The sequence below is a fragment of the Sulfurimonas gotlandica GD1 genome (genome assembly GCF_000242915.1).
GTDB classification, from domain to species: Bacteria; Campylobacterota; Campylobacteria; order Campylobacterales; family Sulfurimonadaceae; genus Sulfurimonas; species Sulfurimonas gotlandica.
The window spans coordinates 1957937-2015607 of sequence record NZ_AFRZ01000001.1; the positions used below are offsets into that span (position 1 = coordinate 1957937).

The window sequence follows — 57671 nt, forward strand, 5'->3', positions numbered from 1 at the left end:
TGAAATCAATCCATTTGTAATGCAAGGCAAAAAAATAGAACTACTTGATATGGTTGCAAAACTTGATGATACTGCAGGTTTTATGATGGTAGAAGAGTGGGGTGATGTTGAATATCCTACAGCATTTGGTATGGAAGCAAAATCTCCGGAAGTTGCAGCAATTGAAGAAGCAGATTCTAAAACAGGTGCTTCACTGAAACTTACTCTACTTAAGCCTGAAGCTAGAATTTGGACTATGGTTGCTGGTGGTGGTGCTTCAGTTGTTTATGCTGACACTATTGCTGATTTAGCTGGAATTGATGATTTAGCTAACTATGGTGAATACTCTGGTGGTCCAACTACTGGTGAGACTAAGTTTTATGCTGAAACACTTCTTGATCTTATGACAAGAGAAAAAGATTCTAAAGATCGTGAAAAGATCTTAATTATCGGTGGAGCAATTGCTAATTTTACAGATGTTGCAGCAACATTCACAGGTATTATTCAAGCTTTTGAAAATTATGCAGAAAAAATGCTTGAAGTTGGTATTAAGATATATGTTCGTCGTGGTGGACCAAACTACGAGAAGGGTCTTAAAGATATCAAAGAGGCTGCAGATAGACTTGGTCTTTATATTGAAGTTTATGGACCGGAAACACATGTTACAGACATCGTGCGTATGGCACTAGCAAAGTAGGGAGAAAATATGGCACAATTATTTACTAGAGATACTCAAGCAATTTTTTGGAACAACAACAAAACTGCAATCCAAAGAATGTTAGATTATGATTATACAATTAAAAGAGAAAAACCATCGGTAGCAGCTATTGTAGCTCCAACTGCAGGAAACAAGTTTGATAAATTCTTCTATGGACCAGACGAAGTAATGATTCCTCTTTTTAGAACTACTGCAGAAGCAAAGGCTGCTCAGCCTCAAGCTGACGTACTTTTAAACTTTGCATCTTTTAGAACAGCTTACGATGTCACTATGGAAGCTTTAAACCTTGGTGGTTTTACTTCTATTATGATTACTGCAGAAGGTATCCCAGAGAGACTTGCTCGTGCTATGAATGAATTTGCAAGAGGTAAAAATGTTACAGTGATAGGCCCGGCAACTGTTGGTGCTATAGCTCCTGGTGCATTTAAAATTGCTAATATTGGTGGAACAATTGAAAATATCGTTCAATCTAAGCTTCATCGTGCAGGTTCATGTGGACTTGTAACTCGTTCTGGTGGTTTATTTAACGAGCTTTCTAACATTATTTCTCTTAATGCTGATGGTATCGCTGAAGGTGTAGCTATTGGTGGAGATAGATTTGTTGGATCAGTTTTTATAGATAATCTACTTAGAATGGAAGCTAACCCAGAAGTTAAATATATGTTACTTTTAGGTGAAGTTGGTGGTACTGAAGAGTATAAAGTTATAGATGCTATTAAAGCTGGAAAACTTACTAAGCCAATTATTGCATGGTGTATTGGTACAATTGCTAAGCACTATGATAGTGGTGTTCAATTTGGTCACGCTGGTGCATCTGCTAATGATGATAGAGAAACAGCAGAATCAAAAAACACTGCAATGAGAGAAGTTGGTATACATGTTCCAGGTTCATTTAATGATTTACCAGAGATAATTTCTGCTGTTTATCATGACTTACATGCACAGGGTAAAATAAAAGACATTCAAGAGCCTGTTCTTAATCTTGTTCCTAAAGCTAGAAAAAGCAAAGAGTTTATCTGTACAATTTCCGATGATAGAGGTGAAGAAGCTCACTACTGTGGATATCCAATCAGTTCTGTTGCAACTCCAGATACAGGATTTACTGTTGGTGACGTAATGAGTATTCTATGGTTCAAGAAAAGATACCCAAGATGGGCCGTTGATTTCTTAGAAACTGTACTTAAAACTGTTGCTGATCATGGTCCTGCTGTTTCTGGTGCACACAATGCAAAAGTAACTGCAAGAGCTGGTAAAGATGTAATAAGTTCACTAATCGCTGGTCTTCTTACTATAGGTCCAAGATTTGGTGGGGCAATTGATGGCGCTGCTAAATATTTCAAATATGCTGATGATAATAACTTGTCTCCAAAAGAGTTCTTAGAATATATGAAAAAAGAAGGTGTGCCAATTCCTGGAATCGGACATAGAATCAAATCACTTAAGAACCCGGATTTACGTGTTGAAGGTCTTAAAAAATTTGCTAAAGAGTACTTTCCAAGTACTCCACTTCTTGACTATGCATTAACAGTTGAGCAATTAACAACATCTAAAAAAGAGAATTTAATTCTTAATGTTGATGGTACAATTGGTATCTTAATGGTTGATATGTGGAGAGCACTTGCTTACGAAGATGAAGAAATTGATGTATTTATTGATGCTGGTGCATTAAATGCATTCTTTATTCTTGGTAGATCTATAGGTTTTATCGGTCATATTCTTGATGAGAAAAGACTTGCAATGCCTATGTATAGACATCCAATGGATGATATTTTATATGATGTACAAAAAGCAGAAGAACTTTAATAAACAACTTTTTCCAGGGAATAGATATTCCTTGGAAACCTTTCCTTCTCCTTCTCAATAATTTTTAAATTTTAAGATATTTTGCTATACTCTATCATTAATTATAATTTCTAAGGGTCTTTTATGAAAAAAGCATTCACTATGATAGAACTAGTTTTTGTACTTGTTGTAATAGGTATATTAGCAGCCGTGATGATCCCAGGGATGAAGTCCACAAAACTACGAGAAGCTGCTATACAAGTTGTATCACATATAAGATATACTCAGCATCTGGCGATGATTGATGATAAGTTTGATTCTACTGATGCTGATTGGTATAAAAGTAGGTGGCACATTCTTTTTGGTAGTTCAGCTGATACAGAAAATAAAATAGCTTATAGTATATTTTCTGATAAAGATTCACTAGCAGGTACAGCTCCAGATGGAAAACCAAATTTAACAAATAATGAGATAGCTTTTAATCCTGAAAATACTGATAAATATTTAAGTGGGGGTTATTCTGGTATTTTAACTTCAAGTGATTCAAGAGCAACTAAGAATATGAACTTAGGTCTTAGTTATGGTCTTAATGATTTAAATGGTGTTGTTTTTAATGGAGGTTGCGCAAGTGCAACAATAAAAAGATTAACTTTTGATCATCTAGGTAGACCAATACAAGGTACTTTAAATGGATTTACAAAATCATATGAAACAAATAAATTAATCCAAACAAGATGTGAGATAGTTCTCTCAAGCCCAGAAGGCAGTGTTACCATAGCAATAGAGCCAGAAACAGGTTATGCTCATATATTAGATTCATAAATATTTAGACAGCGTTTGGCTGTCTAAATTTACACAAAAAGGAAGTTTTAGAAACTTCCCAACCGATTAAGATTCTTCTAAGCAACAACCCCCTATAATTCCCATCCACAAACAAAGAGACCTTGTCAAAAAGGCCTAGAGAGACTTCGAGTTGAAGCTTTTGAGATTGTTTGAGATCATTGAAAACTAAGCAAGTAAATAGACTTAATAACTAACGAAACAAGTTAGCGATTAGGCATTAATAAGTTTACTTAGAAATAACTAATTAACAACAACCGTCTATTCTATTTGAATCCAGCAATGGATCCCAATAGTATAGATACATACAAAGTCCACAGACTGTTCACGCGGTTTGTGGCAACAAAGCCAATGATTTTTAAATCTTGGGCAAAGATCAGTAATTTCACAGCAATGTGATCTTTACATAATTCAATTATGGAGAGTTTGATCCTGGCTCAGAGTGAACGCTGGCGGCGTGCTTAACACATGCAAGTCGAACGATGATTAAGAGCTTGCTCTTATGATTAGTGGCGCACGGGTGAGTAATATATAGTTAATGTACCTCGAAGACCGGGATAGCCATTGGAAACGATGATTAATACTGGATACTCCTTCTAAACTCAAGTTTAGTCGGGAAACGTTTTTTCGCTTCGAGATCAGTCTATATCCCATCAGTTTGTTGGTGAGGTAATGGCTCACCAAGGCAATGACGGGTAGCGGGTTTGAGAGGATGATCCGCCACACTGGTACTGAGACACGGACCAGACTCCTACGGGAGGCAGCAGTGAGGAATATTGCACAATGGGGGAAACCCTGATGCAGCAACGCCGCGTGGAGGATGACGCATTTCGGTGTGTAAACTCCTTTTATGAGTCAAGAAAATGACGGTAGCTCATGAATAAGCACCGGCTAACTCCGTGCCAGCAGCCGCGGTAATACGGAGGGTGCAAGCGTTACTCGGAATCACTGGGCGTAAAGGACGCGTAGGCGGGCTTGTAAGTCAGATGTGAAATCCAATGGCTCAACCATTGAACTGCATTTGAAACTACGAGTCTAGAGTATGGGAGGGGGAGATGGAATTAGTGGTGTAGGGGTAAAATCCGTAGATATCACTAGGAATACCGAAAGCGAAGGCGATCTCCTGGAACATTACTGACGCTAAGGCGTGAAAGCGTGGGGAGCAAACGGGATTAGATACCCCGGTAGTCCACGCCCTAAACGATGAACACTAGTCGTCGGGATGCTTGTCATCTCGGTGATGCACTTAACAGATTAAGTGTTCCGCCTGGGGAGTACGGTCGCAAGATTAAAACTCAAAGGAATAGACGGGGACCCGCACAAGTGGTGGAGCATGTGGTTTAATTCGAAGATACGCGAAGAACCTTACCTAGCCTTGACATTGATAGAATCTTTCAGAGATGAGAGAGTGCCCTTCGGGGAGCTTGAAAACAGGTGCTGCACGGCTGTCGTCAGCTCGTGTCGTGAGATGTTGGGTTAAGTCCCGCAACGAGCGCAACCCTCGTCCTTAGTTGCCAGCAGGTTAAGCTGGGCACTCTAGGGAGACTGCCTTCGCAAGGAGGAGGAAGGTGAGGACGACGTCAAGTCATCATGGCCCTTATGGCTAGGGCTACACACGTGCTACAATGGGGCGTACAGAGTGTTGCGATACCGCGAGGTGGAGCCAATCACTTAAAGCGTCTCTCAGTTCGGATTGGAGTCTGCAACTCGACTCCATGAAGCTGGAATCACTAGTAATCGTAGATCAGCAATGCTACGGTGAATACGTTCCCGGGTCTTGTACTCACCGCCCGTCACACCATGGGAGTTGATTTCACCCGAAATTGGGAAGCTAACCTTCGGGAGGCTACCACTTACGGTGGAATTAGCGACTGGGGTGAAGTCGTAACAAGGTAACCGTAGGAGAACCTGCGGTTGGATCACCTCCTTTCTAGAGTAAAGAGAGATCATTCGTTTGATCATCTTACAAAGAAAATCTCACAGAGATGTTAGTTATTAGTTTATTACTTGCTTAGTTTTCAGTGATCTAATCATTTGAAATGGGGGGTTAGCTCAGCTGGGAGAGCGCCTGCCTTGCACGCAGGAGGTCAGCGGTTCGATCCCGCTACTCTCCACCATTTCATTTTTTTATAAAGCGTTAAAATCAAATATAAGTTCTTAAATATAAGAGTTTATATTTGGTTTTAAAACCAAAAAGTTCATTAAATTATAATTGTTAAAGTCAACATATATAAGAGATAAAAGAATTTATTCAATTATTAATTATATTACTAAATAACTACAAAATCAACAGGATCTGTCTTGGATGATGTATAAGTACATTAAACAAGGTAGTGAACGCAAATTAGAAAAAAAGATATTAAGGGCCATAGGTGGATGCCTTGGCTAGTAGAGGCGATGAAAGACGTATCAGGCTGCGATAAGCCTCGGGGAGCTGCCAAAGAGCTTTGATCCGGGGATTTCTGAATGGGGCAACCCAGCATGGTGCGAATCATGTTACCCTTTCGAGGGGGCGAACTCAGGGAAGTGAAACATCTCAGTACCTGAAGGAAAAGAAATCAAACGAGATTCCCAAAGTAGCGGCGAGCGAAATGGGATTAGGGCTGTTAGTGATAATATATTTGTTAGGTGAACACTTTGGAAAGAGTGAGCATAGAGGGTGATACTCCTGTAACCGAAAACATTTATATGGTACTAGATTAACGAACGAGTAGGTCGGGACACGTGTTATCTTGACTGAATATGGGGGGACCACCCTCCAACCCTAAATACTACTACTAGACCGATAGCGAACAAGTACCGTGAGGGAAAGGTGAAAAGGACCGCGGTGAGCGGAGTGAAATAGAACCTGAAACCTATGGCTTACAATCATTCGGAGCACTATTGTCGTAAGACAAGTGTGACGGACTGCCTTTTGCATAATGAGCCTGCGAGTTGTGGTATCTGGCAAGGTTAATCGAACGAGAAGCCGTAGCGAAAGCGAGTCTTAATAGGGCGAATTAGTCAGATGCTGCAGACCCGAAACTAAGTGATCTATCCATGAGCAGGTTGAAGCTGGTGTAAGAGCCAGTGGAGGACCGAACGGGTAAAGGTTGAAAACTTTTCCGATGACTTGTGGATAGGGGTGAAAGGCCAATCAAACTTAGTGATAGCTGGTTCTCTCCGAAATATATTTAGGTATAGCCTCGAGCATTAGCATGAAGGGGTAGAGCACTGACAGGGCTAGGGCTGCTTACCGCGGTACCAAACCCTATCAAACTCCGAATACTTCATGTGTAACCTCGGGAGTCAGGCGGTGGGTGATAAAATCCATCGTCGAGAGGGGAACAACCCAGACTAGCAGCTAAGGTCCCAAAGTCTTGTCTAAGTGGAAAAGGATGTGGAGTTGCTGTGACAACCAGGAGGTTGGCTTAGAAGCAGCCATCCTTTAAAGAAAGCGTAACAGCTCACTGGTCTAGCGATTCTGCGCCGAAAATATAACGGGGCTAAGACAAGCACCGAAGCTCTAGATTTGAGATTTATCTCAAGTGGTAGGAGAGCGTTCCATTCAGCGTTGAAGGTACACCGGTAAGGAGTGCTGGAGCGGATGGAAGTGAGCATGCAGGCATGAGTAGCGAGAAAAGGGATGAGAATTCCCTTCGCCGTAAACCCAAGGTTTCCTACGCGATGCTCGTCATCGTAGGGTTAGTCGGGACCTAAGTCGAGTCCGAAAGGGGTAGACGATGGCAAATCGGTTAATATTCCGATACCGACGGTTGTTCGTTTGAGTGATGGGGGGACGCATAGAGTTAATCGAGCTCGCTGATGGAATAGCGGGTCGAAGGACGTAGGTCGAGAAGTAGGCAAATCCGCTTCTCATGAGACCGAGATCTTACAGGCCGAGCAATATCTTCGGATAGCGCTTGGAATCGATGATACTGTCGTGCCGAGAAAAGCCTCTAAACGAGAACAACCGTTGCCCGTACCGTAAACCAACACAGGTGGGTGAGATGAGTATTCTAAGGCGCGTGGATGAACCCTGGTTAAGGAACTCTGCAAACTAGCACCGTATCTTCGGTATAAGGTGTGCCCTGTTTGTTAGGAGATTTACTCTCCAAAGCGAATAAGGGTCGCAGCAAAGTGTCCCTCCCGACTGTTTACCAAAAACACAGCACTCTGCTAACTCGTAAGAGGATGTATAGGGTGTGACGCCTGCCCGGTGCTTGAATGTTAAATGGATTGCTTAGCTTTGCGAAGGCATGAAATGAAGCACAAGTAAACGGCGGCCGTAACTATAACGGTCCTAAGGTAGCGAAATTCCTTGTCGGTTAAATACCGACCTGCATGAATGGCGTAACGAGATGGGAGCTGTCTCAACCAGGGATCCAGTGAAATTGTAGTGGAGGTGAAAATTCCTCCTACCCGCGGAAAGACGGAAAGACCCCGTGCACCTTTACTATAGCTTGACACTGCTATTGGGATATTCATGTGCAGGATAGGTGGGAGCCATTGATTCTACGACGCCAGTTGTAGATGAGGCATCCTTGAGATACCACCCTTGAATATTCTGATAGCTAACTCCGTACGATTATCTCGTGCGAGGACAATGTCTGGTGGGTAGTTTGACTGGGGCGGTCGCCTCCTAAAAAGTAACGGAGGCTTACAAAGTTCGGCTCAGGTGGGTTGGAAATCCACCGTAGAGTATAATGGCACAAGCCGGACTGACTGTAAGACATACAAGTCGAGCAGAGTCGAAAGACGGTCATAGTGATCCGGTGGTTCTGTGTGGAAGGGCCATCGCTCAAAGGATAAAAGGTACGCCGGGGATAACAGGCTGATCTCCCCCAAGAGCTCACATCGACGGGGAGGTTTGGCACCTCGATGTCGGCTCATCGCATCCTGGGGCTGGAGCAGGTCCCAAGGGTATGGCTGTTCGCCATTTAAAGCGGTACGCGAGCTGGGTTCAGAACGTCGTGAGACAGTTCGGTCCCTATCTTCCGTGGGCGTAGGAACGTTGAAGAGAGCTGACCCTAGTACGAGAGGACCGGGTTGGACATGCCACTGGTGCACCAGTTGTTCTGCCAAGAGCATCGCTGGGTAGCTACGCATGGATGAGATAACCGCTGAAAGCATCTAAGCGGGAAGCCAACTTTAAGATGAACGTTCCCTGAAGTACGCTTGAAGACTACAAGCTTGATAGGCTGGGTGTGTACGCAGAGCAATCTGTTTAGCTGACCAGTACTAATAGTACGTTTGTCTTTTTTTTAGTTCACTACCTTGTTTAGTGTATTACATAATATACATATAGTTATTTAGAAAAAACATGTTGACTTTAGTCCTATGCTTTGAAATGGCATACGACACACGACAATCATAACTTAATGAGAAATCATTAATACCCCTTTATTGACTCAAAACAGTCAAGTAAAAGAACATCTAGGTGTCTTTTTACTTGATTGTCTAGGTGGCTATAGAGAGAGGGAAACGCCTGGCTCCATTCCGAACCCAGAAGCTAAGCCTCTCATCGCTGATAATACTGATCCTTGCAGGATTGGAAACGTAGGTCGCTGCCTAGTTGATCAATTTTACTCTTTTACTATCAAATCACTAAAATTAAAATCATTTTAACTACTTTTATTATTATAATAAATCTTTGAATTATCTATTATTATGGTATTATTTCATATATTATTTTAGGATAAAATATGAAAAATTATATTAAAAATCAAATCAAAAAATCTTATGAAACTAAACAAGCTATTTATGAAAATGAAGAGTTATTAAATAAAATTTTAGAAGTTTCACAGTTGTGTGTTGAACTTTATAAAGGCCCAAAAAAGACTATATTAGCCGGGAATGGTGGAAGTGCTGCAGATGCACAGCATATAGCTGCTGAATTGGTTGGTAGATATGGCTTTGATAGACCTTCTTTACCTTCTTTAGCTCTTACTACAGATACATCTAATCTAACTGCAATTGCTAACGATTATGGGTATGATAAAGTTTTTTCCCGTCAACTAGAAGGTATGGGACAAGAAGGAGATATATTTATAGGTATATCAACTTCTGGTAATTCTGTAAATATTGTTAATGCATTTAATAGTGCAAAAGAAAAAGGTATAACAACTGTTGCTTTAGTAGGTCGCGATGGTGGAGAAATGGCTAGAATAGCTGATTATGCTTTAATTGTTCCATCTGATTCTACGCCTAGAATACAAGAGTCTCATATATTGATTGGGCATATTATATGCGATATTATTGAAAAAGAAACATTTGGTGACGGTGTAAGCTAATTGCAAATGAATAAAGCTCTTTTTCTTGATCGTGATGGTGTCATAAATATTGAAAAAGATTATCTTTTTAAGATAGAAGATTTTGAGTTTATAGATGGTATATTTAATCTTTGTAATTATTACCAAAAATTAGGTTTTATTATTATTGTTGTTACTAATCAATCCGGTATTGATAGAGGCTATTATACAGAAAGAGATTTTGATAAGTTGACTGATTGGATGATGAATTATTTTTCTTCTAAAGGTATAAATCTTAAAAAAGTATATTATTGCCCTCATCATCCAAATATATCTGGTGAATGTAGTTGCAGAAAACCGAACCCAGGAATGTTGCTTAAAGCAAGTGAAGAATTTAATATTGATTTGAAAAATTCTATCATGATCGGTGATAAAGAGAGAGATGTCCTTGCTGGTATTAACGCTGGTTTAACTACTACTTATTTACTAGATGAGAGTAAGAGTGTTACAGTTTCTAAAGCAAGTAAAATTGTCTCAAAATTAGAGGAAGTATATAGTGTTAATACTTAATAGTGGTGGTACATTTAATAAAAGATATAATCCATTAAATGGTGAATTAGAGATTCCATATGACAATCAAATAATTGATAGAATATTATTAACTTCTGGTTTTAAGTATGATGTAGCGGGCGTAGTTTATAAAGATAGTTTAGATATGGATATGAACGATAGAAAAATGCTTGCCAGTATTATTATGGAATCAAAAGACGATACTTTTATTATCATTCATGGAACAGATACTATGAATATAACAGCTGAGTTTTTATCAGAAATTTTTGAAGATAGAAAAATAATATTTACAGGTGCCATGAATCCATTTGAAATTGATAATGTAGAAGCAAGTGTGAATTTAGGAATGGCAATAGGTTTTGCAAAAGCCAAGCCAAGCAATGGTGTATATATTTGTATGAATGGATTTATAGAACCTTGTAAAAATATAGTTAAAAACAGAACACTAGGAAAGTTTGAACTTGTCAAATAATGTCATTTGTAGTCATTGTCACTTAGAATTTACTGAATCTGTTATGATTAAAGATGGAAGTCACTTTTTTTGTTGTAATGGCTGTCAGGGTGTTTTTAATCTTCTTAGCAATGAAGGTTTTGAGAGCTTTTACGACAAAACCTCAAATACAAAACTAACACCTCCAAGTAAAATATATGAAGATTCATCAACTTTTGATACTGAATCATTTAAAGATGCTTTTATAAAAGTAAACGTTGATGGTTTTAACGAAGTTTCACTAATAATTGAAGGAATTCACTGTTCTGCCTGTGTATGGTTAAATGAAAAAGCTCTTCATAGAATGGATGGAGTAATCGAAGCTAACATTAATTTTACAAATAACAAAGCAACTATTGTATGGGCTGGTAATGTTGTAAAACTATCGAGTATTATTGAGATGATTCGTTCTATCGGCTACAATGCTTTTGCTTATGATGCTTCTATTCAAGAAGCTCATGCCAATAAAGAAAGAAAGTCTTATTATTTGAAAATGGCAGTTGCAATTTTTGCTTCTATGAATATTATGTGGATAGCAGTAGCACAGTATGCCGGATACTTTAGTGGAATCACTCAAGATGTGAAAACAATACTTAATATTGCTGAAGGTGTACTTGCTACACCTGTTCTTTTTTATAGCGGTTGGGTCTTTTTTAGAGGTGCATACTACGGCTTGAAGACAAAAGTTGTTAATATGGATCTTCTTGTAGCAACTGGAGCTTTACTTACTTATATATACTCTATTTTCATAACTGTAGCAGAGCATGGTGAAGCTTACTTTGATTCAGTTAGTATGATTATTACTTTTGTTCTTATAGGTAAGTTTTTAGAAGTGCTTAGTAAAAAGAATGCAGCTGATACGCTAGATGTGATTGGGAAGCATATTCCAAGTGAAGTAAATCTAGTTATTAATGGTGCTATTGTAGCTTGTAAGCTTGATAATGTAAAAGTTGGGGATAGAGTAGTTGTAGCATCTGGAGAAAAGGTTTTACTTGATGGAGAAATTATTAGTGGAGAAGGTTCATTTGATGAGTCAAACTTAACTGGAGAGAGCGAACCAATATACAAGAGTGTTGGTGACACTATAATTAGTGGAACAACTAGTATTGATGCTGATGTGCATTTTATAGCTTCCAAAGATTTTAAGCACTCAACACTATCAAACCTTGTAACACTTTTAGAATCTGCAATAAATAAAAAACCTAAAATACAGCAAATGGCAAATAGGTTATCAGAACATTTCTCATCAGCTATTTTAGCTTTCTCATTTTTAACATTTTTCGTTTGGTGGATTTTGGGTAATGATTTTGAGCTCTCTTTTATGATTGGAATTTCTGTAATTGTGATAGCTTGTCCATGTGCATTGGCACTAGCTACGCCTGTTGCTACTTTAGTAGGCCTAAGTTTGGGTGCAAGCAAAGGAATTCTTTTTAAAGAAGCAGCACAGCTTGAGACGATGGCAAAAGTAGACACATTGGTATTAGATAAAACAGGAACTATAACTATCGGAAAGCCAGAGGTAGTAAATGTACATATTTACGGTGAGTTTGATAAAGTATTGTTACATTCACTCACAAAACTATCTAAACATCCTGTTGCATCTGGAATATATAAATACTTAATTGAAGAAAATGAAGATCTTAAAGAGATTATATATGATGAATTCTCTCAGGTACCAGCATCTGGGATAAAGGCCAAGTATGGCGATATAGAAGTTTTAGGTGGTAATTTGAAACTTTTAGAGCAAAATGGCATATCTATAGATTTTACTACAGATAATACAGTTTTTTATTATGTAGTAAATAAAAAGATAGTTGCTATTTATGAGCTTAGTGATAAGATAAAAGATGGAGCTTTAGAACTTGTAAAAGAGTTGAATAGCAGAAATATTAAAACTGTTATGCTTACTGGTGATAATGAGCACATTGCTAAAAAAGTTGCGCAGCAAGTAGGTATTACAGATTTTCTTTATGAACAAACACCAGAAAATAAAGCTGAGTATATAGATAGTCTTCACGAGCAAAAAAGAGTGGTAGTAATGGTTGGAGATGGAGTGAATGATATCTTGGCACTATCATCAGCTGATATAGGTATAGTAATGGGTAGTGGAAGTGATATAGCAGTTGAAATAGGAGATGTTGTTTTACTTAATAACTCACTGAAATCACTTCAGGATGCTTTTAAAATCAGTCGTACTACTTATGGACTTATAAAGCAGAACTTGTTTATATCATTAGCCTATAATGCTATTACAATTCCATTGGCTATGGCAGGTTATGTTATTCCTCTCGTGGCGGCCATATCTATGTCAGTGAGCTCACTCTTGGTTGTTGGTAATTCGATGAGAATAAGATATAAGTGGAAACAAAATTAAAATATGGAGTCTTAAATGGATAATTGGGTAATAGCTATGATGCTAGGAGCTTCAATATTCTTAGGAGCTATCGCACTTTTCGCTTTTCTTTGGGCTATAAAAAATGGTCAGTTTGATGATGAAGAGAAGTTTTTAAATGCTGCAAAGTTTGATGGCGAAGAAGAGTTAAATGATGCATTAAAACAAGAACAGAAAAAAGAAGCTCTTAAAAAAAGCTATAGACCAGAATAAAAAATAGAGTTTAGAAAGTTGTGGAGTAGAGAAAACTGCCCCGAAGGGCAATTTAGATAAATTATTTACCTATAGTTTGTGAGAAAGCATCTAAATCTTCGTCAGAATATTTTCCAACTTGACCTTTCATAAGACCTTTCATTGGACCACCATAAGTACCAGCTTTGTAGCCTTTAAGTGCGTCAGCGATCTCAGCGTGAGTCATTTCAGCAACATTTTTAGATTTACCTAGAGCTGGTTTGCTCCAGTCAGCACCGTGACAAGAAGTACATGCCTTACCATTTACTGCTGCCATTGAAGCCGTTGCTAGTGCTAAAGTAGCGATTGAAGCGATTACGATTTTTTTCATTTTTTTTCCTTAGAATAATTTTCGAACCAATTATAGTGATTTGACTCTTAAATACATGTTAATGAATTATAGTGTATCATTTTATTAAAATAAAACGACATGGATGAGTAGATGAGATACATAGAAAATGACTTAAAAGACAAAACAATTTTAATAACTGGTGGAGCAGGGTTTATCGGCTCTAACTTAGCTTTTTATTTTCAAAATAATCATCCAGATGCAAAAGTAGTTGTTCTAGATAGCTTCAGAAGCGGTGAAACATTTTCAAACGGAAACTTGAAGAGTTTTGGACATTTTAAGAACCTTATAGGATTTCGCGGTGAAGTTATCAGTGGAGATATAAATGACAAAGAATTACTGCTTGATTTAGAGATAAACTATAAATTTGACTATATTTTTCATGAAGCTGCTATATCGGACACAACTGCATTAGAACAAGACTTAATGATTAAGACAAACGTTAACGCATATAAAGATTTACTTGAGTTAGCTATAAGACACGATGCAAATATGATATATGCATCTTCGGCTGCGACTTATGGAAATGCAGAATCTCCTCAGAGAGTTGGAAGAGAAGCGCCTCAGAATGTTTATGGTTTTTCTAAACTAAGTATGGATAATTTAAGCCGTGAGTACATGAAAGAGTGTGATATTTCTATAGTTGGACTTAGATATTTCAATGTTTATGGAGCAGGTGAGTATTTTAAAAACACTACAGCATCTATGGTTTTACAATTTGGGCATCAATTATTAGCCGGCAAAAACCCTAGACTTTTTGAAGATAGTGATAAAATCCTTCGTGATTTTATATATATAGAAGATATAGTTCAAGCTAATGTAAAAGCGATGCAACCAAAAGAGAGTGGTATTTATAATGTAGGAACTGGTAAGGCTAGAAGTTTTCAAGATATAGTAGATATCCTACAGCGTGAACTTGGCACATCTCTTATTTGTGAATATATTCCAAATCCATTTATAGGCAGTTACCAATTTCATACAGAAGCAGATATTACGACAACAAGAGAAGTTCTTGGTTATGAGCCAAGGTTTGTAATGGAAGAAGCTATAAAATCTTATGTTGGTGAAATTAAAAGAATATACGACGAAGAAGTTAAATAATGAAAAGACTTAAAAACTTTACTCCAAAGATATTAGTAGTTGGTGATCTTATGATTGATCATTATTTATGGGGTAGCTGTGAAAGAATATCTCCAGAGGCGCCAGTACAGGTTGTAGATATTTCAAAAGAGACAACAGTTCTTGGTGGGGCTGGTAATGTTATAAATAACCTTAACGCTCTAGGAGCTAAAGTTAGTGTCAGTAGTGTAATAGGTGATGATGATAATGGAGTAGAGCTTATTAATATGTTGAATGCAATTGACGTAGATAGTTCAAACTTAATAGTTCAAAAAGGTAGAAACACATCTAAAAAGAGTCGTATTATCGCTGTTAGTCAGCAAATTCTTAGATATGACAAAGAGAGTAAGAATGAGATTGATAGTGAATCTGTAAGGAAAATAATAGATTTAATTTCTAGTGAGATATCTTCTTATGACATTGTAATACTTTCTGACTATGGTAAAGGTGTTTTAACTCCTGAACTTTGTCAAGGTGTTATCTCTCTTGCAAATAAAAATAATGTAAAAGTTTTAGTGGATCCAAAAGGAAGTGATTTCTCAAAATACAAAGGTGCATATCTTTTAACACCAAATAAAAAAGAAGCTATTCTTGCTACTAACATTAATATTAAAGATGAAGGCTCTTTAAAAGAGGCGCTTGTTAAATTGAAAAATGAAGTTGATTTAGATATTTCTCTAATAACTCTCTCTGAAGGCGGAATTGCTACTTACGACAGTGAAGTGAAAAAGTTTCCTACAGTCGCTAAAGAAGTGTTTGATGTAACAGGTGCGGGTGATACTGTTATAGCATCTATTGCTTTTGCGCTTAGTGCTGGAAAGTCTATTGAAGAGACTGCTTCGTTTGCAAACTTGGCTGCTGGAGTTGTTGTTGGAAAAATTGGTTCTGCAACTGTTACTCTTGAAGAGATTGAAGAATATGAAGCATCTCTGCACAAAAGTACATCAGATGCTCACATTAAGAGTTTTGAAGATATAGCGCAAATAGTAAATCGCTGTAGAGCTAGCGGCAAGAAAGTTGTCTTTACTAATGGTTGTTTTGATATTTTACATGTTGGTCATGTTAAATACCTTCAAGAAGCAAAAAGTTTTGGAGATGTACTTATAGTTGGACTTAACTCCGATGAGTCAGTATCTAGACTTAAAGGTCCGACTCGCCCTGTAAATATAGCACCGGACAGAGCATATATATTGGCAGCGCTTGAAGCTGTTGATTTTGTTGTACCGTTTGAGCAGGATACTCCGCATGAACTTATAAAAATGATAAAACCAGACACCCTTGTAAAAGGTGGTGACTACAAAGGAAAAGATGTTGTTGGAACTGAATTTGCTGGTGAGTTGAAGCTTGTTGACTTTGTTAATGGTAAAAGTACAACAAAAACAATCCAAAAGATACAAGGAAAGTAATGTTTAAAAAACTTGGACTACTAGCTGTATGTGCAGCATCTGCTTTTGCAATGCATAATGTAGAGCTTAATATAAATGATAAAGATTTAGAGTTTGGTGCAAAAGTTGACATGGGTCAGTTTAATGATACTGTTGAGCCAGACAGTGTTTTCGTAGGTGCAAAAGTTTTACACGGTAGTGTAGATAATAGTGAATTTTCCAGTAGTAGCGATATGCAGGATTATTATGAAGTTAACTTTTTAATGCAAAGAAAAGTTGAAGCTACAGATCTTGTTATAGGATTAGGGGTAAAGCTAAATGGTGCTAAAAATTTTAGTAGTGTACCGCTAGGTGCTGAGGCTAGTTACAAACTTGCTTTTAGTGATAAAATGCCACTCTATGTTAAAGGTGCAATTTACTACGCACCTGAAGTTTTATCTATGCAAGATGCAAAAAACTTTTTAGAGTACCGCGCTAGCCTTGATCTTGAAGTGATTAAAAATGGTAGTGTAACTGTAGGTTATAGATCTTTGGATACTAACTATACGGCTAGTGCAGGTGGAGATAAAAACTACAATAAATCTGTTTATGTAGGATTTAAATTCGGTTTTTAGTTTATGTTAAACACTATAATGAGCAAAGCCCATTATAGTGGCAGGGACATTATGTCCCTGCAACCCCCTAAAGCTACAAAAAACTCGTTTTTTGAGATGAAAAACATTATCTTGAGCACTTTAGAGCTGTGATTTCTCTTTTCGTGCTGCTTTATAAAAAAGTTTCTGAGTTGAAATCTCTTTTGGTATTGGAGTTTCATTTATAATATACTCACTCAGTATTTTTGCCAAATATGGTCCAAAAACAAATCCCCTTGAACCAAGCGCATTAATCATATACAAATTCGGATAATAGACAAGTGAGTCTTGTGAAATCTTTGTACCGTTTTTTATAGAGGGATATTTTTTTAGTGAACTCTCATAATCTACAATCTTGCCAACTACCGGAAAATAACTGCTAATTGTGGCTCTTGCACCTTTGTACGTCTTTACAACTTCCAAATTTTCCAAATTTATTAATTCATTGGCTTTAGTTAAAAGAGAATCAATCTGTTGTTTGTCGGTGTTTACATAAAATATACACTTGTCACATGTAGTAATACACTCTATTTGAGATGAATTATGTCTTTCATGAGTTGCTCCTATAGCAACAGTACCATCATTTTTATTTGTAGAAATCGAGATGGATTTATGAATATTAAATGGAATATTTGTTGTTGTCTTAACATCAATTCTAAGCCCGAAAATAGCTGATATATTTATATATGGGAGATATGCTAATGATTTACTTACACCCTGTGTCAGTATGATATTTTTTGCTTTTATATCATCAATCTCATAAAAACTATTTTTATATACTAACTCTTGCAGATCTTTTTTGTAAAAATCACAGCCTTCGACCATTTTATTACAAATACTAAGTGGCTCTATAACAGCTGCATCTTTGTAAAAATATCCATCAATACCTTGAAAGTCATTTGACATCTTTTGTAGCTTCTCTGCATTAAAATAATTATAATCTATCTCATTATTTTCTAGTTTTTCTTTTGAAAAATTATCGTTTGCAACGCGTAATACACCTTTTTTATTAATAAAATCAGGTGTTAGTTCTTCATAAAAATTCATGGAGAAGTTAAGAGCTTCGTTTACAAAAGTGTTGTAACTATTTTTACCTCCAGGAAGAGGAGAAAGAAATGCTCCTGCAACCCCACTTGCCCCTCCGGCTATTCCTTCTCTATCTACTATAGCTACTCTTTTGCCACTACGCTGTAAAAAATGGGCAATGGAGCATCCGGCAGAACCAGCCCCTACGATTATAAAATCATACATTTAAATAATTGATTTTACAGTTTCTATTACTTCTGCAGCTGTGATTGTTTTCATGCAGTCGTGATGTCCTAGTGGACATTCTCTTTTCATGCACGGAGAACAATCCATCTCATGTCTTACTATTGCACTCTTTTCATTCATCCACTGAGATGTTTCTTTATGTTTTGTTGGTCCAAAAATAGCAACTGTTGGTACTTGGTAAGATGCCGCTACATGCATTGGTCCACTGTCATTTGTAATAAATAGTGAGCATCCAGCGATATTTGCGCAAAGTTCTTCTATCTTTGTTTTTCCAGCTAGATTTTTATAGTTTGTAATATTGAAATATTTTAGATTTGATTCTATCTCAGATGCCATTTCTACTTCATTTGGTCCGCCAAAAATTACTATGTCATATTGATTTGAAAACTCTTTTGCAACCTCGGCAAATCGCTCAGGATACCAACGCTTAGCACTTCCGTAAGTGGCGCCTGCATTGATGCCAAGAGTTAATTTATCATATCTTTTAGGCTCTATATATAGAGCTAGCTTTGGTACTTGAGCATTCCAATGGTCTGCATCTGTCATTGCTAGTTGAGCGTACTGTTTTACAAGATGCTGAGTGGTTGAGATTTTTGGCGTATGTGATAGTAAAAACATCGAGTGCCAAGATCTCCTAGAGATGCAAACGACAGTTTTTGTAAATCTCAAAAGCAGTGAAGCGTGAAGTTGATTTCTAAAGTTTACAGCTAGATTAAATTGTCCTAGCTCACCAGCAAGTCTGTATGTTGCTATATATCTGTTAGATGCTTTTTTAGTATCATCAACTATCGCTCTCTCACAAAGAGGATGATGTTTAAGTGCTTCAATACTAACATAGCTACCAACGAATGTAAACCTTGCATCTCTATAGTGAGATGCTAAAAGCTCAATAGCAGGAGTAGCCATAATAGCGTCTCCGAGCCAATTTGGCAGAATAACTAATATCTTCATCACTTAGCCCACCTGTTTTTCTCTAGCAGTCCTGCTTCTGCTGTATCCACACTAAAGAGTAGTTTTTTCATCTTTTGAATATTTTCTTGGCTGCCAACTTGTTCAACAATATCTTTAAAATTGTATTTAATATATCCATTATTTGTAATAAGACCGATGAGGTTACCTGCATAAAAGTAAACTAACCTCTCGTTTACATCTTCATCAAAAAGTGAACTTCCCATGGTAGCTATATCTGCCTTCCAGCCTAACATATCTACTATAGTAGGGAATATATCATTATGCCCGCCCAGAGTTTTTACTTCCATAGGTTTGAATATCTTTGGGGCATATATTATTAGTGGAATCCTAAAATGCTCTATAGATGTTAGTGGCTTGTCATCTGGACGATACTCTCTTGCAATTTGGTTTAGAGCATCTCCACTTCCATGATCAGATGTGAAAATGAATATTGTTCTATCAAACCATGGCTCTTTTTTAGCACCCTCTATAAAACGACGTATTGAATCATCAGCATATATATAGGCATTCAGAGCGCCGTTATAATTTTTAAGGTCATGTGGATATCTCTCATACTTTTTACTTGGGAGATGATAATCAGAGTGAGTTGTATCAGTAAAGGCAAAACCTAAAAAAGGTTCTTTCATACTGTTTAGTTTTTTATGATAAAAATCAAGCATATTAAAGTCATAAGTACCAGTTAACGGCTCTCGTCCAGCATCTACTTCTTCTACATTTGGCATATCTTGCGCACCATAATATTCATCAAATCCAGCTAATGCACTTACTGAATCTACTCTGTAAGAACGCCTATTAGCTGCTTGCATAGAGATAGTGCTATATCCATTGTCTTTTGCAACACTCCCTAGATAGCTTAGGTTTGATAGTTCCAGTCCTTTACCTAAGTATTGAGCTCCAGCAGGTATGGTAACACCAGTAAACATAGAAGTTATTCCAAATATGGAACGATATCCATTTGAGTAGAAGTTTGTAAACTTTAGTCCTTCATTACTTAAACGTTTAAAATATGGTGTGACATTTAACTCTTTGTACTTAGTGAAACCGTCAATATGTTCAGCCCCGAAAGATTCCAGCAGTACAATAACAACATTGTATTGTTCCTTGTCTTTCTTAGAGTACTGACGAAGAAGAGGGTACTCTTTGTTAACAAATGGAGCATTTGAAGTTTTTAGTGCATCTTGTGTTGTTTGTATAGCTTCATCTAAATCTACTAGATTATGTTTAGCTGTTTTTTTAGCAGTTCTATAGATAGTAAAAAAGCCGTTTAGTGCAAGATTTCCACTACTTACCTTATTTACAGCATAGGCGTCACTGCTTCCAAAGCTTTTGCCTGCAAAACTATTTCTAATACCAATAAACAGAACCAAAATAGTTACTATAGTTAGTATAAGAAGTTTTTTCCCAGATATGAAACTCTCTAGTTCTGATGAGAAAAGTTTGAAAACAAGATATAAAAATGAGATGCTAATTAGTATTGCACCAAGTGTAAATGGAAGCATTGAACCAAATGCCATGCCAAATATAATATCCATATCATCACTAAGGTTAAATATTTCATTTGAAATATGTCTATGAATATAGTCATAGTAAAGTACATCACTAAAACTAAGTATAAATATTATGTTTAATAAAATAGCCCAAAGCAGTGCTACTTTAGCTCTGTATTTAGGTTTTTTTATAAAAAGAAGGGTAAGAATAAATAGAGATGAAAATGTAAAGATTGTAATCATGTCTACACGAAAACCCATCAATAATGAAGTGTAAAATTCACCTGTTGTAAGGTTGGAAAAATCATCTATATAAAAGTTATATAGAGTTAGTCTTATTGCCATTAAGACTATAAAACTAAAGATAACTAATGCAAGTATTTGAGTGAGCTGATTTTTTCGCACTAGATGGAATCCTCTTTAAATACTAGTTTATAAAGTACATGTGTTGCAATATAAACAATGAAAAAGGATGTTACAACATCACTAAAAAAGTGACCGCCTGCTGCCATCCTTGCTAAACTTACAAGTACTCCATAGATAATAACAGTAGTGATAAAGAACTTTTGTCTTCTCTTAGCTAAAAGAGCAAAACCTAAGAGGCTAAAGGCAGCGGCTGCATGACCAGATGAAAAAGAGTAACCGCCTTGATTACTGGGTATAAAAGCCGGAGTAAACTCTTTTGTTCCACCAAAGTCTATAATCTGAGCAGGTCTCGCTCTTCCCCAATTCTCTTTTAAAGTAGTATTGACTATGAGAGCAGGTGCTATTGTTAGAAAAAGAATTATAAAAAGCATAGTCTTAGAATTTATACCTAAAAGATTTTTCTTTTTTACATAGTTATAAATGAATATTGCTATGCTTGATAGTGCAAAGATTATAATAAGAGGCTTTACAGAGTGGTAGAGTATGTCTTCTATCCAGGAGCCGTTCAGTGTAAATGATTTTCCATCATAAAAAAGAGAAGCCACATATAGATCTATTTGCGGTAGGGAAACAAAGATTATAGAAGATACTAAAAAAAGTAGCCAGAAATAGAGTTTTACATTTAAATATTTTTTATTCATAGATGCAATTATACCGCGTCTTTAATGTATATATATAAAGGAGATGAACCAATGTTTAAAGTTTTATTTTCTATTAGTTTTCCACTGATTGAATAGACTTCAAAAAAATCTTCATTTTTTAGCGTTGTTGGTTTAAGTGTCCAGTGGATTTGCAACAGTTTGTTGTTTATTAAGCATTGCAGTATGTAGTAGCCTCTTTTTATGTCCAGTCGTAAAAACTGAGCATTTGTTAAATTTTTAAGCATAAACTTATATACATTAAATGCTGAACGTTTTCTTATACTACTTCTGTTGTCAATCAGACCATATCCTGGAGCTATTAACTGATGCCAAGAGAGAGAATCAACCTGTTGAGATGCAAAAGCTAATAGGTGGTATCTAAGCATAAAATCTTCATATAACTCTTCACTTACACATTCATACTCACTTGTTGGAGCATATGGAGCTGTACCTGTTATTGGCCAGTTTGTCTCAGTGATATGAAGTTCATGCTCACTTTTGGGACTCATCCAAACCATAGTGCTAAGTAATGCTATTTTGTCAGATAGAGCAAATCCCATCTGCATGTTCTCCGGAGCACCGCGTCTATCTACATAAAGAAGAGAAGCAATACCATTGTAGTGGTACTTAAAAAAGTTAAAAAGGGTATGTGCTGTAAAATGATACTCAAAGTCTATTACACCACTTCCAATAAGCTTGATATTTGGAAATTCCGCTTCTCTTAAATCATAAGCTGTTTTATAAAATTTGTTATATTCGTCAACGCTAAAAAAACCCCATTTGGCTCTGTTGATTGTTGAACCGATTTCGTAAATATCTACTAGCCCATCTAAAGATGCAAAAATTCCTCTTAAGTCTTTTTGGAAAAGTTTTAAGTCTTCTATGTGTTCTCTATCTTGAAGAATTTTAAGTGTAACTTTCCTATGCTTGTTCTGCAATAAAAAGTTTTTTAACTCATTGATTGTATTAAGCTCCCAAAGTTTTACACGAACAAGAATTCTTTTTAAATCTAACTCTTCCAATAGTTCAAGTGTTAGCTCAGGTTCTCTTTGGTAATCAACTCCTAGAGAAAAAAATGTTTCTGAATCTACTTCTTTTCTTTTTATATAAGGCATCATTATTATTGAAATAGGGAGTATGACAAGAGCTGTAAAAACAGTTTTGAAAAGTGAGAAAAACTCACGTTGGCGCATCTGCTTTTTATATGTTCTGTCTTTTAGTTGTGCAGGTTGGTCGGAATATTCATCCCATGAAAAAGGAGCTTTCAATCTTTCTTCATCCACTTTGAGTTTTTCAGCAGATGAGCCTGCGCAGAATCAATACTCAGAAGCAATTGTTGATTTTCATCTGATATAGATCCTTTTTTACTGATAAGATTTTTAAAGTTATAAAAAATAGAACCATCATAATCGCTAAGTCCGACGATGCTTCCCATCTTTACAAAGGCAAACCTATTTTTAACACTTTCATCAAATAGTGAGCTTCCTATGGTTGTAAAATTGTTCTGCCATCCAAGAATATCAATAATTGTTGGAACGATATCCCCTTGTGAAGATATGATATCTGTTCTTTTTGGTTCTATTAGTTTTGGTGCATATATGATTAGCGGTATATGAAATTCAGGTAAATATATATTTTCTAATTTCACCTCTTTTTCATTGCTAATTTTTGTCTGATTAGCATGATCAGCTGTAAAAATGAATATAGTGTTATCAAACCAAGGCTCTTTTTTAGAAGCTTCCATAAACTCTTTTATTTGAGTATCTACATAGTTTAGTGTATTTAAAAATCCGTTTTCAGATTTTACATCATGAGGGTATTTCTCCCATTGTTTACCTGGAGAGTAGAATGGTGAATGAGTAGACGCAGTAAAACAAAAGCTAACAAAAGGCTCTTTAATTGTTTTTAGCTTCGAGGATAGAAATCTTAGGCTGTTACCATCCCAAGCACCATAGTTTGGTTGTCCAGTTTCTTCTCCTGTGCGCTCAATATCTTCTGCTCCATAGTACTCTCTAAACCCGGCAAGTGCACTTAGTTTATCTACTCTAAAAGAGCCTCTGTCTGAACTTTGCATCGCTAAAGTAGAATACCCATTTTTATGTGCCATTTCTCCGAGGTATGAAGGGTTGTATAGTTCTAATCCTTCACCTAAGTTTTCAAAACCTACAGGCTGAGTAAGTCCTGTATATATAGTTGTTATTCCTTCTTGTGAGCGTTGGCCGTTTGCATAGAAGTTCGTGAAAAGTTGTCCCTCATGTGCCAGTTTATCAAGAGTTGGAGTGACTTTAAAGTTGTTGTGTGCAAGTTCGTCTAAATATCTTGCACTAAGACTTTCTATCATGATAATAACAATGTTGTAGTTATTTTTTGTAGTTGGTTTTAGTTTTCTCATCAAAGGGAAGTTATTGTCCATAAATTCAAATTTCTCAGAAGCTAAATTGTCTTTAACTACTTGCACTGCTTGGTCTGATTTTATAGCTGAGTGATCTGTACAGTTTATTGTTCCTCCACGGTAATAGCAGAAGAAACCATTAAGAGCTAAGTTTCCAGAAGAGACTTTATTTACGGCAAAGGCATCTGAAGTACCAAAGGAGATGCCATCAAGTTTTCCACGGATGCCTATAAAAGCAATAATTATTACGAGAAGCATATTCGCCCATTCTCTTTGTCTGATAGTTTTGTTTTGTATATCAGAACCAAAAACTTTATAGAAAAAATATACAATTGTAAAATAAAATATTGTACCGAGTATAGTTTGAATAAGATAAAAATCAACTACCATATCTACTAAAATGCCTACATCATTTCCAATCAGACTAAGTTCGTTATTTAGATGTCTATTAACAAATCCAAAGTATAAAATATCACCTATATTAAAGAAGATAATCCCACCTAAGATAGCACCCCATAAAACTCCTAAAGAGCTTCTGTATATTTTGTTGGTAGTAAATTTAAACGGTAAAAGTAGGATTAACCAAATAATAGAAGTGAATGTAAAAATTAGTGCAACATCAACACGAACTCCCATAAAAAAAGACTTTAATGTTTCAATAAATGTTAAATCACCAAAATAATCAAAATAAGAAAAATAGAAGAAAAGTCTAATGGTAGTAAAGAGTAAAATACTGAAAATAACAGCTGAAATAACCTGAGTGTATCTGTTTTTAAAATGCAAATCTAATCCTAAGAAAATAAGGCGAATTATATCCTTTTTAAGGTAAAATCACTAAATTATTTTATTTAGGGATTATTTGATGAAAATATCAGTTATTGGGACGGGTTATGTAGGTTTAGTAAGTGGAGTTTGTTTCGCACAGATGGGAAACTCTGTAACCTGTGTAGATATAGATGAGAAAAAAATTCAAGATTTAAAACAAGGTATCATCCCTATCTATGAGCCTGGCCTAGAAGAAATGACATTAGAGAATTATAAAAATAAAACACTTGACTTTACAACTAACTCGTACGAAGCAATTAAAAACTCTAAAATTGCTTTTATCGCAGTTGGAACTCCAATGGGTGATGATGGAAGTGCTGATTTAAAATATGTTCTAGCTGTTGCAAAAACTATTGGTGAAGCTATTGAAGATTACATGGTTATAGTTGATAAATCAACTGTTCCAGTTGGTACAGCTGATAAGGTTCAAGCTACTATACAAGCTGAACTTGACCGTAGAGGTGTAGATATAAAGTTCGATGTAGTCTCTAATCCAGAGTTCTTAAAAGAGGGTGCAGCAATAAATGATTTCATGCATCCAGACCGTGTTGTTATCGGGGCAGATAGCGAAAAAGCAATGGATGTGATGAAAGAATTATATGCTCCTTTTATGAAACGTCATGAGAGCTTTATTGCTATGGATATAAAAAGTGCTGAGATGACAAAGTACGCAGCAAATGCAATGCTTGCTACTAAGATATCTTTTATGAATGAGATGAGTCAAATCTGTGAGAGAGTCGGTGCAGATATTAACAAAGTTAGAAACGGCATCGGAAGTGACAGTCGTATAGGTTACAGCTTTATATATCCAGGTTGTGGATATGGCGGAAGCTGTTTTCCAAAAGATGTTCAAGCATTGGCAAAAACTGCAAAAAACTTTGGCTATAATCCTAGAATATTAGATGCTGTTGAAGCTGTTAATCTTGATCAAAAATATGTAATAAGCAATAAAGTAATAAGTAGATTTGGTGAAAACTTAGATGGAAAAACTTTTGGAGTATGGGGACTTAGTTTTAAACCTGAAACCGATGATATGAGAGAAGCAAGTTCCATTACAATCATAAATGAGCTAACAAGAAGAGGGGCAAAGATTGTAGCTTATGACCCAAAGGCTAGACATGAGGCAGAGTCTTACTACTTAAAAGGTAACGACAAAGTCTCTTATGCTGATGGTAAATATGACGCACTTAAAGATGCAGATGCTTTAATCCTTGTAACAGAGTGGCAAGAGTTTAGAAGTCCAGATTTTGATGAGATGAAAAAATTACTTAAAAACGCAATCTTTTTTGATGGCAGAAATCAGTTTTCAAAAGAAAAAATGAATAAATATGGTTTTGAATATTTTCAGATTGGTGTGAACTAAGAGTTGACTATTCTAGTATGTCGCACAGATAAGCTTGGTGATTTTATAACTGCACTTCCTTCTATGTATGTGCTTAAACATCATAATCCTAACAACAGGATTATAGCTTGTGTAGCTCCGCTAAATAAAACTTTGGCAGAGTCTTGTGACTTCATCGATGAGGTAATTGTAGATAATGGCGATAGCATCTGGACTTTTGCTTCAGAGCTTCGTGCTTTAAAGATTGATGTTTCAATAACTCTCTTCTCAAGCACGCGTATAGCTTTTGTCCAGTTTTTGGCACGAATTCCAAAGCGAATAGCTCCAGCAACAAAAATCGCTCAGATTTTTTATACCCATAGAGTTAAGCAAAGACGCAGCGAAGTGAAGATGGCTGAGTTTGAGTATAATCTAGAATTAACAAAAACTCTGTTTCCTGATATAAATTTAGACTATAAAAAACCGCTTTTAGAGTTTGATGATGCTAAAAAGATATATGAAGTTTTTAGTATAAACAATGACATAGAAAAAGATGTAATAGCATTTCATGTTGGTTTTGGAGGTTCTTCAGATGCTAACTGGAATCTGGATGAGTATGAGGAGCTTATACATACTGTCTTGATACAAAATAAGTACCAGGTAGTGCTTACTTTTGGGCCTGATGAAAAAGAGCTTTATGAAGAGATGCAGGGTAGGTTTATGGCTTACAATGTAGTCTTTTATTTTTCTCAAGAGAGTATAAGATACTTTGCAAAGCTTATAAGTAATTTTAAATTATTTGTGAGTACTTCAACGGGAACTTATCATTTAGCATCTCTTGTTGGAACACCTACAATGACATTTTTTGCAGATACTTTATTTGCAAGCTCAAAGAGGTGGAAAAGTATAGGTGATGAAAATAAACAGCAACACTTTATGATTCCACTTGAACAAGATAAGAGACAAAAAATGTTTGATGAAGTACTTCTTTTATTAAAAACTATAGACTAAGAATAGATACTATTTAAAATTATTTTTATTATCCTCTAAATATTCTTTTAGCTCTACTTCATTTTTTATAAAATATTTTTGATTGTTTTTAGCAACATAATCTATAAATACGTTGTGAACATAGTTTTCATTTAGATGAGACGTTCTATCACTAAATGCTATATATTTATTATCTTTCACTAAATTTGATATATCATCAATATACCATAGCGCATGAAACCCTGTTATCCCACCATTTAGTAGTTTTGAGTATTTATCTTTCATGATTTTAATATCCATAAGTTTTAAGTACTTTTGGTAGTGAGTCGGTGTATAGTAGTCTATATGTATATTGTTAGCTTTACAAAACTTATCAATGTCTAGTAGTGCTTGAATACCATCTTCTTGGTAATATTGTGGAGTTGCTTTTGATGTGTATTTATCTGGTACATGAAATGATTCATTTGGATTTGATCTAACCATTGAACCATTTTTCTGTAAATAATAATCATAGCTATTGTTTATATTCCATTCTATGTCATTATATAGCTGCATTAATTTGTTTTTATTTACGTAAGATAAGTCCTTAAGTACATAACTCCAGTAAGAAGCATGGAACTCTATATCATAGTACTTGGAGAATGAATCAGATTGGTCACTGCCATTTAAACAGTGATCATCAACCAAGTAATAAATTCTATGTATATTTGACAGCCTTTTATTGTCAAGTTGTTTTAAGAAGTTTAAAACACTTAAAGAGTTTCCATATAGTGATGAAGAGAAATTTAGTATAGGTATATTCGAATTGTCTGTTTGTAACCTTTGACTTCTAGATGTTCCAAATATGATTGAGTGTTTTTTTTCTTTGAGCATATCAAATAGTTTGATTGAGTAATATTTTGTAAAATAAAAGTTTTTATCTGTCAAGCTATAAGGGAGTAATCTATATGGATTTACAAGCACAAACAGTATTATTATTGAGCCAATAATTATAGAAGTTATAATTAAAAAACTTTTTATCCATTTTTTACTATTCATTTATTTCCATTAGAAGTTAAAATATAAAAACTCAGAAGCTTTATTTAGTGATAAGATGCTGTAAACAAAAAGTATTGAGATGAACCAAGCAGTTTTTTTATTCATTTTAAAGTTTTCTAACAACTGTACAGAGTTTTTAAATGCAATAGTTAAAATAATCCCTAGTATGATATAAGAATATATATTGTCATCCAAGTAATCAGGTTTAAACTCTGAAAAACTGAACATTTTACTTACAATATTTAGAGCATCTTCAAATGTAGGTGCCCTAAAGAAAACCCAAGTAAAATTTATAAAGTTAAAAGTAATAAACCAAGCGATAATTTTAGGCATATGAAAGTTTAGATTTGAATATATTCTATGCACAACTAAAGCTATACCGTGTAAAAATCCCCAAAAAACAAATGTCCACCCAGCCCCATGCCAGATTCCTCCAAGTATAAAAGTGGCTAGAATATTATTGTAAGTTATAAAGTTTCCTTTTCTATTCCCACCTAGTGGAATGTATATATAATCTCTTAAAAAACGAGAGAGCGTAATATGCCATCTTCTCCAAAAGTCTTGAATATTTCTTGCTTTATACGGGGAGTTAAAGTTAATTGGAAGTTTTATATTAAAAAGAAGTGCAGCTCCTATAGCCATGTCTGTATATCCACTAAAATCAAAATATAATTGTAAGGTATATGTCAAAGAAGCTGCCCAAGCTTCTAATATATGTAATGAAGCAGTATCAAGGTAATAATTATTTACATATACTGAAAAGAAGTCAGCAATACCAACTTTTTTAAACAGTCCTATGGAAAATATAAATATTCCAGCGGCAATATTTTTGTAGTTTTTTGCTAAATTCCATCTGCTTGCAAACTGTGGCATCATCTCAGCATGATGTACTATTGGTCCTGCGATTAGTTGAGGAAAAAATGTTACAAAGAGAGCATAGTTTAAAAAGTCATATTCTGCTGTCTCTCTTCTGTAGCTGTCAACTAAGTAAGCTATCTGTTGAAATGTAAAAAATGATATAGCTAAAGGAAGAGCTAGGTGTAACAAATTAATCTGTGAGTTAAATGCTATATTGAAGTTATTTATAAAAAAATCACTATATTTAAAGTATCCAAGAAGAGATAGATTTGCAACAACTCCAAAAGTAAGTAAGGCTTTTTTAGAAATTTTTACTTTTTTAAAGTTCTCATTTAAACTGTTTCCTATCACATAGTTAAATAGCATAGAAGATAGGATAAGAGGAAGATATGCTATATTCCACCAAGAATAAAAGAAAAGTGAAGCAAAAACTAAAAAGCCTTTAGCCCCTGTTATAAGCCTTTTATTTAAAAGGTAAAAATATATAAAAAAACTTAATGGTAGAAATAAAAATATAAACTCATATGAATTAAAGAGCATCTATTATTGTCTGCCTTTTAGTTTTCTCTTTAAAAGTACTTTATCTTTGAGTTTTTTATCATGCATTAGAATCTCACTGATCGCCTTATTTTCATCAAGTCCTGCTATCTTAGAATAGGTTTTTGCAATAGTAATTAAATCTTCTTTGTTAAACCATAGTTTGTTAAAGTTTTCTAAACCTTCATATCCAGTGATAGAGCGAAATTTCATGCGGTTAATATCAACAAGAGAAAATATATATTTATCGCCTTCTTTTCTTATAAGTATATTCCCACCGGAATAATCTACATGCCAAACACCTTTTTTGTGAATGTCATAAGAAAACTCTGCAAAATCTTCTAAAACTTTCTCTTTATACTTCGGTTGGTCATCTCTTATATGGGCAATAGTAAAGTCATATTTAAACTCTTTAGATATGAAGAAGCTTTCTTTTAAAAGACCCATGTTGAAAAATTCTATATAACCGATTGCTTCAGGCGTGCTAACTTGGAGCTCATGCAGTTTTGTAGCATTATGAAAAGCTTTGTATGCCTTTGATTTTCTTAGATAAGCGTATACAAATTGATTTAAAAAGTTTGGAACTCGAAAGGCTTTAACGACTGTTTTTATATTTTCAATTTCAATAACTTTTAGCTCATTTCTGGCTAGATGAATAGTTCCTGAGTTCTGTGAAAAGATTGATTTTATATCTAGAAGTATATTTTTGAAGTTTTGAAATTCTTTGTTGTATTCGAGTTTGTAGGACATGGATTTTTAGCTACTTTGTGGTAAAATTAAATAAAAAATATTGAGTATATATGCAAAAAAATATTACAGCAACAATTATAACATTAAATGAGAAGAAACACATCCGTGAAGTAATTTTAAATGTTCAGAAAATTTGTAACGAGGTTATAGTTGTTGATTCTTTTAGTAGTGATGAAACTTGTGAAATTGCAAGAGAACTAGGTGTTAAGGTAATAGAACAAAAGTATTTAGGTGATGGCGGTCAAAAAGCTTTTTGTGAGCAGTTCGCTACAAATGAGTGGATACTAAGTATAGATGCTGATGAGAGACTTGAAGAGGAAGCTGTCGAGTATCTTAAAAATTTCGATTATGAAAACGGAGATGCTGATGCATACTCTTTTCGCCGTAAAAGTTTCATAGGAAAAAAGTTTATAAAGCAATGGTATCCAGACCGTGTTGTTAGACTTTACAATAAATCTAAGTGTGGATATAACACTATCGGTGAACATGGAAAAGTTGAGACTGATAATTTCGTAGATTTAGATATAGATATGCTTCACTACTCTTTTGAAAACTTTGGAGTTTTGGTTAGCAAAGCGGATAGATTCGCAGTAAACTTGGCAAAAGTAAGATACGCTGAGGGCAAAAGAGCTTCATGGTATGACCCATTTGTTCACGGAGCAGGTGCCATGTTTAAAGGTCTAATATCAAAAGGTGGAATCTTTGGCGGCATCCATGAATGGCATGTTGCTTTTGCATCTGCTTATAACAGTTATATGAAATATGTGATTATGTTAGAGATGCAAGAAAATGAAAAATAGTAATATTTTAGAGCTTTGTTTATCCCCTGATTTGGGTGGGTTAGAACTTTATATGGTTCGTGCATCACATTTTTTACATGACAAAGCAAATGTTATAAGTGTTATAAATGAGTCTGGAAAGCTAGAACAGTACTATAAAGATACAGAATATAAGTATGAAAAAATAAAAAGAAGTTCAACCTTACTTTCTTTTTTAACTGCAAAAAAACTGGCAAAAATTATAGACGATAATAGCATCGATGTAGTTCATCTTCACTGGACGAAAGATATTCCGGTAGCTGTTTTAGCAAAACTTCTTTCAAAGAAAAAGCCTAACCTTGTTCAAACTAGAAATATGACTATGACAAGATTTAAAGATGATTTTTATCATAGATTTTTATATAAAAATATGGACTTAATGCTTCCCGTTACATATCAAGTAAAAGAGCAGATAGAAAACTTTATACCAAGGGATATAAGACCAAAGGTTGAGGTTTTGTATATGGGGGCGGAGAAACCTCAAATAATAAGTGATGAAGAAAAAGAGACTTTACGCGATAAATATAATTTGGAAAAATCATTCACTATTGGAATAGTAGGCCGAATAGAAGAGGGTAAAGGGCAATATCTAGTAATAGATGCTATTAAAGAGCTTGCAAGCAAAAGGATAGATGCTAAGGCCCTTATTGTTGGTCATGCAATGAATGATACTTACTTAGAGTCTCTAAAAAACAGTATTGAAAAAGACGGTATAAGAGAGAGAATAGTATTCACAGGTTTTACCACAGAAGTCCAAAAGCTTATGCAGGTCTGTGATGTGATTGTTCTCGCAACTGATAGAGAGACTTTTGGACTCGTTTTAATAGAAGCTATGCAGTGTGAAATAGCAGTAGTTGGAAGTGACAGTGGCGGACCTTTAGAGATTATTGATGATAATGAAAATGGACTGCTATTTAAAACTAAAGATTCAAATGATTTAGTTAAAAAGATAGAAATACTATTTAATGATAAAGCTTTAAGAAAGAATCTTGCACAAGAGGGTAAACTCAAAGCTGATGAGAAGTTTTACAGCGAGAAACAGTTTGAAAAATTAAAAATTATTTTGGAGAATTTATGAAAATATTGTACATAAATACACCTACCGCAGATTATGTTCAAGATTTAACATATACTGGACTTGTAAAAAAGTTTGGTTTAAATAATGTTATAGACTATAGATGGAATAAAAAATATCATGTTCCATATAAAAAATATCCAAAAAATATAGGTTATGTTGAAGGTTCACTATTTAGTTCAATCTTTAGAAGTTTTAATTTTAGTGAAATTGATTATGTTTTTATTGGTGCATGTAAAGTAGAGGCATTTGAGACTTATATTGAAATAGCACATAAGATACCTTCACATGTACCTGTGATATTTATAGATGGTGGTGATGGCAATAAAGTAGGGATAGACTTGGTGGCTTATAAAAGACCAGATTTGTATGAAAAAGCATTATCTGTTCGCCCTTTTGACTTTACATTTAAAAGAGAATATTTGATTGATGGAGTTTATGATTCAAATGTAGCACCTCTTCCAATGTCTTTTAACTTTGATAGATTACCATCTCTTCCAACGGACCATAAATATGATGTCTCATTTTGGGCTGTTGAATCACACACATTAAGGACTCAAGCATTAGATATGCTAGAGAATATGTATGACTGTAAAGAAAATGGTACTACAAGAAATCAGAAATTTAGCAAATATAAAAGAAAAGGTTCATTCTATCTTCAAGAATTAGCTGACTGTAAAATAATCATAAATATCAGAGGTGGTGGCTGGGATACAATGCGTTATTGGGAAACTCCGGCTGTCGGTGCATTTATGCTTAGTCAAAAACCTCAGATTGTTATACCTGATAATTTTGAGCATGAAAAAGATGTTGTGTTTTTTAAAGATGATTTATCAGATTTACAAGATCTTTGTGATTTTTACTTGAAAAATGATGCTAAACGAGAAGAGATAGCAAAATCTGGATTACAAAAGATGAAAGACTTTCATACAGACGAGAAGAGAATAGATTATATTTTTAAAACAATAAATAAAGAAATGAAATGAAAGTAAGTTTAATAGTAGCTGTTTATAAAGATATTGAAGCTCTTGATTTAATAGTGCAAGCTCTAAAAACTCAGACATACAAAAACTTTGAGTTTATAATCGCAGAAGATAATAACTCTAAAGAGATGAAAGATTATGTTAGTTCAATTGAAGGTATAGAAGTAAAGCATACATTCCAAGAAGATAGTGGTATAAGAAAGATGAGGTCACTCAATAATGCTATTATAGCTAGTGAAGGAGACTATCTTGTATATATTGATGGTGATTGTATCCCTTATTCAACTTTTATTGAGTCACATATTAAACTTGCTGAAGATGGATATATTGTTAGTGGCAGAAGATGTAATCTAGGTCCAAGGTATGCACAAAAGCTAAGGTCAAAAGAGATGACTCCATTTGAGTTGGAAAAGTCATTTGTATGGAGGTTTCCATTTATTGCAAAGGACGCTATAGAGAGACATGCTGAAGCAGGATTTTATTTTTCTCCAGATGGGTTTATATATAATAACTTTTTGAAAAACAGCAATAGAAGTACTAATATGCTCGGCTGCAATTATTCATGCTTTAAAAAAGATATGTTAGCCATCAACGGATACGATGAAGGATATGGACAGTCTGCAGTAGGTGATGATACTGATCTGCAGTGGCGGTTTAAAGGTTTAGGCTTAAAAGTAAAATCAGCTAAAAATGTTGCCAATATATTTCATCTCTATCATGAAAGAGGATTTAGAAAAGACATCCCATGGGAAATGGAGCTTGAGAAAATGAAAATAAATAGATCAGATAATATTTTTGTATGTAAAAAAGGACTTAATAGTCACGATAATTTTTCTAAATAGAGTATATGAATTATATTTTATCTTTATACAGAAGACGAATTAATGCTTTTATTTTTGTAAACAACTATTGATAATAGTAAAAATATCAACATAAAAATTGTATTATATGGTTTCATTAGCAACAAAATATCAAAGATACCAGAAAAAAATGTTATAGAAAAAAATACAATTCCAATTGTAAAAAATAATTCTAAGTCCCGTAAATAGTATAAAAGTAAGAAGACACTGCTCCACAATAATATATACCCAATTATTCCATATCTAGTTAAGGTGTCAAGGTGTTGATTGTGAAATGACCTTAACCACGTAGAATCACTTGGATGAGTTTTAGTATAATTAATAAATTCATCTATATTGTCTCCAGCTCCAGTACCAAATATGGGGTTTTCTTTTACTATATGTATTCCTGCAAACCACATATATGCTCTACCACCCCAGCTTCCTGAAAAATTGTTATTTTGAACTTCTTTGAGCTCATTGATTCCATATTTAAATTTATCTATTTTATTAAAGCTATTTAATAGATATAGACTGGTAGATATAAGAATAATTATAGTAATAAGAATTTTTATATTAAGAATATTTTTTCTGTATATAATAAATAGAAAAAATATTGTTATAAAAAAAGAAAGCTGGCCTGATCTGCCATTATTTATAAACAGTCCTATTAATGATAAAAATGTAATAATTAAAAAAATGGTTTTTAGTGCATTTGATTTACTATAGTACGATATTAATAGTGAAGATAGGGTTCCAATTGCCATGTATATGGTTACTATGGAGTAAGATAATATTCCTCTTGGATTAGAGATATTGTTTTGGAATACATGTAGTACATTTAAATATATTAAAATTGAGAAGAGAGCATACCCTCCTATACTAAGAACAAATACATATAACCCATTTTTTGCTTGCTCCTTTGTTAATGTTGTAAAAAGAACAGGTATCATGATCCAGTAGTATTTATAATATTTTAAAGCGGTTTTAGCTGTTTCAAAGTTATCTGTCCATAGAAGTGAGAGATAAGAATATGCAAAAAATAAAATGATTAATAGTAGTGGTTTAAATTCAAAAATTATTTTTAATTTTGAAAAATATTCTCTTTTTTTACCAATAATTAACCACCAGATAAGTAAAATAATGCTCAAAACACCCATTTGACCATTTGAAAAATTCCATGGCATTAAAAAGATATATAAATAAATATAACTTATGAAGTAGTCTTCTTTTATTTTATTCATCGCTATTGCAAACATTAATTAATTCCATTTTCAGATTTAATTTTTTCTAAGATATACTCTTCTACTTTTTTAAAGGAGTAGTTTCCAATTATTTTAAGCAGTATTTTATTTTCAGATATAGAAACCATTAACTCTTTCTTGAAAATTTCATTTGTTTTTAGTTCTATAGAGTTTTTTCGTAAATAATTTAATATATATAAGATTGATTTACCTTCGGCAGTTCCTATATTTATAATTGGTGTATTTTTAGTTTTTAGTATTTTTATATAACTGTGAACTACATCATCAATATGAATGAAGTCTCTTATTGCTTCACCATTGTTTACAAGCGTTAAAGTCTCATTTTTTTTGTAAAAATTTATAATCTTTGAGATAACAGAGAAGTTGTCATCTCCTCCATACATATTGAAAACTCTAGTTATAGTGTAGTCAATATCATTGTCTGAGCAAAATTTTTCTATCAATCTTTCATTCGCAACTTTTAATGAAGAGTGAAGGCTTAATGGATGTGTTTCGTTGCTTTCTGAGCAAGAAATATTATTTCCATACACAGAACTGCTGCTTGTGTAAATTATTTTATTTATTTGAATTGAGTTAGATTTTATATACTCTAAAACTTCAGCAGTAGTTACTATACTTCTGTTGATATAGTCTATTGGACTTTCTAGTTCATATAGTTTTGTAGAAATTTGAAACTGATTAAATATAATATTGATTTTTTTATAGTCTTTAACATCAATTGCTTTTAAAGCTTGTATGTTTGATGATGATACTAAAAATGTATTTTCTATAGTGTTCTTTAAATGTGTAGATAAATTACTATTCTTACCAATTATTATAGTTAGTACCATATCTATTCTACTTTAAAATTTCTAAGTATTGTGCTATCTCTTTTTCTTCAGAGAAGACAGTCTGTATTATATTGTTGTTACTGATTGTAGCTTGTTTTTCTTCATCTATATTTTTACAAACTGATAATAATATTTTACTTAAATCTTCAATATCTCTATCTTTGCATAGGTGAAATTTTAATCCTAAGTCCTGAAGTTCTGGGAATGAAGTATTGTCATACGTTAGACATATCAAGTTATTTGCTAAGGCTTCTCTAAATGAGAGGCTTAAACCTTCCCCATAACTTGGGAACATGAAAATATCTGCTTTTTTAAGATATTGGGCTACATTATCTGTAAATCCTACAAACTCTATATTATCTTTATAATCAATATTTTTGTAAAACTTTAAAAATTTTTCTTTATACTCATCATCGTAACCACCGACTATAAATAGCTTGAAGTCTATTTTATTATCAATTAATATTTTACAAGCTAATATCGCATCAGTCTGACCTTTGGCATCTGCAATTCTTCCCGTGTGAACTATATTTATTCCATCGTGCTCTATGTGTTTTGGTTCATTAAATGAAAATGAAGAGTATATCATTTGTGATTTGGAATTTTTGCCAAAAGGAATTATATATTCTACGTTTCGCTCTAAATGTTTTGAAGTTGAAATATGATAGTTTACATTACTATAGATTAGTTTATGAAACCAATCTTTTTTTGGTGTTGATTTTGTAGTGCTGTGTCTGATAATAAGATTGATGTCAAGCCCTAAAAAAGCAAAATATAGAGATTTTAGTTCACTGGCACCAAAAAATACTACATTTTTAATGCCATATTTTTTAATTATTTTTTTAGTAGTGCTTATAATAGATAAGCTAAAAGATCTGGAAAAGTTTATTGTTTCATAAGTAATAATTTGGTCATTTTCGAGTTTATCGTGCATAAAACTGTTTTCTTTAACAATTAAAACAGTTTCCATATGTGGAGCAAGCTTTTTTGAAAAAGATATTGCATCCAGCTCCATACCTCCACGATATGGCGATAAGCAAATGACAGCTGTAGGACTTTTAATTATTTCCAATTATAAGCTCTCAACTCTTCAATATACTCTTTAATAGTTCTAGTTGGTTTCCATCCAAGAGCTTCAGTTTTAGCCGATATTACATCCGCAGTCATTCTGTTACCTTTTCTCTCAGGCAGCATTTGAATCTCACCGTCATACATTTCAGCAATTTCTTTGATGCTGTATGCTTCAGGACTTCCTATGCCAAACTCATCTCCATAGCCATTTTCACCAACTAAAACTAAACCATCTATAATATCGTCGATATGAGTGAAATTTCTTTTCTGAGAACCTGGACTGACTATTGTAAGAGGCTCGCCATTTTTCATCTTCTCTTTAAACAGTGCTATCAGAGTTGCATATTTTCCGGTTTGTATTTCTCTAGATCCATATACATTATAAAAATATGTAATCGCATAAGGAACATTAAACCAAGCTCCATAATTTTGTACAAGTTCAGTGTTTGTAGCTTTTGTCCAAGCGTAAGGGCTAGCACTTCTACCTAACCCACCATCTCCAAACTTTGTACTGCTTCCGGCATAAAGTATTTTACATCCATGTTTTCTGACAAACTCCAGAACTGCAAAAATGCCGTCTTTATTAAATTTCCAAACTTTTTCAATATCATCAAAGCTCTGTTCAACTCTTGAATATTCCCCAAGGTGATAAACCATATCTGGTGCGAAATCAATTAATTTGTCGATGTCTGCTGTTAAACCTTCTATATAAGTTACATTCGCTACATGATTGTCTTTAGAGCCAGTGAAATAGTTGTCCAGTGAATATACATCATTGTTAGAATCGCTTGCCAGTCTTTCACAAAGGTGACTTCCAACAAATCCAGCTCCACCAGTTACTAATATCTTTTTTCTCATATTGCTTTGTACCTATAGATTAATTTAAGAATGGATTTTACACTATACTTGCTGATTTTATGCTGTTATAGACTTCTTCTACAGTTATATTCTTCATACAAATATTGTCTTTGCAGTTTTTCATAACTTCAGTTTTATAGCATGGTGAGCATGGCAAGTTTGCACTTAAAATGTGGACTTTGTTAGTAGGACTTTGGTATGGTCCTGTTTCATATGCTGGTGTTGGGCCAATTAGTGCGAAGATTTCAGTTTCAACTGCAGAAGCCATATGTGCTGTTCCTGTGTCTGTTGCAACTAATCCAGCAGCATTATCTATAACACCAACTAAGTCCGGAAGTGATGTTTTTGCGACTAAATCAACAACATTATTTGGATATGGTTTTAGAAGATTAAAAAAATCATCCTCTGCTTTATTTCCAACAATTACAACTTCTATCTCTTTACTTAATCTTTCTATTAGCTCTATCCAACTACTGTTTTGCCAAGCACGGTAATTTAAGATATTTCTTTTTTGATGTGAGTTGCTTGGGCTGATAATTATGTATTTTTCGTTTAAATTAAACTTCTTTTTTAACTCATCTTGTGGAGTTCCAATAAGTTTTGGAAAGCTTTTGTTAAATATATCTTTACTAACGATATCTTTGAATGATAGTTTTGTAATATCTACCATGTGAACTACATCTTTTGGTATTGTCATATCGCTAAAAAAGTATCCTGTTTTTTTTGTGGCATTGATAGCGTTTACCAAGCTTTTAAACTGTCTGCCACTCTCAAAGTTAATTAGTAAATCGTAAGCTTTTTTTTGTGAGTTTTTTATGATCTCTTTTTTTTGTGAGCTTAGAAAAATAGGTATTTTTTTATGCTTTAAAGGAAAAACTCTATTGACTCTTGAATCTTTATTGAAAAGTGTTCCACTGCCTGGAGTTGAGACAAAATCAATGATAGTATCATTACCAAATTGAAGTTTTAGTGCATCGATTACACTTGTCGCATAGACTAGGTCACCTAAAGCCCCACAGCGGATAATTAATACAGACTTTACTGACATATAGAGTTTGCCTTGAGTTAATTTTTGTAATTATAACAAGTTTAATTTCTAATGAGTATAGTTAGTGTAAAATACGGCTATTACTTCATGGAGATATATTTGAAAAAAGTTTTAAAAAGATTCTTCCCATACATAAAAGAGTACAAATTACAATATTTTCTAGTTCTGATTGGAATAATTCTTACCGTTAGTGCAACTGCCGCTACTGCTCATATTATGAAACCACTTATGGATGACATGTTTATTGATAGAAAAGAAGAGATGCTGCTTCTAATTCCTATAGGACTTATTGGCATCTACTTTTTAAAAGCCATTGGCCGTTATGTACAATCAGTATATATGAACTATATTGGGCTTCATATAGTTACTCGTTTTAGAGAGGTACTTCTTGAGAAGATGATAAGTCTTGACATGGGTTTTTTATATATGAACAGAAGTGGTGAACTGATTTCACGTGTTACAAATGATATTAACAGAATTCAATATTTTGTATCAAATATGCTACCAGAACTTTTTCGTGAATCATTAACTGTAGTTGCTCTTATTATATATATTATATACCTGAATCCAATGCTGGCTCTTTACTCGCTTGTTGTAGTGCCTTTGGTCATTTACCCACTTATTTTAATAGCTAAAAAGTTGAAAAAATACTCTCACCGCTCACAAGCAAAAAATGCTGACGTTGTAACAAGGCTGACTGAGGTCTTTAACAACAGTGAAATCATTAAAGCAAATGCAACAGAAAAGTTTGAACTAGATCGTTTTAATGTGCAAAACTGGCAGTTTTTCAAGATAAATATGAAATCGGTTTATGTTGGTGAGATAGTTTCTCCTATGATGGAGATAATTGGAGCGGCTGGACTTGCGGCAGTCATTTTTGTAGGCGGTAGAGAAGTTTACAATGAAAATATGACAGTTGGTGAATTTACAGCATTCTTGACTGCTGTTGGACTTGTTTTTCAACCAATTCGCCGCATCGGTTCAATATATTCAAAAATCCAAGATGCAGTGGCTGCTAGTGAGAGAGTTTTTGAAATAATTGATACAAAAAGTAAAATAAAAGATGGTCAAGAGCTTTTAGAAGATGATATAAAAGAGATAGAGTTTAAAAACGTAGCCCTTAAATATGAAAACACATATGCGCTCAATGACATAAATATCTCAATAAAGCAAGGTGAAAATATTGCTCTTGTCGGAGACAGTGGAGGAGGAAAGAGTACCTTTATAAACATGCTTCTTCGTTTTTATGATCCAGATGCAGGTAGTGTTTTGGTAAATAAAAAAGACATAAAAAGCTATACTAATGACTCTTTAAAGCATCATATTTCGTTGGTAACTCAAAGAATTTATATTTTTCAAGACTCGCTAGCAGCAAATGTTGCTTATGGACAGGAAATAGATGTAAATAGAGTAGAATATGCTTTAGAGTTAGCAGATGCTTCTGCTTTTGTAGCGTCACTTAGTGATGGTATAGATACTATGATGGAAGAGTTTGGATCTAATCTCTCAGGCGGTCAGCGTCAAAGAGTTGCAATTGCAAGAGCAATTTATAAACATTCTTCTCTTTTACTTTTTGATGAAGCAACATCTGCACTTGACAATGAAAGTGAAAAAAGAATTCAAGCTTCTTTGGATAAGTACACAAAAGATAAGATAACTATCACTATAGCCCATAGATTAAGTACAATCGAGCATGCTGATAAGATTTTAGTAATGCAAAAAGGCAAAATAGTTGCATCTGGAAATCATACTGAACTTTTAGCTACTTCAGAGGTTTACAAAAGATTAGCCGGAGAGTTTGAAAAATAGATTTAATAGGTTTATTAGTAAAGTTTAGAGATAATCGCGGTAATTAATTACATATGGATTATACAGATGTTAGATTTTTCAAAATTTTTAAAGTATTCAAAACCAGGACCTCGTTATACAAGTTACCCAACTGCGCTAGAATTTAGTGACGCTTATGGATATGATGAATATATCCAAAAGCTAGAGTCACAAGACTCTTCTCGCCCTATTAGCCTATATTTTCACCTTCCTTTTTGCAAAAATGCTTGTTACTTCTGTGGCTGTAATGTTGTATTTACTTCTAAAGAAGATAAAATGCTTCGTTATATGGACTATTTAAAAAGAGAGTTGGTAATACTTTCAAAGCATGTAGATTGCAATCGTGAAGTTCTTCAAATGCACTTTGGTGGCGGTACACCAACATTCTTTAGTGCCGCACAACTTAAAGAAATAATCGCAGAGATTAAATCATACTTTCCAAACTTCCGCGCAGATGCTGAGATTAGTTGTGAGATAGATCCTCGCCACATAGATGAAGATCAGATGCGTGTTATGAGTGAAGCCGGTTTTAATCGCGTGAGTTTTGGTATTCAAGACTTTAACGAAAAAGTACAAATTGCAGTACACCGTGTACAACCTTATGCTATAACAAAATATGCAATGGACTTAGCTAGAAAATATAATATGATATCAGTAAATGTAGATCTGATTTACGGACTTCCATTTCAAAGTCTAGAAACATTTAAAGAGACCCTTGCTCTTTCTCTTACGTTAAATCCGGATAGATTTGCTGTATTTAATTATGCGCATGTTCCTTGGCTTAAAAAGACGATGAGAAAGATAGATGAAACTACTCTTCCATTGCCTGATGAGAAACTTCAGATTATGCAATACACTATAGACTTTTTAACTTCTCATGGTTACAAGATGATTGGAATGGATCACTTTGCAAAACCAGAAGATGAACTATTTAAAGCTATTAGCAAGGGTGAACTGCATAGAAACTTCCAAGGTTACACTACAAAAGGTGGAGCTGACTTAATCGGAGTAGGGCTTACTTCTATTGGGGAGGGTGTTGACTCTTATAACCAAAATTTTAAAGTTATGGGTGAATACGAAGAAGCTATAGATGCTGGAAAACTTCCGTTTGAACGTGGTATTGTTCTTAACGAAGATGATCAGATCAGACAATATGTGATTATGGAGTTGATGAGTAATTTTAAACTTGACATAAAAAGATTTGAAAAACTTTTTAACATAGAGTTTAAGACATATTTTGCAGATGCAATAGAAGCACTTAAGCCTTTTGCAGAAGATGAACTTTTAACTATGGATGAAAATATTATAGAATGTAGTGAAACAGGAACACTTCTTATACGCAATATTGCGATGCCGTTTGACGCGTATATGAAAAAACATGCTTCAAGCTCAAAAGCATTCTCAAAAACGGTGTAGTAATGAGCAAGACGCCTCAAGAGATTTTTGATTATGCTAATATCACTGATGACTGTGTTAAGTGTGGAAAGTGTATACCCGTTTGTACTATACATAATGTAAATGCCGATGAGGTTACATCCCCTCGTGGTTTTTTAGACCTTCTTGGTGCTTACCAAAGAGGAAAACTAGACTTAGATAAAAATGTAAAAGACATCTTTGAGAGCTGTTTTTTATGTACTAACTGTGTAGATGTCTGTCCTAAGTCTCTTCCTACAGATATGGTAATAGAGCAAGTTCGTTCTGATATTTCTAAAAAGTTTGGTATAGCTTGGTATAAAAAAGCCTTTTTCCTGTTGCTTCGTCATCGTTGGATGAATGATCTTGCTTTTAAACTTGGCTGGGTATTTCAGACTTGTGGATTTAAGATTAAAGCCGACATAGATTCCATGAACTCACGCTTTTCTATTCCTATGTTAAAAGCGGATAGACTGCTTCCAAGTCTCAGAAAAACATCATTTTTAAATACATATCCTGAAAATATTAATAATGGCGGGAAAAGAAAAGTAGCTATTTTTATAGGTTGTTTAGGTAACTACAACTACAAGGATGTTGGAACTGGTCTCTTAGAAATATTGGGTCACTTAGAGATAGATGCATTTCTTGCAAAAGACCAAAAGTGCTGTTCAGCTCCTGCATATTTTACTGGTGACTTTGATACGGTTGATTACAATGCAAAGTTCAATATTGAGTACTTTGAGAGTTTTTCAAAAGATGTAGAGGCAATAATAGTTCCTGAAGCTACTTGTTCTGCGATGCTTAAAATCGACTATGAACATTATTTTCATGACCAGCCTGAGTGGAAAGCTAGAGCAGCTGCTATAAAGGGTAAAATCTTTATGGCTACGGAGTGGCTGCAGCATCATACACACTTAGAAACGCTTCTTGCATCTAAGAAAAAGGACACAAGAATCGTAACTTATCATGATCCATGCCATGCTAAGAAGATGCAAGGTATTCATGCTGAACCAAGAAACTTAATCAGTAAAAACTACAATATAGTAGAGATGAGTGATCCAAATGTTTGTTGTGGTTTTGGTGGTGTAACTATGCAGAGTGAAAAGTATCACTTTGCAAAAGCTGCAGGTGTTCCAAAAGCTGCAATGATTAAAAATACACATGCAGATGTTGTTAGTGCAGAGTGTAGTGCATGTAGAATGCAGATAAATGCGTCTATGAGTTATGCAGAAGTTGAGACTGTATTTAAAAACCCGATAGAGCTTATAGCAGAAGCATTAAGAAAATAGATGACAGCTTGGAATCATATATATGACACCTTCGATCCTGTAGCTTTTCATATAATCTCATTTCCAGTTCATTGGTATGGGATTATGTATGTTCTGGCGCTTGTGAGTGCTTTGTACATCGGTAAGTACTTTATTAAAAGAGATAAGCTTGACTTTAAAAGTAAAGAACTTGATAACTATTTTATCTATGTAGAGATAGGTGTTATACTTGGAGCTAGACTTGGTTACATCCTGTTTTACGACACAGAGACACTCTACTACTTATCTCATCCTTGGCAGATATTTAACCCTTTTCAAAATGGTGAATTTGTAGGAATTCGAGGCATGAGTTATCATGGTGCTATCTTTGGTTTTCTTATAAGTACATATCTATACTCCAGAAAACACAAAGTTGCCTTTGGTGGGATAATGGATTTAGTTGCTATAAGTGTACCGCTTGCTTTTGTCTTTGGTCGCATTGGTAACTTTTTAAATCAAGAACTTATAGGCCGTGAAACAGATGTTAGTTGGGGGATCTTAGTAGATGGCGTTCTACGTCATCCTTCACAACTTTATGAAGCAATTTTAGAAGGTTTTGGTGTTTTTATAGTTGTGTATGCTTATCGAAAATACCAAAGATTTAGCGGAGAGCTTATTTTAGTTTATGCTATTAGTTATGGTATATTTAGAGCTATTGCTGAGATTTACCGTGCTCCTGATGTACAAATTGGTTATGTGTGTTGCAACATGATAACTCAAGGTCAAGTTATGAGTCTGGCTATGAGTTTAGTTGGAGTAATAGCTTGGGTTTATTATGAGAGACTAGCAAAAACAAAAGGTCTTAAGAAAAACTCTTAAGACTTTCTATCTTTACGATGAAGTTTTTTATCTCTCTCAACTGAGCCTCTCCAGAAATGATTAACCAACCAGTATCCAGTTAGTGAACCAACAACAGAGTAAAAAAGTGTTCCTGTATAAAGATCAATAAAAATATCATCAAGATTCTCACTAAACCATGCCAGTGTCATCTCAACTTCTAAAGGCTTACTTCCTAAAAAGAATGAACCTGTTAAATACTCCATATAGTACATAGGCGGCATTGTAAAAGGATTACTCAGCCAACACATTGCAAGACCTATAGGCACGTTAAACTTAAAAAATGGCATCATAGCAAGTACCAGCAGCATCTGCATAGGCATCGGTATAAAAGCGATAAACAAGCCTATAAGAACCGCTTTAGAAACCATCTTCCTGTTTGTTGATAGGTACTCAGGCGGCACTTTGTATTTTTTGATAAATTCTTTTAGTTTTTCACTTTTACTAATTTTTTTGAGATTCTTTCTAACCATAGGTACCACTTATTATTTTATTGCAATGATTATATCTTTATGCAACTTACATTTTAAATAATATCTTAGAGTTTACTCTATATTTTCACTCGGTTCACCAAAGTAGTAGCCTTGAGCAAAATCAACATCGAGCTCTACAACTTTGTCAAAAATATTTTTAGAGTAAACGAACTCTGCTACTGTCTGAATGTTCATCTTTTTTGCAAAGTCAACTATTGTTTGTGTAATAAGTTGAGAGTTTTTATTTGTATCTATATTTTTTATCATTGAACCATCTATTTTGATGTAGTCCACTTTTAGCTTCATAAGGTATTCGAAGTTGGAGTATCCAGTTCCAAAGTCATCTATAGATACTCTGGCATCATACTTTTTAACTTCATTAATAAATTCGATTACTTCATGGAAGTTCTCTATACCCTCGGACTCTATAATCTCGAAAATAACTCTTCCGCCCATTTGAGAATTGCGTAGTTTTTCCAGTATAAAGTTGTAGATATCTCTATTTAATATATCTTCAACAGAAATGTTTATTGACACAAGATATGAAACATCTCTGAATTTTTCAAATGTTTTATCTATCATTATTTTTGTAAGTTGATGATATAGTTTATTTCTTTTGGCAAGTTCTAAAAAGTGAATAGGTGCTATGTAAGTATTGTCTTCATCAACGATTCTCATGAGAGACTCATACTTAACAATCTTTTGTGTTTTAGCATCTACTATTGGTTGAAATAGAGGTACTATTCTATTCTCATCTATTGCCTTTTTTAGGCGTTTTGTCCAGCTAAAGTTCTTTTCATACTCTTTTGCCATTGCCATAGATTCATTATAAAGCAGGTAGTGTTTTCTGTTTTTCTTAGCTACTACTAGAGCTGTATCTGCATTTACAAGAAGCATCTCTGTGCCGTAAGCCATGCCAATAGTTGCACTTAGGTTCACTTCACTTTTTGCGTCTATTTTAAAGCTCTCTTGGGAAATTCTTTCACTTATTAAAGAAGCAAAGATTAAAAATTCTTTTAGATCTATCCCTTTTTGACATAGATAAGCAAACTCATCTGAATGAAGTCTGTATAGTGCTCCCTCACTCGGTATGTTCTTGTGCAAAAATGTAGCAAATTCTTTTAAGAGTTTGTCTCCAGCCTCATCACCGTATAAATCATTTATTTCTTGAAAAGAATCAATATTTATTATCATCAGAAAAGAGTTGAGTCGTAATTCAAGTTTCTCTGTTAATCTTCTTCTGTTTTGAAGACCTGTTAAGTTGTCAAAGTAAAATTGATGCTCTATAGAATCAAGCATAGTATTGAAAACATCTTTTATAGCATCTATCTCTTCTATGTTGTCATTTACTTCTACGCGCTTTGTCATATCATGAGAGCTTGTAATATTTTTAATTACATTTGAGAAATTTTTAATTGGTTTTATTAAGTACCTGTCAAGCTCTATAAAAATTGCTAAGAATATTACCAATGAAAATACAGCGATGAATAGAATAAAAAAGTTTATCATTTCATTTAGAGATACTTTTAACTCATTTACAGGGTATGAGATATCTATAACACCTAATGTGTCACCGGTTTTTGCATTAGTGTGACAATTTAAACAAGCATCTTTGGCTACTACAGGATAATAATAGTTTATGAAGTCCAAATTAGAAATATTAAGAGACTCCTGACCCTTCATTGCCTTTTTAATTGTTAAAATTGATTCTCTAGCTATTTTATCCTTTTCAATGTCCCCATATAGACTAGCAACAATACTACTTCTATAGACATTTATTTTCATATTCTTATCTACTGTGTTCAATCTATCGATAATCTCATTGAGGTCATCTTTACTCCAACCTCTTTGCATAGCAGAATAAAGTGCCTCAAACACAAGCATGCTAGTCTTTTTAGCATCTATATGTGCTAAAGTGGATATCGCATTTTTTTTCATATATTCGCTGTAGATGTATGCAGAAAGGAGCGTAAAAAAAAGGGTAATTATTATGATTTTAGCTGTTATTTTTGTATAAGTGGTTTTTTGAGCCTTCAACTAAAAGTCCTTTAAATGTATTAGTAATATTTGTGATAGAATAATACTATAATAGAATAAAATATCTATTGTACTCAGGTACAATAGATATTTTTTTATCAATTCCCCTTATTCTTTTAATAATATGCTAAAATTCGATTTATATTTTAATAAGGTTGTTTATTTATGTCATTTGAAAAACTAGGGCTAATCAAGCCATTGCTTGGAGCTATTAAAGAGTTAGGTTATGAACATCCAACGCTTATACAAAAAAGAGCTATTCCTTTAGTCTTGGCAAAGAGCGATATATTCGCTACTGCTCAGACAGGAACAGGCAAAACAGCAGCTTTTGCTCTTCCGATTTTACAAAAACTCAGAAACACTACTGCCGATGAAAACAGAACAATCAGAGCTGTGATTTTATCACCTACACGTGAGCTTTCTATCCAGATACATGAAGATGTGAAAAACTACTCAAAACATATGAGTTTGACTAGTGCAATTCTAGTTGGTGGAAAAGATATTGAGGCTCAACAACGTATGCTAAAAACTGGCATCGATATTGTCATAGGAACTCCTGGACGTTTTATGGAGCTTATGGACAAAGGCTTGGATATTACAAATATAGAAGTTTTTGTAGTTGATGAAGCAGATAGAATGCTAGATATGGGTTTTTCAAAAGAGATAAGAAGAATTCATCTTCAACTGCCGCGTAGACATCAAACTCTTCTATTTTCAGCTACTTACAGTGACAAAGTTAGAAAACTATCAAAGCAGATACTTACAAAACCTGCATTCATAGAAACTGCTAAGAAGAATACAACAGTAGACACTATAAATCAAGTTGCATACATGGTTGATACGGATAGAAAAGCTGAGCTTTTAGCTTATCTTATCGGTTCAAGAAACTTTCCTCAGGTTTTAGTCTTTACAAAAACAAAAGTTAGTGCAGATGCACTTTTTATTGAACTTAAAAAAGATGGTTTGAAATGTGGAATTATTCATGGAGATAAAACACAAGCTAACAGACAAAAAACTCTTACTCAGTTCAAAGAGGGACAAATCAGAGTTCTTGTAGCAACAGATATAGCATCTAGAGGTTTAGATATTGAAGAACTTCCATATGTTATTAACTATGAACTTCCATCAATTCCTGAAGATTATGTTCACAGAGTTGGAAGAACAGGTAGAGCAGGAAGAGATGGTCAGGCTATTTCACTTTTAGATGTATATGATAAGTATAATATCAAAGATGTAGAGAGACTCATCGGTCAAAAAATTCCACAGGAAGTTGTTGAAGGATTTGAACCTGATCCTACTATCAGAAGAAAAGATGAAGATGAAGTAAAGTTAAAAAGTGAACATAAAAGAGTAGAGAATAAAAGACCTACAAAAAAATCTGAAAAAATACCTGCAAAAAAACCTTTTGTAAAACCGGTTTCAAAGAAAAAACGAAAAACTACTAAGAGAGATGCTAAGTAATTAGTATCTTTTAAAGAATAGAGATAGTGTTTCTACCGCTATCTTTTGCCTTATAAAGAGCTTTATCAACTCTGCTAAAGAGTGATTCCTCATCATCTTCGTCTTCATAGTGAGTCACTCCAAAACTACAAGTTATATTATTAACAACTTCAAATGAATGAGATTCTATTAACTGTCTAAACATCTCAGCTCTTGCTGATGAACTCACTTTATTTGATTTTGGCATAAGTATAATAAACTCTTCACCACCCCATCTGGCAAATATATCAGAATCTCTAATCTGGGTTTTTATTAGATTTGATAGTGAAACCAAGATCCTATCTCCAACATCATGACCATGGTTGTCATTGACATGTTTAAAGTGGTCAATATCAAATAAGATTATAGCTAGTGAAGTTTCATTTATTTTAGAATTTTTTATCTCAAATGATAGTAGTTCATCAAACTTCTTTCTGTTATATATCTTTGTTAGGTGGTCTTTTGTAGAAATCTCATAAAGCTCTTTAGCTTCTTTTTTAGCAGTGAAAATAGTTTCGTTGAATGTTTCTAAGACACCTTTGAAGTTTGTATCAAAAACATAACTTATATTTTCATAGAGTTCTTCGTTCATCTCATGTTTTTGAAAGATATCTTTTATGATTGCTTTTCTGAAGTTTATGCATATCATGAAAAGTTCAGAAGAAGAGATGTTTTTTTCTTTTAAGTACTCTAGGAGTTTAGTTATTACGGGACAGTCACCAATCTTTTGAGTTCCATGAACTACATCGATAAAGTAATTTAGTACAGGGTGTGCATAGTTATGTTTAAACATATCAATATCAACACCATGAAAGTTAAGTATTTCTTGAACGTCAGCATCCGATAACCAAATGTTTACGATGTCTTTCCTTGAATTATCAATAACACTAATATTGTTTTTTAGTTCTCTTATCTTGTTAAAGTCCAAAACATAGTCTCCTTTGTACTTGTATTGTCTCTATCCTAGCATAAGTTTTGTAATTTGTTGTTTAAAGTGATATTAAAAAATGTGATATCACTACTATTCATCAAATAAACGGTGATAAAGTAAACCATAACTAATATATGTCATTGGTATAGTCCAAATTAGACCGATGCCAAGAGGTAAGGCACTGATTATAATGATAATGCCACTAAGAAGAGATAATCCAAAGAACTTAAACCACTGCTCAGTCACAGTTTTACGAGATAGCTCCATAGCTTCCCAAACACCAAGTCCCTTGTCTACTATAAGTGTATAAACAAAAGCGTAAGAGACAGCAAGATAGATGCCGGGAATGATAAGAAGCACAAAACCAATAGTAAGAATTAGTGTCATCGCAATGTAAGCTAACATTATCGGAATAATCATCCCAAAGTAATCAAAGATAGATGGAATACTCAACTCTTCTTCTCTTGCACGTTTTACTCCAAGAAGCATGATTCCGATTAAGATAGGAAGAGTAAAGAGCATCTCTACGGTTGAAGAAGCATAAGCATTTGCAAGTGATTCACTGTTTGGAAATATAAACTCTACAAGTGATTTTACAAATAGAGCGATTAGAGCATATATTATTATTGAGCCAACAAAAGTAAGTTTGACTCCCTCTGTACGACGAAAGCCCTCTTTTAAAACACCGGTTATGGAGAAATCGTAAGTCATATCAAGCCTTTTTTGATATTATACCAATTATGTTTAAAGATTATAAATTAGAAATTTTATATCAAGATGGATATCTTGTCTGCATCAACAAACCAAGTGGACTTCTTGTCCATAAGTCTATGATAGATAGGCATGAGATATATTTTGCTATGAAGATGCTGCGTGATCAGATAGGGCAGTGGGTATATCCTATTCACAGGTTGGATAAACCGACATCAGGTGTTTTACTTTTCGCACTTGACAAAGAGACGGCAAAACTTATGTCAGAGCAGTTTAAAGAGCACACAACTAAAAAAACATATATCTGTGTAGTACGCGGATATACAGAGGTCTTTGGACTTATAGACCATGCTCTAAAAGAGAAACTAGATAAGATAGCAGACAAGGACGCCAAAGAAGAGAAAGAGGCTCAGGAAGCTGCAACTGAGTATGAAAGGCTTGATACAGTAGAACTTGATTTTGCAGTAGGGCGATATGATAAGACTAGATACTCTCTTGTAAAAGTAAAACCCAAAACAGGGCGAAAGCATCAGATACGAAGACATATGAAACATATCTCGCATCATATCTTGGGTGATACGAAGTATGGGAGGGGGGAGCATAATGTATTTGTAAGAGAAGAGTTTGATTGTCATAGACTCTTACTTCATGCTCTGTCTTTGGAGTTTAAGCATCCATATACTTATGAGACACTACTGATAGATGCAGGAATGGATGATACTTTTAACTCTATTCTTGGTTCATTTTTCCCACAGCACACGACACAAAACTCTTTGCTTTAAGTCCAGTTGCTCTAAAAGTTCCAAGTATTTCATCATCCATCGGATAACCTAGACCTCTCATCTTTTTGCGAAATAGCTTTTCATGTTCTTCATCTTTTATCTCAAGGGTAACTACTCTAGGTTCTTGTTCTAAGTCTACTTCTACCTCACCAAACTCTTCTTTTAGAGACTGCATAACCGTATTTGCACATCCAGCACATTTTATGTTTAGTGCTTTAAAACTTTTTTTCATTTGTTGTCCTTTTGCATTTTTTTTGGATGCTCTACTTTGCCATCATATATTACACTGCACCCTTTAGGCATAATTATGCTTGAAGTTGATTTTATAAGAGATGAACTCTCGGAAATTATGTCTGAAGTTATAGAAACCTTTTTATCTGTTCTGAGAACTTTTTGCGCTCCAAACGAAGCTACATCATCAATCGTCTTCGTACCAAAATCAAGAATTTTTTTGCCAGTATTTAAAATCGCAGATGGCACATGTTCTACAATATTAACGAGGGTTGAAGTAGTCTGAGCTATTTTTGGGTTTTTAATATTCCCTCTTAAGCCCTGAGTGATTATCGCACAGCCATTTCTGTCTACTATACTTACTTTTAGAGAGTTTATATCACCATTTTGTTGTAAGTTTCCTAAAGAAACGATGAGAAATTTGTTAGTACTCAGAGCTACATCATCAAGGCTTACATTTTTATCTTTTAGTGAGACATTAAACTGCAGATGCTCTATGTTTGTCTGACTTTTGTTTGCATCTGAAAAGTTAGAGATGATAGATTTAGACATGTTTATGACATCCAATCCCATAGCGTCATTAAATGTGGATATTTTTTCATCTACATTTATCCCGTTTAAAATAACAGAACTGAGAGCCAAGTCAGTTTTTGCTGTTTTCTCCTTAATCTCATAGGTAGCATCTCCATTTAAAGTACCACTCTCTAAAACACCGTCTTTTGCGATTAAGTTGGCTACTTTTGTTATATCTACTTCTTTTAGTTTTACCAAGAGATCACTCTTGTTTAGATTGACTTTGATCTCTCCGCCTAGAGAATTTGTTGTGATATTGAGAGCATCTGTATATTTGCCGTCTATTCTCATAGGACCGTGAAAAGTATTTTTCATTAAGGCTCTGTACTTATAGAGGTCTTGTATATCTACTAAAAAGTCACTTTTAACCTGTTCTTCCTCATAAGAAAAAGAGTGTATAACAATCTTGTCTTTTCTATTTATAAATGTAGCATTTGACTTATATGGAGGCGTTAGCTCTATCTTTGCACCTAGCGTTATGGGGATATGTTCTTTTTTATAGTGCATAACAAAAGTATCTTTTAGTGTTACTAGCTTGGGTGTGTAGTGCCCGCTAACATCTAGTGATAGTGAGTTCTCTATTCTTCCTAGTTTAAAATTTCTGCGTAGTTCTTCACTCTTTATCTTGAAGTCTATATCTTTTAAATTTCCCTCAGCTGTGATGTCAACAAGTCCGTAAATTATTTTTGGTTTATTAAGTGCAGATGCTAGTTCATGAAGGTTCAGATCATGCGTGTAAAATTTAAAATGTTCACCCTCAAGTGTCAGAAGTGTCTGCGAAGAAAAACTTGAACTATGCGCATGAAGCTTTAAATGGTTTTTGTAGCTTAGCTTTCCACCTACATCAAAAGACTTTTTCTCGATAGGCACAGATGCTTTGAAATCTGACGCTAGTAGTTTTGATTTTATGTTGTAAGAACCATTCGCCTCTGCGTGAATGTTACGTTTTTTTACTTTAGCATCTGTCTTTATGGAGAAATTTACTTTTTCAAAATCACCGTTTGCATCTAGGTCTATCAGCCCTGTAGCATGAGGTTCTTGGGATGTAAACTTTAAAAGTTCTTTGATGTCTATATTCTTCATAGTGATATTAAATTTATTATCTTTTAGATTAAAAGTTGTTTTACCCTTGAAGTCACTGCTTTTTGCATTTAATTTTAAAACATCTTTGAACTCAACATCACCGTTAAACGAAAAAAGCTTTTTCATAAAAGCCGCGTTTAGTCTGTAAGAAGTAGTTAGTTTTTTATCTCTGTACTTCAAGTCAGGAACTGATAGTTTTATCTTTTCTATCCTCTGTTTGTCCGCTACAATCCAAGGAGAGCTAAAAAGGAAATCGGTATCGAGTGTTTTTGTATTTAGCTTTCCTTTTAGGTTTAGATATCCACGTGCATGAGGTTTTTGTTCTGTGGCTTTTAAGACCTTTGATAGATGCAAATTCTTAGCGTTATAGTAGAGCATATCTTTTTTGTAAGTAGCATCCAGATGCCCGCCAAATGATGAAGTGTGTAGTGATGTTTCTAGAGTTTTAGCGTCTATCTTCAATCTATCTATATCTATCTTTACATTTTTAAAAGCGATGTTAGTAGATGCTGTAATGTTTCCGTCTTTGAGAGTTCCATTGGCATCTAGACTTGTTTTGTAAAAGTTTGCTGGTTTAAAAGAAGAGACTATTTTATATCTCTCTTTTTCATAGTTGATTTTTAGGTCTACATCTTTTATATGTGTACCTGAGATATTTATACCCTCACTACGCAAATCAAGTGAGATATTTGAAAGTGAGATGTTGGCATCTGTGTAGAGATTAAAGTCGAAATCTACTACTGCATCTGCTTTTACTTCTTTGCCGTTTTGTTCTTGAAGAGTTTTTAGATTTAGCGACTTTGCATCTACACCGACATACCAGCTCTCTTTGAGCTGTTTAACCATTACTTTTGCATCTGCTCCGTAAAGAGATGCTTCACCCTCTATGATAAGCTTCTTATCATAGCTGATATCTGCAGTAGCTTCACTGTGACCTTTTAGGGGATGGTAAGTCTTGAATGCATCTATGTCACCGCTGTAGTAAGCTCGAATTTTTAGTGGAGAGATGCTGATGATATTTGCACTGATACTATTGTCTGACTCATAGATGTAAGCATCTGCTCTTAGTGGAATAATGCTAATGGAAGTGACTTTTACTTTTTGTTCGAGAAGCTCAGAAGCGTAGTCCTCTATAAAGTGAGAAGTAACAGGCTTAAAAAGAAAAAGTATAGTGATAGTAATAATGCCGAATATATACTTTATCACTTTACTCATCCTCTTTTTTTAAACATTTTACTACATTGAACCTTGTCAATGTTTAATTTATACTCTTTATGTATAATCGCACTATATATTCACAGGAGAAATCATGGAAGCAATCTATCCATACGCAAACATCATTCATTTGATTTTAGCAATCATCTTTTTAGGTTATGTCTTTAGTGACTTGGCGGTTATCTCAACGCTTAAAAACAAGTTTGAAAAAGAGACACAGCAAAAGATAAACCAGACTCTTGGAAAAAGAAGTTTTAAGATATTCCCACTAACACTTCTGTTTCTTGTTTTAACAGGCGGTATGATGATGTCAAAGTACCTTAACTCAAATGCAGGTTTCTTCGAGACTGATTTGCAAAAGATTTTAGTATTTAAAATCGCTTTAGTTCTTATCATAGTAGCCGGAGTTGGTTCTAACCTTTATGTGAAGTTTACAAAGGGCAAAAAGAGCAACTTTATGGAAAATCACTTTCATAAACTTGTAATAGTTCTAGGACTATTCATAGTGATAGCTGCTAAGTGGATGTTTTTAGTTTAACCCACAGATGCTAGAGTACTTATACCCGCTTTACAGACCACCCGCAGAAGCTGACAATATAATCATTCAGGCTACTTACGGGTGTAGTTACAACAACTGCACCTTTTGTTCGATGTACAAAACAAAGAGCTTTGAAGTAAGAATCATAGAAGATGTCTTTAGAGATGTCGATACTCTCGCACACTCATATCCAGATGCCAGAAAAGTTTTTCTAGCTGATGGAGATGCTCTCTCACTAGAAACTGAGTATCTTATAAGACTTCTTAAATATCTCAAACAATCATTCTCAAAACTTGGACGTGTCTCTCTCTATGCATCTGCTCAAAACATACTGAACAAATCAAGCCAAGAGCTAGAGATGCTAAAAGAAAACGGTCTAAGTCTTATCTACTACGGAGTAGAGACGGGCAGTGAGACAGTTCTAAAAAAGATTACCAAGGGTGTAAACCAAAGCGAGATTATCGAGTCGCTAAACAAAGCCTCAGATGCAGGCATAAAAATATCTGCCACAGTCATCCTCGGCATTGGTGGAACGAAATACACTGACGAGCATATAAGTGAGAGTGCAAAGGTTATAAACGCCACTAGAGTTAATTACCTATCAACTCTGCAACTAGGACTTGAAGATGACTCAAAAGAAAAGTTCTACAAACACTTCAGTGACTTTGAAATGCTAGACGATACAGAGCTACTACAAGAGCAAAAAAAGTTTCTACAACTCCTAAACCCAACTAACAAAATCATCTTCCGCTCAAACCACGCATCTAACGCCTTGCATCTAGCAGGAAACCTACCAAGAGAGAAGGGTAGACTCATAGAAGAACTAGACAATGCGCTGAGTATTGGTAAGATGGCTTTTGTTCCGATGATTTTTAGAGGGTTTTAAGTTATGGTACTTTTTGTCCACGGTGCTTGATTAAAATAGTAGTTAATCTTTGGAGTATTTGGTTCTGTGCTTTTATAATACCTTTATATAAATGCATACCTATACGTGGAAACAGCTTTTCTATTTTTTTCATATTATTATTGTGTATGGCAAGGAGTATAGTTTTTTCTGTAGCTACGATTTCTATACCGGGTGATTTTTTTGTTGATACATTATATACACCAACTGGGTAGCGTTTGTATGAACCAAGCCTAACTACCTTGTCTTCTTCTGTATTATAGACATAGTAATCTACATTACCTTCATAGATAGTAGCGATATAATCAAATGGTTCATCTACTGAAAATATAATTTCATCTTTTTCAAATTCAAGTACCTCAATAAATGATATTAAGCTTCTTAGTTCACTCGGTGATAGTTTATTGTATATAGGAAATTCTTGGAGTATAGTTTCTAAGTCCATTGAGTTCTCCATTTATAAATTTAAGTGCAATAAATTATATCTTATTTTTTAAGTGCAGAAATTGAAATTAAATATATTTAATAGTTGGTGCTCTATTGAGGAAATTGTTCTTCATACGTTTCAAGGTTTTTAAAAGATATCAAAAAACTAGTGTGTAAAAAGCTTTTATTTACTTATGTGATATAATCTAAAATAACCGAAATACATTGATGAAACAGGGAATTATAGATGAAAAAATTAATCTTAGTAATATGTTTATTGTTTAGTGTAAATGTGTATGCAGACTTAGTTGATGATGGGATTTTAGCTACAAAACAATTTAATTATAAAAAAGCCGAAAAACTATATTCTAAATCTTGTGATAAAGGTGAAGGAGAAGGGTGCTTTTATTTAGCTCGGCTTAATTACAATGGGTTTGGAGTAAAAGAAGATAACACTAAAGCTTTTGAACTATGGAATAAAGCCTGCGAAGCTGGATATTTGAGAGGATGCCTATCACTAGGAATTGTGTTTGAATATGGTGGAGGTATGGAGATAGACCACAAGAAAGCTATGCAATACTATACTAAAGCATGTGATGGTGGAGATACTAATTCATGTATCAATTTGGGAAGCATGTATTATCAAGGAAAATCTGTAGACAAAGATTTTGAAAAAGCTGTTAATTATTTTAAGAAAACTTGCGACTTGGGAGATTCTACTGGATGTGTATTTGCAGCAGATGTCTACATGAGTGCAACAGATGAAACTAAAAATAGAGATGCTGCTAAAGAACTATATTCAAAAGGCTGTTATTTAGGAAATATCTATGGATGTGCAAGATCTAAATAAGATGTTAATTTTAAGTTTTGATTGTTTGTTTTTGAAGGGTTCTACAAAATGAAATGGTGTCAGAGGGGGGACTCGAACCCCCGACCCCCGGCTTATGAGGCTAATGTAATGAAAATAGTGTTCCATCAACAACCTATACCAAGAGGCTTATAAAGAAAAATGACGAGCCTACTTTAGTGCCTTCTTTATACAATTGTTAGACTAGAACGACTCAATTTCAAAGGCATAAGCTGCAAGGCACACCGTAAATTTATGCCGAAATTCTAGATATATATCTAAATAATTAGTTATAAACACTCTGATTTAAAGTTTAAATACACCTATTTTATTACCCAGACATAAAGCTGTCAATTAGCAATCTTATACTTCTTTTATAAAATTAGAGGAGTTTGAGATGAGACGAAGAAAAATAGTTACAACATCCCTAGAAGAGTTTGATAAAACAGAACTTGTGGAAAAAGAATTAGTAGGTAAAATTTCTCTATGGATGTTAAGAATAATTATAAAACTTGGAGGTAGTAAAGAGTTTCTTGATAAGGACAATCGTTTCAATAAAGATTCTATTGCATGCTTTTTGGATGTTGGTCAATATACAGAGATGGATAGTGATGACTTTAAAAGAAGTGAAGTTCTCGCAATACTGAAAAAGAATCTTATTAAACTAGAAAAAAGAAAACGAGTTACAAGTTCTAAACTTCTCACAAAAAATATAAAACAGATCTCAAAGCTTATGAATTTAAACATTTATGAAGAGCAGATTCTGGAATTTAAAGTTTTACAAAATCAATATGAGATTTTAGATGAAACTGCTGACTTACTTGGTAATACTTTAAATTCATCACAAACAAAAAAAGTATTAAGTGTTATCTTGAATATACCTATAAAAAACATAAATGAAGCATTTAAATCAACCTCCAAATTGAGCAGGTCATCTATCGTATCAGTGGAATGTCCCCTATTTAATAGACAATATCATATCTGATATTTCTTCCTTGAGTACCTTCAATCTGATGTAAACAACCTAATTTCACAAGCTCTTGT

General features: G+C 34.1%; 50 protein-coding genes, 1 tRNA gene and 3 rRNA genes (2 of these 54 running past the window's edge). 31 read left to right on the forward strand and 23 right to left on the reverse strand.

Going from position 1 to position 57671, the window contains the following annotated elements:
* The 12 genes from SMGD1_RS09705 to ccoS form a co-directional block, all read left to right on the forward strand.
* Window positions 1–676 carry the 3' portion of an ATP citrate lyase citrate-binding domain-containing protein gene (locus SMGD1_RS09705; protein WP_008336361.1) on the forward strand. 662 nt of this gene lie to the left of the window's left edge, so only the last 676 of its 1338 coding nucleotides appear in the window; its start codon lies off the left edge, out of view; the stop codon is at window positions 674–676.
* Between the two features lie 9 nt (window positions 677–685).
* The gene (locus SMGD1_RS09710) at window positions 686–2500 is read left to right on the forward strand and encodes a citrate/2-methylcitrate synthase (RefSeq protein WP_008335281.1); all 1815 of its coding nucleotides are present in this window, start codon (window positions 686–688) and stop codon (window positions 2498–2500) included.
* Between the two features lie 123 nt (window positions 2501–2623).
* Window positions 2624–3301: a pilus assembly FimT family protein gene (locus tag SMGD1_RS09715; RefSeq protein ID WP_008335829.1), complete on the forward strand. Its 678-nt coding sequence runs from the start codon at window positions 2624–2626 to the stop codon at window positions 3299–3301.
* Between the two features lie 432 nt (window positions 3302–3733).
* Window positions 3734–5249, forward strand: a 16S ribosomal RNA gene (locus SMGD1_RS09720).
* Between the two features lie 111 nt (window positions 5250–5360).
* Window positions 5361–5436 (forward strand) — tRNA-Ala (locus tag SMGD1_RS09725).
* Window positions 5437–5668: 232 nt separating this feature from the next.
* Window positions 5669–8564, forward strand: a 23S ribosomal RNA gene (locus SMGD1_RS09730).
* A 194-nt stretch (window positions 8565–8758) separates the two neighbouring features.
* Window positions 8759–8874 (forward strand): 5S ribosomal RNA (rrf, locus tag SMGD1_RS09735).
* The 16S, 23S and 5S rRNA genes sit together here with 1 tRNA gene alongside, the layout of an rRNA operon.
* A 129-nt stretch (window positions 8875–9003) precedes the next feature.
* On the forward strand, window positions 9004–9591 hold the full coding sequence (gene gmhA, locus SMGD1_RS09740; RefSeq protein ID WP_008335326.1) for a D-sedoheptulose 7-phosphate isomerase: 588 nt from the start codon (window positions 9004–9006) through the stop codon (window positions 9589–9591).
* Between the two features lie 6 nt (window positions 9592–9597).
* On the forward strand, window positions 9598–10119 hold the full coding sequence (gene gmhB, locus SMGD1_RS09745) for a D-glycero-beta-D-manno-heptose 1,7-bisphosphate 7-phosphatase (RefSeq protein ID WP_008335325.1): 522 nt from the start codon (window positions 9598–9600) through the stop codon (window positions 10117–10119).
* Entirely contained in the window at window positions 10106–10591 is a 486-nt protein-coding gene (locus SMGD1_RS09750; RefSeq protein WP_008336225.1) for an asparaginase domain-containing protein, read from the forward strand. The genes gmhB and SMGD1_RS09750 overlap by 14 nt, the downstream gene beginning before the upstream one ends.
* The gene (locus tag SMGD1_RS09755) at window positions 10581–12983 is read left to right on the forward strand and encodes a heavy metal translocating P-type ATPase (protein ID WP_262823904.1); all 2403 of its coding nucleotides are present in this window, start codon (window positions 10581–10583) and stop codon (window positions 12981–12983) included. The genes SMGD1_RS09750 and SMGD1_RS09755 overlap by 11 nt, the downstream gene beginning before the upstream one ends.
* Before the next feature lie 15 nt (window positions 12984–12998).
* Complete coding sequence (gene ccoS, locus SMGD1_RS09760) at window positions 12999–13214, forward strand: cbb3-type cytochrome oxidase assembly protein CcoS (protein ID WP_008336556.1); 216 nt, start codon at window positions 12999–13001, stop codon at window positions 13212–13214.
* 61 nt (window positions 13215–13275) lie between these two features.
* Here the strand turns inward: ccoS and SMGD1_RS09765 are convergent, their stop codons facing one another.
* The gene (locus tag SMGD1_RS09765; protein WP_008336611.1) at window positions 13276–13563 is read right to left on the reverse strand and encodes a c-type cytochrome; all 288 of its coding nucleotides are present in this window, start codon (window positions 13561–13563) and stop codon (window positions 13276–13278) included.
* Between the two features lie 111 nt (window positions 13564–13674).
* Here SMGD1_RS09765 and rfaD point away from each other — a divergent pair, with 111 nt between their 5' ends.
* The 3 genes from rfaD to SMGD1_RS09780 are packed head-to-tail and all read left to right on the forward strand — an operon-like array spanning window position 13675 to window position 16699.
* Window positions 13675–14682 carry an ADP-glyceromanno-heptose 6-epimerase gene (gene rfaD / locus SMGD1_RS09770; protein ID WP_008336636.1) on the forward strand — a complete coding sequence of 336 codons (1008 nt, stop codon included), beginning with the start codon at window positions 13675–13677 and terminating at the stop codon, window positions 14680–14682.
* Window positions 14682–16106 (forward strand): D-glycero-beta-D-manno-heptose-7-phosphate kinase, encoded by a 1425-nt coding sequence (rfaE1, locus tag SMGD1_RS09775; RefSeq protein WP_008337038.1) that lies wholly within the window; start codon window positions 14682–14684, stop codon window positions 16104–16106. Before rfaD ends, rfaE1 begins: the two co-directional genes overlap by 1 nt.
* Complete coding sequence (locus tag SMGD1_RS09780; protein ID WP_008336938.1) at window positions 16106–16699, forward strand: YfaZ family outer membrane protein; 594 nt, start codon at window positions 16106–16108, stop codon at window positions 16697–16699. The genes rfaE1 and SMGD1_RS09780 overlap by 1 nt, the downstream gene beginning before the upstream one ends.
* Before the next feature lie 120 nt (window positions 16700–16819).
* On the opposite strand, the gene SMGD1_RS09785 is transcribed toward SMGD1_RS09780, so the two are convergent.
* The 6 genes from SMGD1_RS09785 to SMGD1_RS09810 are packed head-to-tail and all read right to left on the reverse strand — an operon-like array spanning window position 16820 to window position 24690.
* On the reverse strand, window positions 16820–17968 hold the full coding sequence (locus SMGD1_RS09785) for an NAD(P)/FAD-dependent oxidoreductase (protein ID WP_008335473.1): 1149 nt from the start codon (window positions 17966–17968) through the stop codon (window positions 16820–16822).
* A complete protein-coding gene (waaF, locus tag SMGD1_RS09790) occupies window positions 17969–18940 on the reverse strand; it encodes a lipopolysaccharide heptosyltransferase II (protein ID WP_008341242.1) in 972 nt (323 codons plus the stop codon).
* Window positions 18940–20853 carry an LTA synthase family protein gene (locus SMGD1_RS09795; protein WP_008335566.1) on the reverse strand — a complete coding sequence of 638 codons (1914 nt, stop codon included), beginning with the start codon at window positions 20851–20853 and terminating at the stop codon, window positions 18940–18942. Before SMGD1_RS09795 ends, waaF begins: the two co-directional genes overlap by 1 nt.
* Window positions 20853–21515, reverse strand: coding sequence for a phosphatase PAP2 family protein (locus SMGD1_RS09800; RefSeq protein WP_008336389.1), 663 nt, complete (start codon window positions 21513–21515; stop codon window positions 20853–20855). The genes SMGD1_RS09795 and SMGD1_RS09800 overlap by 1 nt, the downstream gene beginning before the upstream one ends.
* Before the next feature lie 8 nt (window positions 21516–21523).
* Window positions 21524–22798, reverse strand: coding sequence for a glycosyl hydrolase (locus tag SMGD1_RS09805; protein WP_241761468.1), 1275 nt, complete (start codon window positions 22796–22798; stop codon window positions 21524–21526).
* Complete coding sequence (locus SMGD1_RS09810; RefSeq protein ID WP_008336351.1) at window positions 22780–24690, reverse strand: LTA synthase family protein; 1911 nt, start codon at window positions 24688–24690, stop codon at window positions 22780–22782. Before SMGD1_RS09810 ends, SMGD1_RS09805 begins: the two co-directional genes overlap by 19 nt.
* A 79-nt stretch (window positions 24691–24769) precedes the next feature.
* Between SMGD1_RS09810 and SMGD1_RS09815 the strand changes: the two genes are divergently transcribed.
* Both SMGD1_RS09815 and SMGD1_RS09820 read left to right on the forward strand, forming a co-directional pair.
* Window positions 24770–26095 carry a UDP-glucose dehydrogenase family protein gene (locus SMGD1_RS09815; RefSeq protein WP_008335042.1) on the forward strand — a complete coding sequence of 442 codons (1326 nt, stop codon included), beginning with the start codon at window positions 24770–24772 and terminating at the stop codon, window positions 26093–26095.
* 3 nt (window positions 26096–26098) lie between these two features.
* Window positions 26099–27064: a glycosyltransferase family 9 protein gene (locus SMGD1_RS09820; RefSeq protein ID WP_008336036.1), complete on the forward strand. Its 966-nt coding sequence runs from the start codon at window positions 26099–26101 to the stop codon at window positions 27062–27064.
* Between the two features lie 9 nt (window positions 27065–27073).
* Here the strand turns inward: SMGD1_RS09820 and SMGD1_RS09825 are convergent, their stop codons facing one another.
* Genes SMGD1_RS09825 through SMGD1_RS09835 form a run of 3 tightly spaced genes read right to left on the reverse strand, consistent with a single transcriptional unit; the run spans window position 27074 to window position 30226 of the window.
* Entirely contained in the window at window positions 27074–28081 is a 1008-nt protein-coding gene (locus SMGD1_RS09825) for a hypothetical protein (RefSeq protein WP_008335241.1), read from the reverse strand.
* A 9-nt stretch (window positions 28082–28090) separates the two neighbouring features.
* The gene (locus tag SMGD1_RS09830) at window positions 28091–29479 is read right to left on the reverse strand and encodes an MBOAT family O-acyltransferase (RefSeq protein WP_008335390.1); all 1389 of its coding nucleotides are present in this window, start codon (window positions 29477–29479) and stop codon (window positions 28091–28093) included.
* A gap of 3 nt (window positions 29480–29482) precedes the next feature.
* Window positions 29483–30226: a lipopolysaccharide kinase InaA family protein gene (locus tag SMGD1_RS09835; protein WP_008336846.1), complete on the reverse strand. Its 744-nt coding sequence runs from the start codon at window positions 30224–30226 to the stop codon at window positions 29483–29485.
* Window positions 30227–30276: 50 nt separating this feature from the next.
* Between SMGD1_RS09835 and SMGD1_RS09840 the strand changes: the two genes are divergently transcribed.
* Genes SMGD1_RS09840 through SMGD1_RS09855 form a run of 4 tightly spaced genes read left to right on the forward strand, consistent with a single transcriptional unit; the run spans window position 30277 to window position 33944 of the window.
* Window positions 30277–31026 carry a glycosyltransferase family 2 protein gene (locus SMGD1_RS09840; protein ID WP_008335440.1) on the forward strand — a complete coding sequence of 250 codons (750 nt, stop codon included), beginning with the start codon at window positions 30277–30279 and terminating at the stop codon, window positions 31024–31026.
* Window positions 31016–32122 carry a glycosyltransferase family 4 protein gene (locus tag SMGD1_RS09845; RefSeq protein ID WP_008335627.1) on the forward strand — a complete coding sequence of 369 codons (1107 nt, stop codon included), beginning with the start codon at window positions 31016–31018 and terminating at the stop codon, window positions 32120–32122. The genes SMGD1_RS09840 and SMGD1_RS09845 overlap by 11 nt, the downstream gene beginning before the upstream one ends.
* A complete protein-coding gene (locus SMGD1_RS09850; protein WP_008341252.1) occupies window positions 32119–33105 on the forward strand; it encodes a glycosyltransferase in 987 nt (328 codons plus the stop codon). Before SMGD1_RS09845 ends, SMGD1_RS09850 begins: the two co-directional genes overlap by 4 nt.
* Window positions 33102–33944, forward strand: a complete 843-nt coding sequence (locus tag SMGD1_RS09855; protein ID WP_008336293.1) for a glycosyltransferase — start codon at window positions 33102–33104, stop codon at window positions 33942–33944. Before SMGD1_RS09850 ends, SMGD1_RS09855 begins: the two co-directional genes overlap by 4 nt.
* A 23-nt stretch (window positions 33945–33967) precedes the next feature.
* On the opposite strand, the gene SMGD1_RS09860 is transcribed toward SMGD1_RS09855, so the two are convergent.
* Genes SMGD1_RS09860 through SMGD1_RS09880 form a run of 5 tightly spaced genes read right to left on the reverse strand, consistent with a single transcriptional unit; the run spans window position 33968 to window position 39013 of the window.
* The gene (locus tag SMGD1_RS09860) at window positions 33968–35200 is read right to left on the reverse strand and encodes an O-antigen ligase family protein (protein ID WP_008336660.1); all 1233 of its coding nucleotides are present in this window, start codon (window positions 35198–35200) and stop codon (window positions 33968–33970) included.
* Entirely contained in the window at window positions 35200–36036 is an 837-nt protein-coding gene (locus SMGD1_RS09865) for an NAD-dependent epimerase/dehydratase family protein (protein WP_008335058.1), read from the reverse strand. Before SMGD1_RS09865 ends, SMGD1_RS09860 begins: the two co-directional genes overlap by 1 nt.
* Window positions 36037–36043: 7 nt before the next feature.
* Window positions 36044–37051 (reverse strand): glycosyltransferase, encoded by a 1008-nt coding sequence (locus tag SMGD1_RS09870; RefSeq protein ID WP_008335079.1) that lies wholly within the window; start codon window positions 37049–37051, stop codon window positions 36044–36046.
* A 47-nt stretch (window positions 37052–37098) separates the two neighbouring features.
* Complete coding sequence (locus SMGD1_RS09875) at window positions 37099–37965, reverse strand: NAD-dependent epimerase/dehydratase family protein (protein ID WP_008335157.1); 867 nt, start codon at window positions 37963–37965, stop codon at window positions 37099–37101.
* Between the two features lie 37 nt (window positions 37966–38002).
* Window positions 38003–39013 (reverse strand): glycosyltransferase family 9 protein, encoded by a 1011-nt coding sequence (locus tag SMGD1_RS09880; RefSeq protein WP_008335728.1) that lies wholly within the window; start codon window positions 39011–39013, stop codon window positions 38003–38005.
* A gap of 87 nt (window positions 39014–39100) precedes the next feature.
* On the opposite strand from SMGD1_RS09880, the gene SMGD1_RS09885 reads away from it, so the two are divergent.
* The 4 genes from SMGD1_RS09885 to lgt all read left to right on the forward strand — a co-directional run bounded on the left by SMGD1_RS09885 (window position 39101) and on the right by lgt (window position 44379).
* Window positions 39101–40822, forward strand: a complete 1722-nt coding sequence (locus SMGD1_RS09885) for an ABC transporter ATP-binding protein (protein ID WP_008335512.1) — start codon at window positions 39101–39103, stop codon at window positions 40820–40822.
* 66 nt (window positions 40823–40888) lie between these two features.
* Window positions 40889–42256 (forward strand): oxygen-independent coproporphyrinogen III oxidase, encoded by a 1368-nt coding sequence (gene hemN / locus SMGD1_RS09890; protein WP_008336729.1) that lies wholly within the window; start codon window positions 40889–40891, stop codon window positions 42254–42256.
* Between the two features lie 2 nt (window positions 42257–42258).
* Window positions 42259–43542: a (Fe-S)-binding protein gene (locus SMGD1_RS09895; RefSeq protein ID WP_008336865.1), complete on the forward strand. Its 1284-nt coding sequence runs from the start codon at window positions 42259–42261 to the stop codon at window positions 43540–43542.
* A complete protein-coding gene (gene lgt, locus SMGD1_RS09900; protein ID WP_008341255.1) occupies window positions 43543–44379 on the forward strand; it encodes a prolipoprotein diacylglyceryl transferase in 837 nt (278 codons plus the stop codon).
* On the opposite strand, the gene SMGD1_RS09905 is transcribed toward lgt, so the two are convergent.
* Entirely contained in the window at window positions 44376–44870 is a 495-nt protein-coding gene (locus SMGD1_RS09905) for a DUF2062 domain-containing protein (protein WP_008336609.1), read from the reverse strand. The two genes, lgt and SMGD1_RS09905, sit on opposite strands and share 4 nt — an antisense overlap.
* Window positions 44871–44942: 72 nt before the next feature.
* Window positions 44943–46808, reverse strand: coding sequence for a GGDEF domain-containing phosphodiesterase (locus SMGD1_RS09910; RefSeq protein ID WP_241761469.1), 1866 nt, complete (start codon window positions 46806–46808; stop codon window positions 44943–44945).
* A 264-nt stretch (window positions 46809–47072) separates the two neighbouring features.
* Between SMGD1_RS09910 and SMGD1_RS09915 the strand changes: the two genes are divergently transcribed.
* Complete coding sequence (locus tag SMGD1_RS09915) at window positions 47073–48368, forward strand: DEAD/DEAH box helicase (protein ID WP_008335589.1); 1296 nt, start codon at window positions 47073–47075, stop codon at window positions 48366–48368.
* Window positions 48369–48378: 10 nt separating this feature from the next.
* On the opposite strand, the gene SMGD1_RS09920 is transcribed toward SMGD1_RS09915, so the two are convergent.
* Both SMGD1_RS09920 and SMGD1_RS09925 read right to left on the reverse strand, forming a co-directional pair.
* On the reverse strand, window positions 48379–49314 hold the full coding sequence (locus SMGD1_RS09920) for a GGDEF domain-containing protein (RefSeq protein WP_008334952.1): 936 nt from the start codon (window positions 49312–49314) through the stop codon (window positions 48379–48381).
* Between the two features lie 93 nt (window positions 49315–49407).
* A complete protein-coding gene (locus SMGD1_RS09925) occupies window positions 49408–50028 on the reverse strand; it encodes a DUF975 family protein (protein WP_008335276.1) in 621 nt (206 codons plus the stop codon).
* A gap of 29 nt (window positions 50029–50057) precedes the next feature.
* Between SMGD1_RS09925 and truC the strand changes: the two genes are divergently transcribed.
* A complete protein-coding gene (gene truC / locus SMGD1_RS09930) occupies window positions 50058–50810 on the forward strand; it encodes a tRNA pseudouridine(65) synthase TruC (RefSeq protein ID WP_008336713.1) in 753 nt (250 codons plus the stop codon).
* Here the strand turns inward: truC and SMGD1_RS09935 are convergent.
* Entirely contained in the window at window positions 50758–51042 is a 285-nt protein-coding gene (locus tag SMGD1_RS09935; RefSeq protein ID WP_008341258.1) for a heavy-metal-associated domain-containing protein, read from the reverse strand. The genes truC and SMGD1_RS09935 overlap by 53 nt on opposite strands.
* Window positions 51039–53903, reverse strand: a complete 2865-nt coding sequence (locus tag SMGD1_RS09940) for a hypothetical protein (protein ID WP_008335457.1) — start codon at window positions 53901–53903, stop codon at window positions 51039–51041. The genes SMGD1_RS09935 and SMGD1_RS09940 overlap by 4 nt, the downstream gene beginning before the upstream one ends.
* A 103-nt stretch (window positions 53904–54006) precedes the next feature.
* Between SMGD1_RS09940 and SMGD1_RS09945 the strand changes: the two genes are divergently transcribed.
* Together SMGD1_RS09945 and SMGD1_RS09950 are read left to right on the forward strand one after the other, a co-directional pair.
* The gene (locus SMGD1_RS09945; protein ID WP_008336441.1) at window positions 54007–54450 is read left to right on the forward strand and encodes a membrane protein; all 444 of its coding nucleotides are present in this window, start codon (window positions 54007–54009) and stop codon (window positions 54448–54450) included.
* Window positions 54451–54457: 7 nt separating this feature from the next.
* Window positions 54458–55336: a radical SAM protein gene (locus SMGD1_RS09950; protein ID WP_081444041.1), complete on the forward strand. Its 879-nt coding sequence runs from the start codon at window positions 54458–54460 to the stop codon at window positions 55334–55336.
* Window position 55337: 1 nt separating this feature from the next.
* Here the strand turns inward: SMGD1_RS09950 and SMGD1_RS09955 are convergent, their stop codons facing one another.
* A complete protein-coding gene (locus tag SMGD1_RS09955; protein ID WP_008335265.1) occupies window positions 55338–55799 on the reverse strand; it encodes a cyclic nucleotide-binding domain-containing protein in 462 nt (153 codons plus the stop codon).
* A gap of 228 nt (window positions 55800–56027) precedes the next feature.
* Here SMGD1_RS09955 and SMGD1_RS09960 point away from each other — a divergent pair, with 228 nt between their 5' ends.
* Window positions 56028–56630, forward strand: a complete 603-nt coding sequence (locus SMGD1_RS09960; protein WP_008336715.1) for a tetratricopeptide repeat protein — start codon at window positions 56028–56030, stop codon at window positions 56628–56630.
* A gap of 394 nt (window positions 56631–57024) precedes the next feature.
* Window positions 57025–57612, forward strand: coding sequence for a hypothetical protein (locus tag SMGD1_RS09965; RefSeq protein WP_008335395.1), 588 nt, complete (start codon window positions 57025–57027; stop codon window positions 57610–57612).
* Here SMGD1_RS09965 and SMGD1_RS09970 read toward each other — a convergent pair.
* Window positions 57590–57671 carry the final stretch of a Fic family protein gene (locus tag SMGD1_RS09970; protein WP_008336108.1) on the reverse strand. Its footprint extends 1049 nt past the window's final position, so 82 of the gene's 1131 nt are visible here — the last part of the coding sequence; its start codon lies off the right edge, out of view; it ends in the stop codon at window positions 57590–57592. The two genes, SMGD1_RS09965 and SMGD1_RS09970, sit on opposite strands and share 23 nt — an antisense overlap.

Bases quoted from the DNA above. Each gene is read 5' to 3' on its own strand.
- SMGD1_RS09710 (WP_008335281.1), top strand. From the start codon at position 686: ATGGCACAATTATTTACTAGAGATACTCAAGCAATTTTTTGGAACAAC.
- SMGD1_RS09715 (WP_008335829.1), top strand. From the start codon at position 2,624: ATGAAAAAAGCATTCACTATGATAGAACTAGTTTTTGTACTTGTTGTA.
- gmhA (WP_008335326.1), top strand. From the start codon at position 9,004: ATGAAAAATTATATTAAAAATCAAATCAAAAAATCTTATGAAACTAAA.
- gmhB (WP_008335325.1), top strand. From the start codon at position 9,598: ATGAATAAAGCTCTTTTTCTTGATCGTGATGGTGTCATAAATATTGAA.
- ccoS (WP_008336556.1), top strand. From the start codon at position 12,999: ATGGATAATTGGGTAATAGCTATGATGCTAGGAGCTTCAATATTCTTA.
- SMGD1_RS09765 (WP_008336611.1), bottom strand. From the start codon at position 13,563: ATGAAAAAAATCGTAATCGCTTCAATCGCTACTTTAGCACTAGCAACG.
- rfaD (WP_008336636.1), top strand. From the start codon at position 13,675: ATGAGATACATAGAAAATGACTTAAAAGACAAAACAATTTTAATAACT.
- rfaE1 (WP_008337038.1), top strand. From the start codon at position 14,682: ATGAAAAGACTTAAAAACTTTACTCCAAAGATATTAGTAGTTGGTGAT.
- SMGD1_RS09780 (WP_008336938.1), top strand. From the start codon at position 16,106: ATGTTTAAAAAACTTGGACTACTAGCTGTATGTGCAGCATCTGCTTTT.
- SMGD1_RS09785 (WP_008335473.1), bottom strand. From the start codon at position 17,968: ATGTATGATTTTATAATCGTAGGGGCTGGTTCTGCCGGATGCTCCATT.
- waaF (WP_008341242.1), bottom strand. From the start codon at position 18,940: ATGAAGATATTAGTTATTCTGCCAAATTGGCTCGGAGACGCTATTATG.
- SMGD1_RS09800 (WP_008336389.1), bottom strand. From the start codon at position 21,515: ATGAATAAAAAATATTTAAATGTAAAACTCTATTTCTGGCTACTTTTT.
- SMGD1_RS09815 (WP_008335042.1), top strand. From the start codon at position 24,770: ATGAAAATATCAGTTATTGGGACGGGTTATGTAGGTTTAGTAAGTGGA.
- SMGD1_RS09825 (WP_008335241.1), bottom strand. From the start codon at position 28,081: ATGAATAGTAAAAAATGGATAAAAAGTTTTTTAATTATAACTTCTATA.
- SMGD1_RS09830 (WP_008335390.1), bottom strand. From the start codon at position 29,479: ATGCTCTTTAATTCATATGAGTTTATATTTTTATTTCTACCATTAAGT.
- SMGD1_RS09835 (WP_008336846.1), bottom strand. From the start codon at position 30,226: ATGTCCTACAAACTCGAATACAACAAAGAATTTCAAAACTTCAAAAAT.
- SMGD1_RS09840 (WP_008335440.1), top strand. From the start codon at position 30,277: ATGCAAAAAAATATTACAGCAACAATTATAACATTAAATGAGAAGAAA.
- SMGD1_RS09845 (WP_008335627.1), top strand. From the start codon at position 31,016: ATGAAAAATAGTAATATTTTAGAGCTTTGTTTATCCCCTGATTTGGGT.
- SMGD1_RS09850 (WP_008341252.1), top strand. From the start codon at position 32,119: ATGAAAATATTGTACATAAATACACCTACCGCAGATTATGTTCAAGAT.
- SMGD1_RS09855 (WP_008336293.1), top strand. From the start codon at position 33,102: ATGAAAGTAAGTTTAATAGTAGCTGTTTATAAAGATATTGAAGCTCTT.
- SMGD1_RS09860 (WP_008336660.1), bottom strand. From the start codon at position 35,200: ATGTTTGCAATAGCGATGAATAAAATAAAAGAAGACTACTTCATAAGT.
- SMGD1_RS09865 (WP_008335058.1), bottom strand. From the start codon at position 36,036: ATGGTACTAACTATAATAATTGGTAAGAATAGTAATTTATCTACACAT.
- SMGD1_RS09870 (WP_008335079.1), bottom strand. From the start codon at position 37,051: ATGGAGCTGGATGCAATATCTTTTTCAAAAAAGCTTGCTCCACATATG.
- SMGD1_RS09875 (WP_008335157.1), bottom strand. From the start codon at position 37,965: ATGAGAAAAAAGATATTAGTAACTGGTGGAGCTGGATTTGTTGGAAGT.
- SMGD1_RS09880 (WP_008335728.1), bottom strand. From the start codon at position 39,013: ATGTCAGTAAAGTCTGTATTAATTATCCGCTGTGGGGCTTTAGGTGAC.
- SMGD1_RS09885 (WP_008335512.1), top strand. From the start codon at position 39,101: ATGGAGATATATTTGAAAAAAGTTTTAAAAAGATTCTTCCCATACATA.
- hemN (WP_008336729.1), top strand. From the start codon at position 40,889: ATGTTAGATTTTTCAAAATTTTTAAAGTATTCAAAACCAGGACCTCGT.
- SMGD1_RS09895 (WP_008336865.1), top strand. From the start codon at position 42,259: ATGAGCAAGACGCCTCAAGAGATTTTTGATTATGCTAATATCACTGAT.
- lgt (WP_008341255.1), top strand. From the start codon at position 43,543: ATGACAGCTTGGAATCATATATATGACACCTTCGATCCTGTAGCTTTT.
- SMGD1_RS09905 (WP_008336609.1), bottom strand. From the start codon at position 44,870: ATGGTTAGAAAGAATCTCAAAAAAATTAGTAAAAGTGAAAAACTAAAA.
- SMGD1_RS09910 (WP_241761469.1), bottom strand. From the start codon at position 46,808: ATGAAAAAAAATGCGATATCCACTTTAGCACATATAGATGCTAAAAAG.
- SMGD1_RS09915 (WP_008335589.1), top strand. From the start codon at position 47,073: ATGTCATTTGAAAAACTAGGGCTAATCAAGCCATTGCTTGGAGCTATT.
- SMGD1_RS09925 (WP_008335276.1), bottom strand. From the start codon at position 50,028: ATGACTTACGATTTCTCCATAACCGGTGTTTTAAAAGAGGGCTTTCGT.
- truC (WP_008336713.1), top strand. From the start codon at position 50,058: ATGTTTAAAGATTATAAATTAGAAATTTTATATCAAGATGGATATCTT.
- SMGD1_RS09935 (WP_008341258.1), bottom strand. From the start codon at position 51,042: ATGAAAAAAAGTTTTAAAGCACTAAACATAAAATGTGCTGGATGTGCA.
- SMGD1_RS09945 (WP_008336441.1), top strand. From the start codon at position 54,007: ATGGAAGCAATCTATCCATACGCAAACATCATTCATTTGATTTTAGCA.
- SMGD1_RS09950 (WP_081444041.1), top strand. From the start codon at position 54,458: ATGCTAGAGTACTTATACCCGCTTTACAGACCACCCGCAGAAGCTGAC.
- SMGD1_RS09955 (WP_008335265.1), bottom strand. From the start codon at position 55,799: ATGGACTTAGAAACTATACTCCAAGAATTTCCTATATACAATAAACTA.
- SMGD1_RS09960 (WP_008336715.1), top strand. From the start codon at position 56,028: ATGAAAAAATTAATCTTAGTAATATGTTTATTGTTTAGTGTAAATGTG.
- SMGD1_RS09965 (WP_008335395.1), top strand. From the start codon at position 57,025: ATGAGACGAAGAAAAATAGTTACAACATCCCTAGAAGAGTTTGATAAA.